We start from the raw sequence: 57,671 nt of genomic DNA, 5'->3' as shown, positions 1-57,671 counted from the left end.
CCAGGCCCACGGCCGTCGAACCCGTCAGGACGAGTGCGGCGGCCTTCGGCCATGCCCGGCGGGTGTACGGGGCGACGAGCAGCGCCGCCCCGAGGTAGGCGACGGCCGCGGTCGCGGTGTGGCCCGAGGGGTAGTAGCCGGCGGCCCAGGGCTCCAGCGGACCGGGCCGGGCGGTCCACTCCTTCAGCGGCACGACCAGGGCCGGGACCAGGGCCATGGCCAGGGCCGCGGCCGCGGCGCCGAGCCGGTTGCCGCGCCGGGCGGCGTACGCCACGGCGAGGAGGAGCACGGGCAGGGCGACCGGGACGTTCCCGAGGTCCGAGAGCCGTTCGGTGACGGCGTCGGGGACGCTGCGGACGAGGGCGCGGCTGAGGCGCGCGTCCGGGGACAGCAGCGGCCCCGAAACCAGGACCTGCCAGGTGATCAGGGCGAAGGCGGTCAGGCAGAGCGTTGCCTGGACGGCGGCCTTGGGAAGAGTGGCCGGCCGTCCCGGAACAGGGGGGATGGTTCCGGGACGGCCGCCCGGATCGGGTCGCCGCACGCCCCGGGGGGTTTGGGGCGGTCGGCCGTCCGATCGGTGAGGAGTGTGCGCGAACGCATGCCCAGTACGGCGCTGGGGAAGCCCGGCACTGGTGTCGCCCACGGTTTCCCGGGAGCGGGGTGTCTCACTCATCTGCAGAAACCGTACGGCAGCGAAAGGGGGACCGACAGCAGGAACGCGCTCCCGCCATCGGCCCCCCACACGTTCTTCACAGCGCCCGACGATTACCGCCGGTAGCGGCTCGGTGCTGCGTTCGGACGTTCTAGCCGTTCGATCAGATGCCCGCGAAAGCGGCCTCGATGATGTCCAGGCCCTCGTTCAGCAGGTCCTCGCCGATGACGATCGGCGGCAGGAAGCGGAGCACGTTGCCGTAGGTGCCACAGGTGAGGACCATCAGACCCTCGGCGTGGCAGGCCTTGGCGAGCGACGCGGCCGCCTCCGGGAACGGGGTCTTGGACGCGGGGTCCTTGACGAGCTCGATCGCGATCATGGCGCCGCGGCCGCGGATGTCGCCGATGATCTCGTACTTCTCCTGCATGGCCGTCAGGCGGGACTTCATGACGGACTCGATCTTCTTCGCCGCGGCGTTGAGGTCGAGCTCCTTCATGGTCTCGATGGAGCCGAGCGCACCGGCGCACGCCACCGGGTTGCCGCCGTAGGTGCCGCCCAGGCCGCCCGCGTGGGCGGAGTCCATGATCTCGGCGCGGCCGGTCACGGCGGCGAGCGGCAGACCGCCCGCGATGCCCTTGGCCGTGGTGATCAGGTCGGGGACGATGCCCTCGTCCTCGCACGCGAACCACTGGCCGGTGCGGCAGAAGCCGGACTGGATCTCGTCGGCGACGAAGACGATGCCGTTGTCGTTGGCGAACTTCACGAGCGCCGGCAGGAAGCCCTTGGCCGGCTCGATGAAGCCGCCCTCGCCGAGGACCGGCTCGATGATGATCGCGGCGACGTTGTCGGCGCCGATCTGCTTGGTGATCTGGTCGATCGCCTGGGCGGCGGCCTCGGGGCCGCAGTTCTCGGCGCCGGTGGGCCAGCGGTAGCCGTAGGCGACCGGGACGCGGTAGACCTCGGGGGCGAACGGGCCGAAGCCCTGCTTGTACGGCATGTTCTTCGAGGTCAGCGCCATCGTGAGGTTCGTACGGCCGTGGTAGCCGTGGTCGAAGACGACGACGGCCTGGCGCTTGGTGTACGCACGGGCGATCTTGACGGCGTTCTCGACGGCCTCGGCGCCGGAGTTGAACAGGGCCGACTTCTTGGCGTGGTCACCCGGGGTCAGCTCGGCGAGGGCCTCGCAGACCTCGACGTAGCCCTCGTACGGCGTGACCATGAAGCAGGTGTGTGTGAAGTTCGCGAGCTGCGCGGAGGCGCGGCGCACGACGGCCTCGGCGGAGGCGCCGACCGAGGTCACGGCGATGCCGGAGCCGAAGTCGATCAGGCGGTTGCCGTCGACGTCCTCGATGATGCCGCCGCCCGCGCGGGCCGTGAAGACGGGGAGCACGGAGCCCACGCCGCCGGCCACCGTCTCGAGGCGGCGGGCCTGCAGCTCCTGCGACTTGGGGCCGGGGATCGCGGTGACGATGCGGCGCTCCTGCGGGACAGCGGTCATAGAGGGCTCCTGGGGGTGTTTTCGGACGCACTTGTGTCTTTGTCCGCAGGCTAGGCCCGGGGATGGGGGTACTGCATGCTCCGTTCGGGAGTGATGCCCGCGTGTCCTTGTCCTTGACGGCCATAGGAAGGATGCGGGACGTGTCCCGCCGGTCATGGCGGGGTACGGCCCCAACGCCCGGGCCGGGCACTAGATTGAGCGCCGCAGCGCACGGCACGGTCAGGGGGCAGGGGTTCATGGACACCGAGGGCACGTACGACGGTCAGGAGACCCGTTCGGGTCGTGTACCGCGACCCGCCGGCCCCCCCGCGCACCCGCCGGCCCTGCCGGGCCTCCCGCCGAAGCCCACCCACGCGCCGGCGGCCGGGCCGGTTCTGGCGGACTGGCTGCGCCACCCGCGCGCCTCCGACGGGCCGGGCGTGTGGACGTACGGGCACGTGCCGCGGGCCGCCGAGGAACCCGAGGTCACCCCCACCCGCCAACTGGTCAGCGGTGCGCTGATCGCCCTGCTGGCCGGGCTGCTGCTGTGGTCCCTGCTGTGGAACGGCTACCTCGGCGGGTTCTGGCTCTGGCCCCTTTACATGTTCACGCCCGACTCCTGGGCGGGGACGCTCCCGTCGGTCGTGGCCTCGTACGTCTGGTACGCCGTGGTCGCCGCCACCCTGACCATCGGCTTCGGGCGCCTCGGCCGCTGGCCCGAGCTGGGCCGCCGGCTGCTCGCCAGCCGCGCCGTCCGCGCCGTCCGCGCCGTGCACGCCCTGCAGGGCCCCGCCCCGGTCCGTCCCGAGGCGGGGGGCGCCGACGACCCCGCGCGCTGGCCGCAGTTGCGGGGTGCCGGGCTGGAGGACGCGGCCGAACGGCTCGAAGGGGAGGCCGGGGCCGGGCGGATGAACGACGTGGACTACGCACGGATCCGACGGGCGTGGGAGTCCGTGTGCGCGGACCCGTCCCGGCTGAAGGCGTTCGCCGAGGCCGTGCGCGACAAGGGCGCCGGGGCCTGCGTACACCCGTCCGGGGAGCGGGACCTGCCCGTGCGCGCCGCCCGGCACGACCTGCTGGCCCGGCAGGTGCTGCTCGGCACCGTCGAGGACGGCCCGCGCAACCCGTACCCCCGCCGCGGTACCTCGCTCGCGCTCGACCCCGAGGTCCTCGGGACCTCGCTGCTCGCCGTCGGGCCCTCGGGATCCGGCAAGACCGGCCGGCTGGTGCGGCCCGTCGTCGAGTCCCTCGCGCTGCAGGCGCTCGCCGGCCAGGCCGCCGTCGTCGCCGTCGGCGCGGCCGGGGCCCGGCTCGGGCCGGACACCGCGTACGACGTCGTGGTCCGCGTCGGCGACCCCGACTCCGTCTACGACCTCGACCTCTACGGCGGCGCCACGGACCCCGACGAGGCCGCCACCCTGCTCGCCGAGGCCTTCGTCGCGGACGTACCGGGGATCGAGGTGCGGCGGGCCGCGACCGCCCTGGCCCAGTTGCTGGGGCCCTTCCGGGCGGCGTACGGGCGCTTCCCCGCCGTGCCCGAGCTGCGCGAGCTGCTCGACCAGGGGCCGGACGCCTTCGGCGAGCTGCGCCGGGACCTTGCCGACGCCGGCCAGCACACGATGCTGCGCGAGCTCGACGCCCGGGAACGGCAGCACGGGGCCGCCGCGGACCCCGGACCGGCCCTCGCCGACCGCGTGGCCCTGCTCGACCGGCCCGCCTTCGCCGGGTTCTTCGACACCACCGGCCAGGGCCGGCCGTTCTCGCTGCGCACCCTCGAACACCCGATCCGGGTCCGCGTCGACCTGCCCGAGCGAGGGCACGCCGACGCCTCGCGGATGCTGGCCCGGCTGTTGCTCGCGCAGTTCAACGCCGCCGCGGCCGCCCGCACCGACCGCTCCCTCTTCGCCTTCCTCGCCTTCGACGACGCCTCGCACACCCTGACCGCGCAGACCGTCCGGGGCGTGCAGCGGCTGCGCTCGGCGAACGCCGGAGTCCTGCTCACGCTGCGCTCGCTGGACGACGTACCCGAGGAGCTGCGGACCCCGTTGCTCGGTGCGGTCGGCTGCCGGATGGCCTTCTCCGGGGTCACCACCTGGGACGGCAAGCGGTTCGCCGAGACCTGGGGCACCGAATGGGTGGAGACGCGCGACGTCACCCACCGCACCGTCTTCGCGGACCAGCCGCTGACCCGGGCGATCCACGCCTTCCGCAAGCTCGTCACCGGCAAGGCCGTCACGACCGACGCTGTCACCGTGCGGCAGGTGGAGCGGGAGCGGTGGTCCGCCTCGGACCTGGCGCACGACGTGCCGCCGGGGTACGCGGTGCTGTCGCTGACGTCGGTCCGGGGGGAGCGGGCGGCTCCCCTGCTGGTGCGGCTGGCAGGAACGGCCTGAACGGCTGAACCGCCTGAACAGACCCGTACGAGGTGGCAGAATCGAGGGGAGCCGTTCGTACGACACGGCGAAAAGCGGACGCGGCCCCTCCTGCTGCCATTCTGCCGCTCCCCTTCCGCCACCCCCTCCCGCTAAGGCCCCTGGTAACCGATGCCGCTCACCCTCGCCTCGCTCGTCCAGCACTCGGCCCTCAAGCTCAGCGTCCGGGCGGGGGAGGGTCGCCTCGACACCCCCGTGCGCTGGGCGCACGTCAGCGAGCTCGCCGACCCGGTGCCCTACATGGAGGGCGGGGAACTGCTCCTGATCACCGCGATGAAGCTGGACGCGGAGGATCCCGAGGAGATGGTCCGCTACGTGCGCCGCCTCGCCGCGGCCGGTGTCGTCGGCATCGGCTTCGCCGTCGGCGTGAACTACGAGGCGATCCCCGAGGCGCTGGTCGAGGCGGCGCGCACCGAGGACATGCCGCTGCTGGAGGTCCCGCGGCGGACCCCGTTCCTCGCCATCAGCAAGGCCGTTTCCGCCGCCCTCGCGGCCGACCAGTACCGGGCCGTGACCGCCGGTTTCGAGGCGCAGCGGGAGCTGACGCGCGCCGCGCTCGCCGCCGACGGGCCCGCCGAGCTGCTGTCGAAGCTGGCCGCGCACGTGCACGGCTGGGCCGCGCTGTACGACACCTCGGGCGCGGTCGTCGCGGCCGCCCCTGACTGGGCCGCGCGGCGCGCCGCCCGGCTCACCCCGGACGTGGAGCGGCTGCGGGAGCGGCCCGCGCCGGCGAGCGCCGTGGTCGGCGGCTCGGAGGACCGGGTCGAGCTGCAGTCCCTGGGCACGGGCCGACGGGCCCGCGGCGCGCTCGCCGTCGGCACCGGCGCCCCGCTGGGCACGGCCGAGCGGTACGCGGTCCACTCCGCGGTCGCGCTGCTGACCCTCACCACCGAGCGCTCGCGCTCGCTGCACGACGCCGAGTCCAGGCTGGGGGCGGCGGTGCTGAGGATGCTGCTGGCGGGGGAGGCGGAGCACGCGCGGGCGGTGGCCGGGGACCTGTACGGGGCCCTGCTGGAGGCCCCGTTCCGGCTGATCGCGGCCGAGCCGGCGCTGCCGGGCACCGCGCAGCCCGAGGGTCTGGCCCTGCTGGCCGACACCGTGGAGTCGGCGGCCGCCCGCACCGGCGAGCCGCTGCTCGTGGTCCCGGAGCCGGGCCGGCTCGTCGTCCTGGCCGCCGACGGGGGCTCGGCCGTACAGGCTTGCCTGGACCACGCGGAGGCGCTGGAGGCGCGGCGCGGCCGGGACGCCGCCGGTCCGGAGCCGGACGAACTCGTCGTCGGCCTGTCCGCGCCGGCCGGGCCGGGCGCCGTGGCGGCGGCCCTGAAACAGGCCGACCAGGCCATGGCCGTGGCCCGGCGGCGGGGACGGCCGCTGGTGGAGCACGAGGAGATGGCGGCGGGCTCGGTCCTGCCCCTGCTGGCCGACGACGCCGTACGCGCCTTCGCGGACGGCACGCTGCGCGCGCTGCGGGAGCACGACGAGACGGGGCGCGGCGACCTGGTGGCCTCGCTGCAGGCCTGGCTCTCCCGGCACGGCCAGTGGGACGCGGCCGCCGCCGACCTCGGCGTGCACCGGCACACCCTGCGCTACCGGATGAAGCGGGTCGAGGAGATCCTCGGCCGCTCCCTGGACGACCCGGACGTCCGCATGGAGCTGTGGCTCGCCCTGAAGGCCTCCCCGGCACCGTCCTGAGTCACGCCCCAGCAGGCGGCCCGCAGGTGCGACAGTGACAAACCGGCGCGGCCCGGACCGCAGGTACTACACCCCGGCTAAACGCCGAATCCACGGCCGGGTCCTACGGTGGAGGGGACAACGACCCGCCCCCAGCCACCGCTGGGCGGTGCCCCAGCACACATTCGAAGGGCCGGGATTCGCATGACTTCCACCCACGCCTTCTGGCTCGCCGGCCGCCAGGCCACCGGCGATGACAGCTTCGACGTCCACTCCCCGTGGGACGGCCGGCTGGTCGGCACGGTCAGCGTGCCCACCGACGCCCAGGTCGAAGAGGCCGTGGCCGCTGCGCACGCCGTGACGGCGGAGTTCTCCGCGACCCCCGCCCACGTGCGCGCCGCCGCCCTGGACCACGTGTCCAAGCGGCTCGCCGAGCGCACGGAGGAGATCGCCCAGCTGATCTCCGCCGAGAACGGCAAGCCCGTCAAGTGGGCCCGCGGTGAGGTCGGCCGTGCGGTGTCCGTGTTCCGTTTCGCCGCCGAAGAGGCCCGCCGCTTCAACGGCGGAGAGGCCCAGCGCCTCGACACCGACGCCGGTGGCGTCGGCCGCCTGGCGCTGACCCGCCGCTTCGTCAAGGGCCCGGTCCTCGGCATCGCGCCGTTCAACTTCCCGCTGAACCTGTGCGCCCACAAGGTGGCCCCGGCCATCGCCGTCGGCGCGCCGATCATCCTCAAGCCCGCGCCGGCCACGCCGCTGTCCGGGCTGATCCTGGGTGAGCTGCTCGCCGAGACCGACCTCCCGGCCGGCTCCTGGTCGGTCCTGCCGGTCGCGAACGAGAAGATGCCCGCCCTGGTCAAGGACGAGCGCCTCCCCGTCATCTCCTTCACCGGCTCCGACACCGTCGGCTACGCCATCCAGCAGTCCGTGCCCCACAAGCACTGCACGCTGGAGCTCGGCGGCAACGCCGCGGCCGTCGTCCTCGCCGACTGGGCCTCCGAGGCCGACCTCGACTGGGCCGCGACCCGTATCGCGACCTTCTCGAACTACCAGGCCGGCCAGTCCTGCATCTCGGTGCAGCGCGTGATCGCCGACGCCTCCGTCTACGACGCCCTCGTCGACAAGGTCGTCGCGAAGGTCCAGGCGCAGGTCACCGGTGACCCGTCCGACTCCGCCACCGACGTCGGCCCCCTCGTCTCCGAGGACGCCGCCAAGCGCGTCGAGTCCTGGGTCGACGAGGCCGTGTCCGGCGGAGCCAAGCTGCTCACCGGTGGCAAGCGCGAGGGTGCCTCGTACGAGCCCACCGTCCTCGCGGACGTCCCGGCCGGCGTGAAGCTCGCCACCGAGGAGGTCTTCGGACCGGTGCTGACGCTGCAGAAGGTCGAGGGCACCGACGAGGCCTTCGCCGCGGTGAACGACTCCAAGTTCGGTCTGCAGACCGGCGTCTTCACCCGCGACATCCAGACCGCGTTCCGCGCCCACCGCGAGCTCGAGGTCGGCGGTGTGGTCGTCGGTGACGCGCCGTCCTACCGCGCCGACCAGATGCCCTACGGCGGCGTCAAGCAGTCCGGTGTGGGCCGTGAGGGTGTCCGCTACGCGATGGATGACTACACGTACGAGCGAGTCCTGGTCCTGACCGGCCTCGACATCTGATCTCGTACGGCCAAAAAGCCGACGGCCGGAGCCCACTGTGCGGGGGCTCCGGCCGTTCCCCTTTTCCCGAGGGCGTGAACGGGGTACGACTCACAGGTAGCACCGGCCGGTGGTCCGGTGCACCACCCGACTCCGGCGGCGAGGTGAGCCCCCTCATGTCCGCAACACAACCCGTACAGCCCAAGGTGACCGAGCGCGAGGCACGGCAGGTCGCGGAAGCGGCCCGGGAGCAGGACTGGCGCAAACCCAGCTTCGCCAAGGAGCTCTTCCTCGGCCGGCTGCGGCTGGACCTGATCCACCCCCATCCGCTGCCCGCCGACGAGGACGTCCGGCGCGGCGAGGCCTTCCTGGCCAGGCTGCGGGCCTTCTGCGAGACGCAGATCGACGGTGCGCGCATCGAGCGCGAGGCGAAGATCCCCGACGAGACCGTGCGCGGGCTGAAAGAGCTCGGCGCCCTCGGCATGAAGATCGAACCCAAGTACGGCGGCCTCGGCCTCACCCAGGTCTACTACAACAAGGCGCTCGCCCTCGTCGGCTCCGCCAGCCCGGCCATCGGCGCCCTGCTCTCCGCCCACCAGTCCATCGGCGTCCCCCAGCCGCTGAAGATCTTCGGTACGCAGGAGCAGAAGGACACCTACCTGCCGCGCTGCGCCACCACCGCCATCAGCGCCTTCCTGCTCACCGAGCCCGACGTGGGCTCCGACCCGGCGCGCCTGGCCACCACGGCGGTCCCGGACGGCGAGGACGCGTACCTCCTCGACGGCGTGAAGCTGTGGACCACCAACGGGGTCGTGGCCGACCTCCTCGTCGTCATGGCCCGCGTCCCCAAGAGCGAGAACCACCGCGGCGGGATCACCGCCTTCGTCGTGGAGGCCGATTCCCCGGGGATCACCGTCGAGCACCGCAACGCCTTCATGGGGCTGCGCGGCCTGGAGAACGGCGTCACCCGCTTCCACCAGGTCAGGGTGCCGGCGGCGCAGCGCATCGGCGCCGAGGGAGCCGGCCTCAAGATCGCGCTCACCACCCTCAACACCGGCCGGCTGTCGCTGCCCGCCATGTGCGTCGGTGCCGGGAAGTGGTGCCTGAAGATCGCCCGCGAGTGGTCCGGCGTACGCGAGCAGTGGGGCCGTCCCGTCGCGCGGCACGAGGCCGTGGGCGGCAAGATCTCCTTCATCGCCGCCACCACCTTCGCCCTCGAAGCGATGGTCGACCTGGCCTCCCAGATGGCCGACGAGGACCGCAACGACATCCGCATCGAGGCGGCCCTCGCCAAGCTCTACGGCTCCGAGATGGCCTGCCTGATGGCCGACGAGCTGGTCCAGATCCGCGGCGGCCGCGGCTTCGAGACGGCCGAGTCCCTGGCAGCCCGCGGCGAGCGCGCCGTCCCCGCCGAGCAGATGCTGCGCGACGTGCGCATCAACCGGATCTTCGAGGGCTCCACCGAGATCATGCACCTGCTGATCGCCCGGGAGGCCGTCGACGCCCACCTGTCGGTCGCGGGCGACCTCATCGACCCGGACAAGGCACTCGGCGACAAGGCGAAGGCGGGCGCCCGCGCCGCCGGGTTCTACGCCCGCTGGCTGCCCCAGCTGGCCGCCGGCGCCGGCCAGGTCCCCGGCACCTACCGGGCCTTCCACCCGAGCGGCCACCCCGACCTCGCCACCCACCTGCGCTATGTGGAGCGCTGCGCCCGCAAACTCGCCCGCTCGACCTTCTACGCGATGTCGCGATGGCAGGGCCGGATGGAGACCAAGCAGGGCTTCCTCGGCCGGATCGTCGACATCGGCGCCGAGCTCTTCGCGATGAGCGCGGCCTGCGTCCGCGCCGAGTACCTGCGCGCCGAAGGGGAACACGGCCGCGAGGCCTACCAGCTCGCCGACGTCTTCTGCCGGCAGTCCCGGATCCGCGTCGAGGAGCTCTTCGGCCGGCTCTGGTCCAACACCGACGAGATCGACCGCAAGGTCGTCGAGGGCGTCCTGACCGGCACCTACACCTGGCTGGAGGAAGGCGTCCTCGACCCCTCCGGTGACGGCCCCTGGATCGCGGACGCCGCCCCCGGCCCCTCCACTCGGGAAAACGTGCACCGTCCCATCCGCTGACCTGCGATCATCACCGAACGTCGGACAGACGTACGAGGATGAGTACGAGTACCAGTACGCGTACGAGCACGGCAAGGCGGATCCAGCGATGCCGACGGCGGAAGACCGCAACAGCCGACGGCTGGCCTGGTGCGTGGCGCACCTCCTGCGCCACGCACCGGACCACGTCGTCGTCGACCTGATCGGCCGGCTCGACGCGCCGACCCGCAAATACCTGTGCCGCGACGAGTGGCTGTCGGCCTCGACCGTCACCCTGCTGCTGCGCCACGGCGGCGAGGCGGACCGACAATTCGTCGCCCGCAACCCCCACGTCGTCGGACGGCCGCTGCCCGGCCTGCCCGGGCCGGCGCGGTACGCGGCCCGGCCGGGGCCCTCGCCGGAGCTGCTGGGGCAGGTCGGACCCGGGCCCTTCGCCCCCGGCGAGCTGATCGCGCTGCTGCGCCGCCACGGCCGCCGGCCCCGGATCCCGCTCACCTTGCTGCGGATGCCGCACGACCCCCTCGACCCGCAGACGCTGCTCGCCGAGCACGTCCGGGCCCCGCTGCCGCCCGGCGCCGTCGAGGCCCTGCTGCTGGCCGGCGGACTGCCCCGGGAGACCTGCCAGGCGCTGCTGGACACCGGCCCGCAGGACACGTCACGGCGCCAGTGGCACCGGCCCGCCGTACGCGCCGTCCGCATGGGGCTGCTCACCTTCGACGAGCTCGTCGCCCACGTGGCGCCCGCCCACCGGACCCTGCTGCTCGCGCACCTCCCCGAGACCGCCGGCCTGCGCTGGTCCCTGCCCGAATGGACGGGGATGCGCACGGCCGTCGCCCGGGCGCTGCGCCCGCTGCGCGACGATCCCCGGCTGTGGGCGGAGCTGCTGCGGCACGCCCACGGTTTCCGCGGCACCCTGCCGGTCCTCGTGGCCCGGATCGTCCGCGGCACCCTGGCCGAGCCGGCCGGCCCGCAGGCCGTCGACGGACTCCCCGCGGCCGTGGCCTCCCTGACCCCGAAGGCCGCCGAGCCCATCGGGGGCGTGGACCGCGAGCTGGCACTGGCGAGCCTCGCGGTGCCCGTGGACTCCGTCGAGGAGGACATCCGGTGGGTGCGGGACTGCCTGGCCCGCGGGCTGCTGACCGGCGAGGACGTGATCCGGCACAAGGCGCCCGCCTGCTGGGCCCTGGACGAGGACCACTGGCTGGGGGACGTGCACCACCCCGACCGCCACGACTGGGCCGAGCCGGTGCTCGCCGCGCGGGCCGAGGCCGACCGGCTGTTCGCCGTGTCCATCGGCGCCGATCCGGACGCCTGGTGGCGCGTCGCCGTCACCCTCCCGGACTTCGCCGGAACGCTCCCGCACCTTCTCCTGCGGGTCACGGAAGGGGGCTCCGTGTCGGGCCGCTCCTGACTTGCGGCAACAATGGGGGCATGAGCGACCGCCCAGCCCCCCTCGCCGATCCGCACCTCCTCTTCGACCCCGCGGCCGGCCCCCGGGACATCGTCATCCTCGGCTCCACCGGGTCCATCGGCACCCAGGCCATCGACCTCGCCCTGCGCAACCCGGACCGGTTCCGGGTGACCGCGCTGTCCGCCGCCGGCGGGCGCGTCGGGCTGCTGGCCGAGCAGGCCCGGCTGCTGCGGGTCCAGACGGTGGCCGTCGCCCGCGAGGACGTCGTACCGGCCCTGAAAGAGGCGCTGAGCGCCCAGTACGGCGCCACCGAGCCGCTGCCCGAGATCCTGGCCGGGCCCGACGCGGCGGCCGAGCTCGCCGCCTCCGAGTGCCACACCGTCCTCAACGGCATCACGGGTTCCATCGGCCTCGCGCCCACCCTCGCCGCCCTGCGGGCGGGCCGGACCCTGGCCCTGGCCAACAAGGAGTCGCTGATCGTCGGCGGCCCGCTGGTCAAGGCCCTGGCGAAGCCGGGCCAGATCATCCCGGTGGACTCCGAGCACGCGGCGCTGTTCCAGGCGCTCGCCGCGGGCACCCGGGCCGACGTGCGCAAGCTCGTGGTCACCGCCTCCGGCGGGCCCTTCCGCGGCCGCACCCGCGAGGAGCTGGCGGCGGTCACGGTCAAGGACGCGCTCGCGCACCCCACCTGGGCCATGGGCCCGGTGATCACGGTGAACAGCGCCACCCTCGTCAACAAGGGGCTGGAGGTCATCGAGGCGCACCTGCTCTACGACATCCCCTTCGAGCAGATCGAGGTCGTCGTCCATCCGCAGTCCTACGTGCACTCGATGGTGGAGTTCACGGACGGCTCCACGCTCGCCCAGGCCACCCCGCCCGACATGCGCGGCCCCATCGCGATCGGCCTCGGCTGGCCCCAGCGGGTCCCGGACGCGGCCCCGGCCTTCGACTGGACCAAGGCGTCCACCTGGGAGTTCTTCCCGCTGGACACCGAGGCCTTCCCCTCGGTGGGCCTGGCCCGGCACGTGGGCACGCTCGGTGGCACGGCCCCGGCCGTGTTCAACGCGGCCAACGAGGAGTGCGTCGAGGCGTTCCTGGCCGGTCGGCTGCCGTTCACAGCAATCATGGATACCGTCTCTGCCGTGGTCGATGAGCACGGGACGCCGGAGTCGGGAACTACCCTGACGGTCCAGGACGTCCTCGAAGCAGAGGCCTGGGCCAGGGCCCGGGCGCGGGAGATGGCGGCTCGGGCCGCCGTGGAGGCGGGCGCATGACAGTTCTGATGACGGTGCTCGGGGTCGTGCTCTTCGCGGTCGGCCTGCTGGTCTCCATCGCCTGGCACGAGCTCGGACACCTCTCCACGGCCAAGCTCTTCGGCATCCGGGTGCCGCAGTACATGGTCGGCTTCGGCCCGACCATCTGGTCGCGGAAGAGGGGCGAGACCGAGTACGGGATCAAGGCCATCCCGATGGGCGGCTACATCCGCATGATCGGGATGTTCCCGCCCGGCGAGGACGGCAAGGTCACCGCCCGCTCCACCTCCCCGTTCCGGTCGATGATCGAGGACGCGCGCTCAGCCGCTTACGAGGAGCTCCAGCCCGGCGACGAGAGCCGGCTCTTCTACACGCGCAGGCCGTGGAAGCGCGTCATCGTGATGTTCGCCGGACCGTTCATGAACCTGGTCCTGGCCGTGGCGATCTTCCTGACCACCTTGATGACCTTCGGGCTGAACACCCAGACCACCGTGGTCAGCTCGGTCTCCGACTGCGTCATCCAGCAGAGCGAGAAGCGCGACAAGTGCGCCCCCGGCGACCCGGCCGCCCCGGCCAAGGCCGCCGGCCTGGAGCAGAAGGACAAGATCGTCGCCTTCAACGGGCGCCCGGTGAAGGACTGGTCCGCCCTCCAGAAGGACATCCGCGCCACCGTCGGCCCCGCCACGATCACCGTCGAGCGGGCCGGCAAGCGCCTTGACCTGCACGCCAACCTGATCGAGAACAAGGTCGCCAAGACCGACGGCGACGGCCGGTACGTCAAGGACCAGTACGTCACCGCAGGCTTCCTCGGCTTCGCCCCCGCCACGGGCTACGTGCCACTGAGCTTCGGCCAGTCCGTCGACCGCATGGGCGAGATGATGGAGGCCGGCGTCCAGTCCCTCGTCGACCTGCCCGGCAAGGTCCCGGACCTGTGGAACGCCGCCTTCAACGGCGCCGAGCGCAAGCAGGACAGCCCCATGGGCGTCGTCGGCGCGGCGCGGGTCAGCAGCCAGATCTTCAACCTGGACATCCCCGCCCAGTACCAGCTGGTCTTCTTCCTCAACCTGCTGGCCGGCTTCAACCTCTCGCTGTTCCTGTTCAACATGCTCCCGCTGCTCCCGCTCGACGGCGGCCACATCGCGGGCGCCCTGTGGGAGTCCGTCCGCCGCACCGTGGCGAAGATCTTCCGCCGTGCCGACCCCGGCCCCTTCGACGTCGCGAAGCTGATGCCCGTCGCCTACGTGGTGGCCGGGATCTTCATCTGCTTCACGCTGCTCGTGATGGTGGCGGACGTGGTGAACCCCATCAAGATCACCTAGCGCCGCCGGGACCACCCCACGACGACGGGCGCCGGGCACGGATCGTGCCCGGCTCCCTACGTTCGGGTGGCTCGCCCCCCGGGATGCGTGGGCCGCGTGCTGCTTGGCGTAATCTCGAAACCTGGAGCCCGCCGATCTCGGCACCTTGATCCACACCTTGGGGTTGTACAGCAGATGACTGCCATCTCTCTCGGAATGCCGGCCGTGCCGACGAAGCTTGCCGACCGCAGGGTCAGCCGCAAGATCCACGTCGGGTCGGTCGCCGTCGGCGGCGACGCACCCATCTCGGTGCAGTCGATGACCACGACCCGCACTTCCGACGTCGGCGCCACGCTCCAGCAGATCGCCGAGCTGACCGCTTCCGGATGCAACATCGTCCGCGTGGCCTGCCCGACCCAGGACGACGCCGACGCCCTCGCCGTCATCGCGAAGAAGTCGCAGATCCCGGTCATCGCCGACATCCACTTCCAGCCCAAGTACGTGTTCGCCGCGATCGACGCCGGCTGCGCCGCCGTCCGCGTGAACCCGGGCAACATCAAGCAGTTCGACGACAAGGTCAAGGAGATCGCGCACGCCGCCAAGGCCGCGGGCACCCCGATCCGGATCGGCGTCAACGCGGGCTCCCTCGACGCCCGGCTGCTGAAGAAGTACGGCAAGGCCACCCCCGAGGCGCTGGTCGAGTCCGCGCTGTGGGAGGCCTCCCTCTTCGAGGAGCACGGCTTCGGCGACATCAAGATCTCGGTCAAGCACAACGACCCGGTCGTCATGGTCAACGCCTACCGCCAGCTGGCCGCCGCCTGCGACTACCCGCTGCACCTCGGAGTCACCGAGGCCGGCCCCGCCTTCCAGGGCACCATCAAGTCCGCCGTCGCCTTCGGCGCGCTGCTCTCCGAGGGCATCGGCGACACCATCCGCGTCTCCCTCTCCGCGCCGCCGGTCGAGGAGGTCAAGGTCGGCAACCAGATCCTGGAGTCGCTGAACCTCAAGCCGCGCCGCCTGGAGATCGTCTCCTGCCCGTCCTGCGGCCGGGCCCAGGTGGACGTCTACAAGCTGGCCGAGGAGGTCACGGCGGGCCTGGAGGGCATGGAGGTCCCGCTGCGCGTCGCGGTCATGGGCTGCGTCGTCAACGGCCCCGGCGAGGCCCGCGAGGCCGACCTCGGCGTCGCCTCCGGCAACGGCAAGGGCCAGATCTTCGTGAAGGGCGAGGTCATCAAGACGGTCCCCGAGTCGAAGATCGTGGAGACCCTCATCGAAGAGGCCATGAAGATCGCCGAGCAGATGGAGAAGGACGGCGTGATGTCGGGCGAGCCGACGGTCGCCATCGGCGTCTGACGCCTGCGAACATCCGCCCCCGGCCCCGTTCCCGCAGCTCGCGGGCCGGGGCCGGGGCTTTTTCGTGACCTGGGGGACCGGGCATCCTCCGGTCGCGCCGGGTACAGTGCGGAGATCAGCAGACTTGCACGGTGAGGCCCCAGTGTTGACGCAGACCACCACCCGGGTCCTTGAGCCCAGTGATCTCGACGCCGCCCTCGAAGTCCTCGGACGCGAGCCGGTCGAGAACGCCTTCGTCACCTCCCGGGTCCAGGTCGCCGGACTCGACCCCTGGCGCCTGGGCGGCGAGATGTGGGGCTGGTACACCGACGGCGAGCTGCGCTCCCTCTGCTACGCGGGCGCCAACCTGGTCCCCGTCTGCGCCGAACCCGACGCCGTACGCGCCTTCGCCGACCGCGCCCGCCGCACCGGCCGCCGCTGCTCCTCCATCGTCGGCCCCGCCGAGGCCACCCGGCTGCTGTGGCAGCTCCTGGAGCCCAGCTGGGGACCGGCCCGCGACGTGCGCTCCCACCAGCCCCTCATGGTCATGGAGGGCCCGTCCGTCACGGTCGAGGCCGATCCGCTGGTCCGCCGGATCCGCAAGGACGAGATGGACCTGATCATGCCCGCCTGCGTGGCCATGTTCACCGAGGAGGTCGGCATCTCGCCGATGGCCGGCGACGGCGGGCTGCTCTACCAGGCCAGGGTCGCCGAACTCGTCGGCAGCGGCCGCTCGTTCGCCCGCGTCCAGGACGGCCGGATCGTCTTCAAGGCGGAGATCGGCGCCGCCACCTCCCGAGCCTGCCAGATCCAGGGCGTGTGGGTGGACCCCGAGTTCCGCGGCCGCGGCCACTCCGAGACCGGGATGGCCGCCGTCGTCGCCTACGCGCTGCGGGACGTCGCGCCCGTGGTCAGCCTCTACGTGAACGACTTCAACACCGCCGCGCGGGCCTCGTACCGGCGGGTCGGCTTCCGCGAGGTCGGCGCCTTCATGAGCGTGCTGTTCTGAATCCGCAGGAGACCTTGCCGACGGCATACCGGCACCCCCCTACCGCGCAGTAAGGTCGCCGCATGCTGCCTTCCGGACTCCGCATCGGCCCCCTCGACCTCGCCGCCCGCGTGGACGAGGCCCTGCGCGTGCAGGCCGTCGCCTTCGGCCTCAGCGAGGACGAGGTCGGCATCCGGCGCTACATCGTCCAGCGCCACATGACCTGCAAGGGCGCCCGCGCCCTCGGGGCCTTCGCCGAGGACGGCGCGCTCCTCGGCTTCGTCTACGGGATGCCGAACGACCGGACGCACTGGTGGTCCACGATCGTCGAGCCCTACCTCCGGGCCGGCGGCCACGACGACTGGCTCGACGACTCCTTCGTGATCACCGAGCTGCACGTCCACCCCGGATTCCAGGGCCACGGCGTCGGCCGCGCGCTGATCACCGACATCACCGACAGCGCCGCCGAACCGCGCTCGATCCTCTCCGCCATCGACACCGACAGCCCCGCCCGCGGGCTCTACCGGGCCCTCGGCTACAAGGACCTCGCCCGCCAGGTCCATTTCCCGAGCGCGAGCCTCCCGTACGCCGTCATGGGAGCCCCGCTGCCCCTGCTGCGGCCCTGAGAAACGGTTTCCGCCGCCCGCGCGGCCGCCGGTAACCTCCGGGCATGTCTACGCAACACGTGCAGCGCATGTCCCGCCTCATGGCCAAGACCCTCCGCGAGGACCCGGCCGACGCCGAGACCCTCAGCCACCGGATGCTCGTCCGCGCCGGATACGTCCGGCGCAGCTCGGCCGGGGTGTGGACGTGGCTGCCGCTCGGCAAGCGGGTCCTGGACAACGTCTCGCGCATCGTCCGCGAGGAGATGGACGCGATCGGGGCCCAGGAGGTGCTGCTCCCGGCGCTGCTGCCGAAGGAGCCGTACGAGGTCAGCGGACGCTGGTCGGAGTACGGGGACCTGCTGTTCCGGCTCAAGGACCGCAAGGGCGCGGACTACCTGCTCGGCCCGACCCACGAGGAGATCTTCACACTGGTGGTGAAGGACCAGTGCACCTCGTACAAGGACCTGCCGGTCATGCTGTACCAGATCCAGACCAAGTACCGCGACGAGGCGCGGCCCCGGTCGGGCGTGCTGCGCGGGCGCGAGTTCCAGATGAAGGACTCGTACTCCTTCGACGTGTCCGACGAGGGGCTGGAAGAGTCGTACCGCCTCCACCGCGAGGCCTACGTCCGCATCTTCGAGCGTCTCGGCCTGGACCACCGCATCGTGTCGGCGGTGTCGGGGGCGATGGGCGGCTCGGCGTCCGAGGAGTTCCTGGCCCCGGCGGAGGCCGGCGAGGACACCTTCGTGGACTGCCCGTCCTGCGACTACGCCGCCAACACGGAGGCCGTGACGTTCGCCCTCGCCCCGGTGTCCGCGCAGCACCCGGCGCCGGAGGAGGTCGACACCCCGGACACCCCGACCATCGAGACCCTGGCCGCGCAGCTGGGAGTGCCCGCCTCGGCGACCCTGAAGAACCTCCTCGTGAAGGTCGACGGCGAGATCGTGGCGGTCGGCGTGCCCGGAGACCGCGAGGTGGACCTCGGCAAGCTCGGCGAACACCTGGCGCCGGCGGTCGTCGAGCTCGTCACGGCCGAGGACTTCGAGGGCCGGCCCGACCTCGTACGCGGCTACGTGGGGCCGCAGGGCCTGGAGAAGGTCCGCTACCTGGCCGACCCCCGCGTGGCGCCGGGCACGGCCTGGATCACCGGCGCCAACCGGGTGGACACCCACGCCCGCAACGTGGTCTGCGGCCGGGACTTCGAGGTGGACCAGTACCTGGACGTGGTCGTCGTGGAGCCGGGCGACCCCTGCCCGTCCTGCGGGGCGGGCCTGCGGCTCGACCGGGCGATCGAGATCGGGCACATCTTCCAGCTGGGCCGCAAGTACGCCGACGCGTTCGGGCTGGACGTGCTCGGCCGCGAGGGCAAGCCGGTGCGGGTCACGATGGGCTCGTACGGCATCGGGGTCTCGCGCGCGGTGGCCGCGCTCGCCGAGCAGACGGCGGACGCGCGCGGACTGAACTGGCCGGCGGCGGTGGCCCCGGCGGACGTCCACGTGGTGGCGGCGGGCAAGGCCGTGCCGCTGGCACTGGCGGAGCAGGCGGCGTCGGCGCTCGCGTCCTCGGGTCTGCGTGTCCTGCTGGACGACCGCCCCGGCCTGTCCCCGGGCGTGAAGCTCACGGACGCCGAGCTGATCGGCGTCCCGTGGATCCTGGTCGCGGGCCGCCGCTCGGCCGAGTCGGTGGTCGAACTCCAGCACCGCGCCTCGGGCACCCGCGAGGAGCTCCCCCTCACCGAGGCGCTGGCCCGCCTGACGACGTAACGGGTGGCGGCGCCGCCCGGGCTCCGGCTAGCCGCACGGCTCGTCGGTGCCCGACGGGGGCGGCGCCGGGCCGTCCGGGGACGGGCCCGGCGCGGGCGGCGGCGAGCCGTCCAGGGACAGTCCGCCGGGCGGGCCGGTCACCGCACGGGGAGCCTCGGCGTCATCCAAAGGGGGCGCCGAGGGAGCCGGAGCGGCCGGGGAACCGGGGGCGGCCGGGGCCCCCTCCCCCTCCGCGACCGGCCCCGCCGGCGGCGCGGCGCGCTCCAGGAAGCGCAGGAGCTCCACCGGGAAGGGGAGGACCAGCGTCGAGTTCTTCTCCGCCGCCACCGCGACCACCGTCTGCAGCAGGCGCAGCTGCAGCGCGGCCGGCTGCTCTGACATGACCTCCGCCGCCTCGGCCAGCTTGTGCGAGGCCTGGAGCTCCGCGTCCGCGTTGATCACACGGGCCCGCCGCTCCCGGTCCGCCTCCGCCTGCCGGGCCATCGACCGCTTCATCGTCTCCGGCAGGGACACGTCCTTGATCTCGACCCGGTCGATCTGCACGCCCCAGCCCACGGCCGGGCTGTCGATCATCAGCTCCAGGCCCTGGTTGAGCATCTCCCGATTGGACAGCAGGTCGTCCAGGTCCGACTTGCCGATGATCGACCTGAGCGAGGTCTGCGCCATCTGCGAGACGGCGAAGCGGTAGTCCTCCACCGCCACGATCGCGTTCGCCGGATCGACGACCTTGAAGTACACGACCGCGTCCACGCGCACCGTGACGTTGTCCCGCGTGATGCCCTCCTGCGCGGGCACCGGCAGCGTCACGATCTGCATGTTCACTTTTCTGAGCCGGTCGATCCCGGGCACGATCATCGCGAAACCGGGCGGCCGGATCTCCTGGCGCAGCCTGCCGAAGCGGAAGACCAGGCCGCGCTCGTACTGCTTCACCACCCGGGCCGCGGCGCCCACGTAGACCGCGACGCCCACACCCACGGCGACCGCCGCTGTCAGCAGTTCTTCGACCATGACGGCCCCCTGCCGGACTGACATACCTACTTAAACGGTATGCCCTACAGCCAGGCCGCGAACTCCAGCAGCAGCTCCGCGTCCCGTCGCCGCCCGGCGGCCAGCGCCCGGTTGCCCGACTCCACCGCCCGGAACACCGTCCAGCCCCGAAGCCGGTCCCGGTCCACCTCCAGGGCGTCGGCCAGCTTGTTCACCCGGCGCCGGGCGCCCGCCGCCCCCGCCGAGGTGGCCATCTGGTCCTCCAGCCGGTCCCGGACCAGCCGCGCCAGGTCGTACGCCCGCTCGCCGACCAGCGGGTCCGGGCCCACCGTCAGCCACGGGGCACGCTCGCCGGCGAGGACCTTGCCCTGCCGGAAGTTCCCGTGCAGCAGCAGCTCCTCCGGCGGGGCCGCGACCAGCTCGTCGCGCATCGCCAGCGCCGCGTCGGCCAGCGGCCTGACCTCCGCAGGGGCCGCCTTCAGCGCCACCGACTGCCGCTCGGCCCGCTCCGCCACCGTCTCCCAGACGTGCCGGGCCGGCGGCGCCACCCACAGCCTGCGCAGCGTGCCGCTGGCCTCCAGCAGCGCCTTCGCCTCCGGCAGCGACCGCAGCGAGACCTCCGGGTGCAGCCGTTCCAGCAGCAGCGCCCCGTCCTCCTCGTGGTGCCGCGAATCGAGGACCCGTACGGCCCCGAAACCGCCCCAGTGCGCCAGCGCGGCCAGCTCCCGGTCGGGCCGGGCGTGCGGAGGAGCCAGTTTCAGAGCGGCCGGGGTCCCGTCGGGGTACCGGACGAGGACGACCAGACTGCTGCGGCCGCCCGGGGCCTGCACCCGCTGGGCCTGCACCCCACGCCGGTCCAGCGCGGCCTCGGTGATCCGGGGCAACTGGCGCAGCCAGTCCGCGTCCTGCGCCGATTCCGGCATCTCGCCGAGCGCCCGTACAAGCCGCTGCGGCGGTTCGAAAGCCATGCGTGCGTGGTCCCTTTCAGCTGTGCTGGGCCCGTCGTGCCACTTCAGCGCTTTTCCGTGAGCCCAGGGAAGGCTACGCCGACACCACGCCAGCGTGCCGCGCGCACGGCCGCCGCGCTCAGCGCGTCGGCCGCCATGCGGCGCAGCGGGCCCTGTGCGGCCCGCACCAGGTCGGAGTACGCGCCCGCCACCCGGTCCTCGATCTCGGCGGCCAGCCGCTCGGCTTCGGCGGGGGTGCGGACCTCGAACGGCAGGGCGTACGCCGCCTCCGACGGCCGGGGCGCGCCCCCGAGCTCCCGCACGGTCCGGGCGAGGGCGTCGCGCCGGGCGAGGTGGCCGGCGTACGCCTCGCGGGCCTCCGTCGACCGGGCTCCGGTGGTCCGGGCGCCGATCACCCCGTAGCCGTACGCGGCCGCGTGCTCGGCGGCCAGTGCGGCCTGCGCCGCCTCCAGGGCCTGGCCGGCGGTGGTGGGTTCGGGCTTCACGGCTTGGCTCCGGGGGTCGAGGTCAGCAGGTACGCGTGTACGGCGCCGCAGGCGGCCACCGAGGCCAGCAGCCGGGCCAGCTCCCCCGGGGCGCCGGCCAGGTCGATGGTCCGGGCCTCCGACAGGCTGCGCTCGGCGTCCGCGAGGGCGGTCAGGGCCTCGGCGGGCCCCGGCGCCACGGGCTCCCCGCTCGCCGCGGGAGCGGCCGCGCCCGTACCGCCGGACGGGGACGCGGAAGCGGACGGGGACGGTGCGCCCGCGGGGGCGGGGGACAGCGCCGCGGCGTGCGCGGCGACCGCGGTGCGCAGCGGGGCGAGCCGCTGCGCCAGGTCCGGATGGGCGGCGGCGGTGGCGTCGTAACGTTCCAGCAGCCGCGCGCTGTCACGAACGGCCGCCTCCCGCATCCGCTGTTCGAGTGAAATCCCGGAAGCGGTGTCGGGCGAACCGGCGGCGGAGCACCCGCTGAGCAGCGCGGCACCGGCGGCGCCGGCGGCTCCTGCGAGCAGGCTCCGGCGCGAGGGCCTCGGTGGCAGAGTCCAGGGCACGGCGACGTCCTCGGGGGTGATGGCGGGGCAGGGTGTGATCACGGTACCCGGGGCTCCGTCCACAGGGCTGACGGCAACACCCTCCGCGACCGGATACCCTTTGACCTGACACACGACGGAAACCACAACAGCACACGCGGCCGAGGAGTCACCCGGATGAGCACCACCCAGAGCGACAGGCTGCGCGGATTGCTGGAGCCGCTCGTCGCCGCCAAGGGCCTGGACCTCGAAGAGATCGAGACGTCCCGGGCGGGCAAGCGCCGGATGCTGCGCATCATCGTGGACTCCGACGAGGGCGTGGAGCTGGACGCGTGTGCCGAGCTGAGTCGCGAGGTCTCCGACCTGCTCGACGAGACCGACGTCATGGGCGAGGACGAGTACGTCCTCGAGGTGAGCTCGCCGGGCGCCGACCGCCCGCTGACCGAGCACCGTCACTACGTACGGGCGATCGGCCGTCTCGTGAAGTTCCAGCTGACCGGGAGCGGGGAACTGATCGCCCGCGTTCTCGACGTCGACGACGAGGGACTGGACCTCGAAGTCCCGGGCGTGAAGGGCCGCAAGGCGACCGCCCGCCGTATTGCTTTCACCGACATCGCCAAGGCGCGTGTCGAGATCGAGTTCAGCCGCAAGGACAAGAAGGAAGAGGAGGCGTAGTCGTGGACATCGACATGAGTGCCCTGCGGGGTCTGGTCCGGGAGAAGGAGATCTCCTTCGACCTGCTCGTCGAGGCGATCGAGTCGGCCCTCCTCATCGCGTACCACCGGACCGAGGGGAGCTTCCGCCGCGCCCGCGTCGTGCTGGACCGCACCAACGGTCACGTGGTCGTGTGGGCGACGGAAGACCCGAGGGACCTCGAAGAGGGCCAGGAGCCCAAGGAGTTCGACGACACCCCGTCGGACTTCGGCCGGATCGCGGCGACGACCGCCAAGCAGGTGATCCTGCAGCGTCTGCGCGACGCCGAGGACGACCTGACCTTCGGCGAGTTCGCCGGCCGTGAGGGCGACGTCATCACCGGCGTCGTCCAGCAGGGCAAGGACCCCAAGAACGTCCTCGTCGACATCGGCAAGCTGGAGGCCATCCTGCCGGTGCAGGAGCAGGTCCCCGGCGAGGAGTACACGCACGGTCTGCGCCTGAAGGCGTACGTCGTGCGCGTGGCGAAGGGCGTCCGCGGTCCGTCCGTGACGCTGTCGCGCACCCACCCCAACCTGGTGAAGAAGCTCTTCCAGCTGGAGGTCCCCGAGATCGCCGACGGCAGCGTCGAGATCTCCGCGATCGCCCGTGAGGCCGGTCACCGCACCAAGATCGCCGTACGGTCCACCCGCTCGGGCCTGAACCCGAAGGGCGCCTGCATCGGCCCGATGGGCAGCCGTGTGCGCAACGTGATGGCCGAGCTGCACGGCGAGAAGATCGACATCGTCGACTGGTCGGACGACCCGGCGGAGATGGTCGCGAACGCGCTGTCACCCGCCCGGGTGAGCCAGGTCGAGGTCGTCGACTGGGACACCCGTTCCGCCCGGGTGACCGTGCCCGACTACCAGCTGTCGCTGGCCATCGGCAAGGAGGGCCAGAACGCCCGCCTCGCCGCGCGGCTCACCGGCTGGCGCATCGACATCCGTCCCGACACCGAGCAGCCCTCGGACCGCGACGGGGAATAAACCGGTACCGCCCGGGGCTACCCGGGCGGTAGACAGGGACCACGAGGGCCTTACACCGGCCCCGTGGATCACCACAACACAACAGCCGTTCGATTTTCGCCCGGAACTTGTCGGGGGAGGGTCGGTGCGGGGAGGTAGACTTAGGCGTGTCTGGCCGGACGCAAGCCCGCGCATGCCCCGAACGAACCTGTGTGGGGTGTCGGGAGCGAGCGGCCAAGAGCGATCTGCTGCGCATCGTGGCGATCGAGGACGAATGCGTCCCCGATCCTCGCGGTACGCTGCCCGGCCGGGGTGCGTACGTGCACCCTGCCGTGGTCTGCCTCGACCAGGCGGTCCGCCGCCGGGCGTTCCCCCGGGCCCTCCGGTCCGCCGGAGCGCTCGACACGACGGAACTGCGCAATGTCCTGGCCGGTCAGGCCGAGGCGACACCGTAAGACGTAGAACGGCACGGATACCCCGTGCGGTCAGGTACCTCGCGAGTTGGAAGTAGGTCGAGATTGCGATGAGCACTCGATGAGTACGCGATGAGTACGCCCATGAAGTAGCAACGGTCCGGCGTAACCCGGACCTAAAAGGAGCGAAGTGGCTAAGGTCCGGGTATACGAACTCGCCAAGGAGTTCGGAGTTGAGAGCAAGGTCGTCATGGCCAAGCTCCAGGAACTCGGTGAGTTCGTCCGTTCGGCGTCCTCGACGATCGAGGCGCCGGTTGTACGCAAGTTGACTGATGCACTGCAGGGGCCCGGCGGCAACGCCGGCAAGTCCGCTGCCAAGCCGGGTGCGCCCCGCAAGGCTGCCCCCGCCAAGCCCGGGGCCCCGACCCCGGGTCCCGCACGTCCCGCTGCGCCGAAGCCCGGCGCACCGGCCCCCAAGCCGGTCGTCGCGGAGGCTCCGGCCGCCGCAGCGCCCGCCCCGGTGACTCCGGCCGCCTCCGGCCCGCGTCCCGGCCCGAAGGCTCCCGCCCCGAAGCCCGCTCCGGCGGCGCCCGTGGCGACCGAGTTCTCCGCGCCTGCAGCGGCAGCGGCTCCGGCCGCCCCGGCGCGCACCGAGCGTCCCGCCGCGGCTCCCGGTCCCCGTCCGGCGCAGCAGCGTCCGGCGGCCCAGGGTGGCCAGGCCGGTGCCCGTCCCGGCGCCCCGCGCCCGGCCGGCGCCACTCCCGGTGCCCAGGCCCCTCGCCCCGGCGGCGCGGCCCCGCGTCCGCAGGGCGCCCGTCCGGCGGGTCCCCGTCCGGGCAACAACCCGTTCACCTCTGGTGGCTCCACCGGTATGGCGCGCCCGCAGGCGCCCCGTCCGGCCGGCGCGCCCCGTCCCGGTGCCCCCGGCGCCGGCGGCGGCCAGGGTGCTCCCCGCCCGCAGGGCGGTCCCGGCGGCGCTCCGCGCCCGCAGGGCCAGGGTGCCGGTCGCCCGACCCCCGGCGGCATGCCCCGTCCGCAGGGCGGCGCCCCGCGTCCGGGTGGTGCTCCCGGCGGTAACCGTCCGAACCCGGGCATGATGCCGCAGCGTCCCGCTGCCGGTGGTCCCGGTCCCCGTCCCGGCGGCGGCCCCGGTGGCCGTGGTCCCGGTGCGGGCGGTCCGCGTCCCGGTGGCGCCGGTCGTCCCGGTGGCGGCGGCTTCGCCGGCCGTCCGGCCGGTCCCGGCTCGCGTCCCGCGGGTGGCGGCGGCTTCGGCGGCCCGCGTCCCGGTGGCGGCGGCTTCGGCGGCGGTCCGGCCGGTGCCGGTGGCGGCGGTCGTCCCGGCTTCGGCGGGCGTCCCGGTGGTCCCGGTGCCCGTGGTGGCACGCAGGGTGCCTTCGGCCGTCCCGGCGGTCCGGCCCGTCGTGGTCGCAAGTCCAAGCGTCAGAGGCGCCAGGAGTACGAGGCCATGCAGGCCCCGTCCGTCGGCGGCGTGATGCTGCCTCGCGGCCAGGGCGAGACCGTTCGCCTGTCGCGCGGTGCCTCCCTCACCGACTTCGCGGAGAAGATCAACGCCAACCCGGCGTCGCTCGTCGCCGTGATGATGAACCTCGGCGAGATGGTCACTGCCACGCAGTCCGTCTCCGACGAGACGCTCGAGATGCTGGCCGGCGAGATGAACTACGTCGTCCAGATCGTCAGCCCGGAGGAAGAGGACCGCGAGCTCCTCGAGGGCTTCGACATCGAGTTCGGCGAGGACGAGGGCGGCGAGGAATACCTCCTGCCGCGTCCGCCGGTCGTGACCGTCATGGGTCACGTCGACCACGGTAAGACCCGACTGCTCGACGCCATCCGCAAGACGAACGTCGTTGCGGGCGAGGCCGGCGGCATCACGCAGCACATCGGTGCGTACCAGGTCAGCGCCCAGGTCAACGACGAAGACCGCAAGATCACCTTCATCGACACCCCGGGTCACGAGGCGTTCACCGCCATGCGTGCCCGTGGTGCCAAGTCGACCGACATCGCGATCCTCGTGGTCGCGGCCAACGACGGCGTCATGCCGCAGACGATCGAGGCGCTCAACCACGCCAAGGCCGCCGGCGTCCCGATCGTCGTCGCGGTCAACAAGATCGACGTCGAGGGTGCCGACCCGGTCAAGGTGCGCGGTCAGCTCACCGAGTTCGGTCTGGTCGCCGAGGAGTACGGCGGCGACACGATGTTCGTCGACATCTCCGCCAAGCAGGGTCTGCACATCGACTCCCTGCTTGAGGCCGTCGTCCTCACCGCCGACGCCTCGCTCGACCTGCGTGCCAACCCGGAGCAGGACGCTCAGGGTATTGCGATCGAGTCCCACCTCGACCGCGGCCGCGGTGCCGTCGCCACCGTCCTCGTCCAGCGCGGTACCCTCCGCGTCGGCGACACGATGGTCGTGGGCGACGCCTACGGCCGAGTGCGCGCCATGCTCGACGACAAGGGCAACAACGTCGAGGAAGCGGGTCCGTCGACCCCCGTCCTGGTCCTGGGTCTCACCAACGTCCCCGGCGCCGGCGACAACTTCCTCGTCGTCGACGAGGACCGCACGGCCCGTCAGATCGCCGAGAAGCGTGCTGCGCGTGAGCGCAACGCCAACTTCGCCAAGCGCGTCCGCCGGGTGTCCCTGGAAGACCTCGACTCGGTCCTCAAGGCCGGTCTGGTCCAGGAACTCAACCTCATCATCAAGGGCGACGCGTCCGGTGCGGTCGAGGCCCTCGAGTCCTCGCTGCTCCAGCTCGACGTCGGTGAAGAGGTCGACATCCGCGTCCTGCACCGCGGTGTGGGTGCGGTCACCGAGTCCGACATCTCGCTGGCGATGGGCTCCGACGCCATCGTCATCGGTTACAACGTCCGTGCGGCCGGCCGTGCCGCGCAGATGGCGGACCGCGAGGGCGTCGACGTCCGCTACTACTCGGTGATCTACCAGGCCATCGAGGAGATCGAGGCGGCCCTGAAGGGTCTCCTCAAGCCGGAGTACGAAGAGGTCGAGCTCGGTACGGCGGAGGTCCGCGAGATCTTCCGCTCGTCCAAGCTGGGCAACATCGCCGGTGTCCTCATCCGGTCCGGCGAGGTCAAGCGCAACACCAAGGCGCGGCTCCTGCGCGATGGCAAGGTCATCGCCGAGAACCTCACCATCTCCGGTCTGCGCCGCTTCAAGGACGACGTCACCGAGATTCGCGAAGGCTTCGAGGGCGGTATCAACCTCGGCAGCTACAACGACATCAAGATCGACGACGTCATCGCGACGTACGAGATGCGCGAGAAGCCCCGCGCGTAAGCGCGAGGCGGTTCGCACCGTGTCGTAACTCGTAACACCGGGGCCGGTCGACGGAATATCCGTCGATCGGCCCCGGCCGTTGCGTGTACGGTTCTGGTGACCCTGCCGAGCGACGGCCGGCAGGCCACCGAACCCGCACCGGCGGGATATCCGGAACTGCATGTACGTGGGGACTCTGTCCTTCGATCTGCTCCTCGGCGACGTCCACTCGCTGAAGGAGAAACGCTCCGTAGTACGGCCCATCGTGGCCGAGCTCCAACGCAAGTTCTCCGTGAGCGCGGCTGAAGTGGGCGACCAGGACCTGCACCGCAGGGCCCGCATAGGGGTCGCCCTGGTGAGTGGGGACGCGGGGTTCCTCTCGGACGTACTGGACCGCTGCGAGCGGCTGGTCGCAGCGCGTCCGGAAGTGGAGCTGCTGTCCGTACGACGGCGCCTCCACGGTGATGAAGACTGATAGCAAGACATAAGAAGGAGACGGACCAGTGGCCGACAATGCGCGGGCGAAGAAGCTGGCGGACCTCATCCGGGAGGTGGTGGCCGAGAAGCTGCAGCGTGGTGTCAAGGACCCCCGCCTCGGTACGCACGTGACCATCACGGACACCCGGGTCACCGGCGATCTGCGGGAGGCCACGGTCTTCTACACGGTCTACGGCGACGACGAGGACCGGGCCAGCGCGGCAGCGGGCCTGGAGAGCGCCAAGGGCGTACTGCGCTCCGCGGTCGGCCGGGCGGCGGGCACCAAGTTCACGCCCACCCTGACCTTCGTCGCGGACGCCCTCCCGGAGAACGCCAAGACCATCGAGGACCTCCTCGACAAGGCGCGCGCCTCCGACGCCCAGGTGCGTGAGGTCTCCTCCGGCGCCCAGTACGCCGGCGACGCCGACCCGTACAAGAAGCCCGGTGAGGACGCCGACGACTCCGAGGACGCAGCCGCGGAATGAGCACCAACGCAGGGAAGACTCCGGACGGCCTTGTCATCGTCGACAAGCCGTCCGGCTTCACTTCGCACGACGTGGTCGCCAAGATGCGCGGGATCGCCAGGACCCGCCGCGTCGGCCACGCAGGCACCCTCGACCCGATGGCGACCGGCGTGCTGGTCCTCGGCGTCGAGAAGGCCACCAAGCTCCTCGGCCACCTCGCGCTGACGGAGAAGGAGTACCTCGGCACGATCCGGCTGGGCCAGAACACCCTGACGGACGACGCCGAGGGCGAGATCACCTCCTCCACGGACGCCGCCGGGGTCACCCGGGAGGCCGTGGACGCGGGCATCGCGAAGCTGACCGGCGAGATCATGCAGGTTCCGTCGAAGGTCAGCGCCATCAAGATCAAGGGCGTGCGCTCCTACAAGCGCGCCCGCGACGGCGAGGACTTCGAGATCCCGGCCCGCCCGGTGACCATTTCGTCGTTCCAGGTGTACGACATGCGGGACGCGGAGGCCGAGGACGGCACCAAGGTCGTCGACCTCGTCGTCTCCGTGGTCTGCTCCAGCGGTACGTACATCCGCGCGCTCGCCCGTGACCTGGGCGCCGACCTGGGTGTCGGCGGCCACCTGACCGCGCTGCGGCGCACCCGGGTGGGCCCGTACAAGATCGACCGGGCGCGCACGCTGGACCAGCTCCAGGAGGAGCTGACCGTCATGCCGATCGGCGAGGCGGCGGCCGCGGCCTTCCCGCGCTGGGACCTGGACGCCCGGCGCGCCTCGCTGCTCGCCAACGGCGTGCGGATCGACATGCCCGACGAGTACCCGGCCGGCCGGACCGTCGCGGTCTTCGGGCCGCAGGGGAACCTGCTCGGGCTCGTGGAGAGCAAGGGCGGCAAGGCGAAGGCCCTCGCGGTCTTCGCCTGACCACGCGCCAGCCGGTCCGCCGACGTGGAGCGGTGAGCGCACATTGCCGCTCACCGCTCCACGACCCCCCTCGGGTAGGTCTCTATCCACCCGGACCCTCGTATTCACCCGTCCGAGCAGGCGCTCGGAGTGAATGGAGGGAGCGTTAGGGGGCGCGTTCGCCTCGCGTGCTTTTCGTGCTGATCTTCACCTGCCTACCGTCATGAGCACGGGGCGTTGCGGGGGAGTGGTGCGGCCATGGCGGAGCTCGTCACAATCTGCGATCCGGCCGGGCGGGCGCGCGGCAGTGGATTCGTCGCCGACGACCGCGGGACGGTCGTCACCAGTCACGAGGCCGTCGACGGCCTGAGCCGGGTGGTGCTCCGCGGGCCCGGCCAGGGCGGGCGCACCTGGCTGGCCGAGGCGGGGGACGTGATCGCGCTGCCGGGGCTCGCGCCGGCACTCGTACGCACCGACGGGCTCGGGGTGCGGCCGCTGCCGGTGGCGATGCGCGAGGCGATCGCTCCGGGAACGTACGTACGTCACGTACCCGGCGGCGGACCGGCTGCACGCCGTGCCCACGAGCTCGGCGGTCGAGCTGGCGATCGGTACGGACGGGCGGGACGCGCTGAGCCTGGGCGGGGAGGCCTGCGGGGGGCCGGTCCTCGACGCGCGGACCGGAGCGGTGCTCGCGGTACTGGGCACCGCTCTGCGCGCGGAACACCGTTCCGGCGGCTTCGCGGTGGCCCCGCGGGCGGCGGCCGGAGCCGACCCGGACGGCCCGCTGGCCGCGCTGCTGGAACGCAACGCCGCGACCGTGCCGGCGTACGGGCCGGACCTGAACCTCGCCGGGGTCCTCGAACTGACCCGGACCACCCTGGGCGCGGCCCTGCCCCCGGGCGAGGCCGAGCCCGCCTGCGAAACCGTCGAGCGACCGGGGACCGCGGCCGAACTGGAGGCCTTCACGGCCGGGGACCGCCTTGTCCTCGGCCTGGTGGGAGCCCCCGGCACGGGCCGCACCACGGCGCTGGCGGCCCTGGCCGTGCGCCGGGCCCGCGCGGCCCGTCCCGCACCGACGGTGTGGCTGCGCGGGGCGGACCTGCACGGCGGGGACGCCTCGGTGGCCGACGCGGTGACGCGGGCGCTGGTCTCGGCGGCCAAGATCGCGTCCGCCGCGGGACGGGCCGTCCTGGTGGACCGGTCCGCGCCCGACACGGACGCCGGGCAGGCGGCGCGGGTCGCGGACGCGGCCGGGCGGGCGCTGCTCGTGGTGCTCGACGCCCCCGAGGAGATGCCGCCGGAGCTCGCGCACCGCCTGGGAGCCTGGACCGCTGCGACCGTCGGGTGGCTGCGCGCGGCGGGGGCCCGGCTGGCCGTCGCCGCCCGGCCCGAGCACTGGGAGCGGGTCGGCGCCCTCTGCCCGCCCGAGGTGCTGTACGCCGGCGCCCGCCCGTCCCGGCGGATGCCGCCGGCCCTCCCGCTCGGCGACCTGACCCCCGCCGAGGCCGTCGCCGCACGGGCCCGGTTCGGCATCCCCGAGGGCTCCGTCCGGGAGTCCGACGCCCGGCACCCGCTCACCCTGCGCCTGCTCGCCGGGATCCGCGCGGCCGGGGTCACGGCCCGATGCCCCGGCCGCGACGAGGTCTTCGCCGCCCACCTGGACCTCCTGTGCCTGCGCGCCGCCGTCCGCATCGCCGCCGCCCGGCCCGGAGCGGCCCGGGTGCACGGCCCCGGGGCCAGGCGGCTCGCGGCGCGCGCGGCCGACCGGGTCCACGAGGCCGCCCGGCGCTGTCTGTGGCCCGGGCAGGGATCGCTCGATCCGGTGCCGGGCCACCGGCCCGCCCGGCCGGGCGGGCCGGACGAGGGAGTGCGGTCCGCCCCGGCGCCGGTACGGGCCGACTGGCCGCCGTACTGGCCGCGCCGGGCGGGGAGGCCTCGTACGCGCTGCGCGGCGAGCTGGCCGACGCACTGCTGCGCGAGGAGACCGACCCGCGGGTGCTCGACGCGTTCCTGGGAGCCGTCGCGGCCGGCGCCGCAGCCCGCCCGGAGGACCGTACGCGGGAGCTGCTGCGGCGCACCGGGCGGCCGTGGCTCGGGGCTCCGGGCGGGCCGGCGGTGTTCGAGCGGCGGACGGTGGAGCTGGCCCGGTCCGACCCGGCCTTCGGCGGGCTCGTGGCGCGCTGGCTGGCGCGGGCGGGAGGTGAGGCGGCGGCCCTGCTGGGCCCGAGCGCACGGCGGACGGTGGAGACCTTCGGCAGGGCCGCCGCAAATGTGACGTGACGATATGACGCGGTGGCCGTGCGAGGCAGATGCCGATGCGGGGCACCGGGCAGCGGCATGGCAGTCTTAGACCTGTAATCGGCAATCAGTACAAGGCCTAAACGGGTTCGGGCGAGGAGCGGTCACAGTGCAGCGCTGGCGTGGCTTGGAGGACATCCCCCAGGACTGGGGACGCAGCGTCGTCACCATCGGCTCCTACGACGGCGTGCACCGCGGTCATCAGCTGATCATCGGACGGGCCGTGGCCAAGGCGCACGCGCTCGGCCTCCCGTCCGTCGTCGTCACCTTCAGCCCCCACCCGAGCGAGGTCGTCCGCCCGGGCAGCCACCCGCCGATCCTGGCGCCCTACGACCGGCGCGCCGAGCTGATGGCCGGCCTGGGTGTGGACGCGCTGCTGATCCTGCCGTTCACGGCGGAGTTCTCGCAGCTGTCCCCGGCCGACTTCATCGTGAAGGTGCTGGTCGACAAGTTGCACGCGCGGTCCGTCATAGAGGGCCCGAACTTCCGCTTCGGCCACCGGGCCGCAGGGAACGTCGACTTCCTGCGCGAGCTGGGTTCCACCTACGACTACGAGGTCGACGTCGTGGACCTGGTCGAGCGGGGCGAGGCGGGCGGCGGTGTGCCGTTCTCCTCGACGCTTGCGCGCAGGCTGGTCGCCGAGGGCGACATGGAGGGCGCGGCCGAGGTCCTGGGACGGCCGCACCGGGTCGAGGGCGTGGTGGTGCGCGGTGCGCAGCGCGGGCGCGAGCTCGGCTATCCGACGGCGAACGTCGAGACGCAGCCGCACACCGCGATCCCGGCGGACGGGGTGTACGCGGGCTGGCTGACGGCCGACGGCGAGCGGATGCCCGCGGCGATCTCGGTGGGGACGAACGTGCAGTTCGACGCGACCGAGCGGACCGTGGAGGCGTACGCGATCGACCGGATCGGCCTGGACCTGTACGGGAAGCACGTGGCCGTCGACTTCCTCGCGTACGTGCGGGGGATGGCGAAGTTCGAGTCGCTGGACGGGCTGCTGGAGGCGATCGCGGACGACGTGAAGCGGGCGCGGGTGCTGACGGACGCGTACGACGCGCAGCGCTGACGGACGAACGGGCGAGGGCCCGTACCGTCCCGGATCTCGATCGATCCGGGGCGGTACGGGCCCTTCGTGCTGTCGGCTCAGCCCAGGCGGGGGTCGCGCGGGGGCTGTTGCGGCGGTTGCGGCTGCTGAGGCGCCGGGGGCTGCTGCCAGGGCTGGCCGGGCTGCGGGTAGGGCTGGCCGGGCTGCTGGTAGGGCGGCTGCGGCTGCTGGTACGGAGGCTGGCCCTGGGGCTGGCCGTACGGCTGCTGCGGGGGCTGAGGCTGTTGCGGGTACGGCTGCTGGTGCTGCTGCTGCTGCGGCGGCTGTTGCGGGGCTCCCCAGTGGCCCTGCGGGGCCTGCTGCTGGGCACGCAGGAAGTCCTCGGCCACCAGGGCGGAGAGGTTGAAGTACGCCTCGCGCGTCTTGGGCCGCATCATGTCGAGATCGACCTCGGCGCCTGCCGCGAGGTGCTCGTCGAACGGCACCACGACGACACCGCGGCAGCGGGTCTCGAAGTGCTGCACGATGTCCTCGATCTTGATCATCTTGGCCGTCTCGCGGACCCCGGAGATGACGGTGAGCGAGCGGGAGACGAGATCGGCGTACCCGTGGGCGGAGAGCCAGTCCAGGGTGGTGCTGGCGCTGCTGGCGCCGTCCACGGACGGGGTAGAGATGATGATCAGCTGATCGGCCAGGTCCAGGACGCCGCGCATGGCGGAGTAGAGGAGGCCGGTGCCCGAGTCGGTGAGGATGATCGGGTACTGGCGGCCCAGCGTCTCTATGACGCGGCGGTAGTCCTCGTCGTTGAAGGTCGTGGAGACGGCCGGGTCCACGTCGTTGGCGATGATCTCCAGACCGGAGGGCGCCTGGGAGGTGAACCGGCGGATGTCCATGTACGAGTTCAGGTACGGGATCGCCTGGACCAGGTCCCGGATGGTGGCGCCGGTCTCGCGGCGAACACGGCGGCCGAGGGTGCCGGCGTCGGGGTTCGCGTCGATGGCCAGGATCTTGTCCTGGCGCTCGGTGGCGAGGGTGGCGCCGAGGGCGGTGGTGGTCGTGGTCTTGCCGACGCCGCCCTTGAGGCTGATGACGGCGATGCGGTAGCAGGACATGACCGGGGTGCGGATCAGTTCCAGCTTGCGCTGGCGCTCGGCTTCGGCCGCCTTGCCGCCGAACCGGAAGCGCCCGCCGGCACTGTTGTTGCCGGTCTTGGGCTTCTGCTTGTTGCGCAGCAGGCGGTCCGAGGACAGCTCGACGGCGGCCGTGTAGCCGAGCGGAGCCCCGCCGCCGGTCTGGGCGGCCGAGTAGCGCGGGTCGTGCGGCTGGGGCGGCTGGGGCTGGTGCTGCGGCTGGCCGGCGGGCCACTGGGCGCCGGTGCGGGGGTCGTGGTGCGGGGGCTGCGGCGTAGGCATCGCCTGCGGCTGCGGCTGCGGGGCGGGGGCCGGCGGCGGGAACGAGTACCCGTCCTGGTCCGCCTGGTTCGTCTGGCCCGTCTGGCCCGTCTGGCCCGTCTGGTCCGCGAACGAGGGCGGCAGCGGCGGCAGTTCGCCACCGGGTCCCCCGAACGGGTGCTCAGCGGCGGGGACCGGTACGTCCGTAGGGCTGACCGGCGAGGCCGCCTGCTCCGCGGGGGGCAGCAGGGGCGTCCCCTCGGCAGGAGTGTCGTGCGGACCGGCTTCGCCCTCGGACGGCTTCGGCGCCGCCGCCTCGGCGGGCGCGGGGACCGCGTCGACCGGTGCCGGGGGAGCGAACGGTGCGGGCGCGGGAGCCTCGACCGGCGCGGGGAAGGTGAACGGCGCGGGCGCCGGGGCCTCGACCAGCTCGGTGGCCTCGACGGGCGCGGGTGCCGGCGCGTCGACGGGAGCAGGGGCCGAGAACGGCGCGGGGGCCTCGATCGGTGCCGGAGCCGGGAACGGCGCGGGCGCCGGGGCCTCTACCGGTGCGGAGAGGGTGAACGGTGCGGGCGCCGAAGCCTCGACCGGAGCCTGGTACTGCGGGGCCGCGTCGACCGGCGCGGGTGCCGGAGCCTCCACCGGTGCCGGGACGTTGAACGGCGCGGGCACCTCGACGGGCGCGGGCGCGGGTGCCGGCACGTCGACGGGAGCCGGAGCCGAGAACGGCGCGGGGACCTCGATCGGAGCCGGAGCCGGAGCCGGGAACGGCGCGGGCGCAGGGGCATCGGCCGCATCGGCCGACACCGTGAAGGGTGCGGGCAGGCCCGCGCCATCGGACGGGGTACGCGGGCTCGGCGGAGCGATCCGCATCGTCGGGGGCGAGGCCACGTCCGAGGGACGGTGGGGCTCGAAGCCGCTGCCCTCGGGCAGCCCCGGCACCTGCGCGGACGGAGCCGCGCCCTGGGTGTACCAGGCCGGCGGGGTGTAGTCGATGGTGAACTCGCCCGTCATTTCGGGCTCCGCGTCGGACTGATCGTCCGTCGGGACGTCCCACGTCCCGCCGCGCCTCTCGTTCCGATCGCCGCTCACTGGTCCTCCTGGTCTGTCGAACACTGGTCCGGCGCCCACCTCGACGCCGCGCCCGCGCTCAGCCTAATCGCGCTCCGCTGCCGGTGTCCGCCCCCGTCGGCCCCGCCGACAGTCAGTCGATCCGCCGCGCCGGGCCCAACAGGCCCGTCTCCGCGTCCGTCCCCTGGGTCATCACGAACTGCCGGTCCCGTGGCGTACACCACAACGTCACCCCGTCGCCCAGCGTCGGCAGGGATTCCACCGCCGCCCGCGGCAGGCTCATCAGCCGGCCGATCTGCCCGGCCTCGTCCGGCGACACCCGCTGCACACCCACCAGCGACGACTGCTGGAGCAGCCGCGGCGCCGTGGGGCTCAGGTACGGCAGCAACGTCAGCACGGACTGCCAGGGCCCGGCCACCACGCGCCCGCGCGGCGGCCGCATCCCGCAGTCGCGGATCACCAGCACCGGGCTGCCCGCCGACGCGCCCTGCGGCGGCACCCGGCCCACCTCGTGCAGGGTCACGCACTGCTGCCCGCCGCCCGCGGCCTGGGCCAGCCCGGACCACACGTGCCCGCGCCCCGTCTCCACCGCCACCCGCGCGCCCGTCGCCGCCGCGCGCAGCGCCAGTACCTGCGCCGTCCACAGACCGCCGATCAGCGTCACCTCGTACGGCGTCGGCCGGTTGACGCCGAGCACCGCCGACCGCCCTTCCGCGTCCACACCGATGACGACCCCGTCGTCGCCGATGGGCAGCGCCAGCGCGTCCAGGTCGGCGGCGGGCACCACGTGCCGCTCCCGCCGCGGGCCGACCAGCCCGAAACCGCCCCTCATCGCGCCCCTCCCAGCGGCAGCGAAGCCAGCAGCCCCGGTACCTGTTCACGGTCGAGCCGGACCAGCCCGGTCTTCACGCCGCGCGCCGTCCGTTCCAACTCCCGTCGGGCCGCGACCAGTTCCTCGTCGCTGCGGCCGGTGACCCGGACGTGCCCGGTCAGCGTCACGCCCTGGCGCTCCGCCGGGGCGATCGTCAGGCTGAAGTTCGTCGCCAGGGCCGGCAGCGAGGTCAGCAGCGCCACGAACTGCGGCAGCGCCGCGGCCTCCGCGCCGCCCAACCGCGGCCAGCGGCCTATCCAGTACGTGGTGTGCCGCCGGTCGTCGCAGCGCCAGGTCCGCGGGGTCTCCTCCGTACGCCGTCCCGTGCTGGCGGACCGTCCGGCCTGGGTGATCGCCATCGGGTTCGCGCACGAGGACGTGGCCAGGGCCGCCGTGAGCTCCTGCTCGGTCAGCACGGTGGCCGTGAACCCGGCGCCGGTCAGCCGGCTCGCCAACTGGTCCGCCACCCGCACCACGCACCGCTGGGCGCCCGGAAGTCCGCCGCCTCGCGCGGTGACCGCCTCGGGGCAGAGCTCCGGGTCGAGCTTGAGCGCGATCCAGGTGAGCCGCACCGCCGGGGTACCGGTCCGGGCCTGCAGCGGCGCGTAGTTGCGGGTGGCCATCGACTGGGCGGGCAGGTGCGGGGCTGGCGCGGGCTGGGTGTGCTGCACCAACTGCGCGGACTCCAGCCGGATGCCGTCGACTTCGAGGATGTCCCGTACGACGCCCAGCGGCAGTGGCCGCGCCCCCCGGTCGGGCCGCAGCGCGGTGGCGTCCGTGTCCACCTGGACGACAGCGGTGAGGAAGGTACCGTCGCCGATCATCCCGACCGGCCGCCGGTCGCGGTCGCTGAACGTGAGGGTGCGCAGCGCCGGATCGGCCTCGACGAGCGGGGCGAGCCCGGGCTCGGTGCCCGCGGGCACGGTGAGGGACGCGGCCCGGCGCCGCCGCGCGCGCAGCGCGAGCGCACCGCCGATCCACTCGGGCAGGGAGCGCTGGTGCCTGCGTACGACCGCGAGCACCACGAGTACGAGCGCGAGCGCACCGGCGGGAACCAGCAGCACCGGTTCGACCACCCAGGCCACCAACAGGAGGGCCGCGGCCACCTGAAGCAGCACGAGCTGTTGCAATCGGAACGGACCGAAGCGGCCAGGGCTCGACTTCGGATGCGGCGTCACGCCGCCGCGTGCGGGTGCGGCCGCGCCAGTCTGCGGCTGCGTCGCGGTGGCCATCACTCGCGCACCTCCCCTTTCCGGGACCAGACCCCGTGAGTCCCGGAGCTGCGCGACAGCTGCCCCATGGCTCCGGAATCTCCTCAATCCACCCCAACAAGCCCTGATTACCCCGGTGCGGAAGGCGCTGAGCGGCAGCCTCACCCTACCCGGCCCCTGGGCGGCCTCCGTCAAGAGGCATAGTAGGTGCCCGGTCCGACAATCGAGGCCCGGGGACCGTACTCACCGACCGGGCCGTGCGGGGAGAAGCAGACGGTCATGGCATCACGACGTGATGAGCTCAACGCGTACACCTTTGCGAAGCGGCGCACGGTGGCCGCGTTCCTCCAGCCGTCCGCGACGGGGACCGAGGAGGGCGCACCGCGCCCGCTGCGCGCCGTCGTGCCGGGGCTGATCGTCGCCGCGGTCGTGCTCGCCGGCTTCGGCGCCTGGGGCATGTTCAAGCCGACGGCCCCCAAGGGCTGGGCGGACCCCGGCACCCAGGTCATCGTCGGTAAGGACTCCACCACCCGCTACGTGGTCCTGACGACGAAGGTGAACGGCAAGGACCAGACCCGGCTGCACCCGGTGCTGAACCTCGCCTCCGCCCGACTCCTGCTGGACCCCTCGAAGTTCAAGGTCATCCAGGTCGACGACAAGGTTCTCGACAAGGGCCAGCCGCCCCGCGGGCCCATCATCGGCATCCCGTACGCACCCGACCGGCTCCCCGCCAAGTCGGACGCGGCCAAGGCCAAGCGCTGGGCCGTCTGCCAGCAGCCGGGCGGCAACGGGCGCGGCGTGCAGACCGCCACCTTCGTCCTCGCCGACCGCGAAACACACCTGACGGACGATCAGCGCAAGCTGGCCGAAACGCAGTCGCTGTACGTGCAGAGCACCGGCCCGGGCAAGGAGCGCTACCTGATCGACGCCGCGGGCACGAAGTACAAGTTCCCGGAGGGCACCCCGGCCGCGGGCACGATGACCAACGCCATGGTCGGCACCGGCGCCACCCCGCAGCAGGTCACCGAGCAGTGGCTGGGGACCCTCAACTCCGGCGACGACCTGTCCTTCCCGCAGCTGCCCGGCAAGGCCGGTGCGAACGCCGACGTCAAGGGCCTGATCACCGCCGACAACAAGGTCGGCATGGTGCTCATGGCCCAGACCGGTTCCGGCACGCAGCACTACGTGGTCCTGCCGGGGAAAGTCGCGCCGGTCTCCGACTTCGTCGCCTGGCTGCTGATCTCGGCGCCCGCGACCGACGGCCTCAACATGCACGGCAAGGCACGCGAGATCGACCTCCAGGCCATCAGCCCGGAGGCCACCCCGTTCGCGGGCGACCTCAAGTGGCCGCAGAAGAAGACCGAGCGGATCAACCAGGGCGCACCGGCCGCCGGAACGCAAGGCTCCGGCGCCTCCGGCCGCGACACCATCTGCAACGTGCTGCGCTCGGTCGACGGCCAGGGCAACCAGACCTTGAGCACCTGGGCGGGCACCGGCTTCCCCATCGACATCACCGCCAGCGGCACGAGCGCGTACGTCACCCCGGGCTCGGGACTGCTCTACACCCAGGTCCAGGGCAAGCAGACCACGGCAGGCGGCTCCCTCTTCCTGGTCACCGACACCGGCCTGCGGTACGCGGTCCAGGCCAACGGCGACAGCGACGCCGAACAGTCGAAGATCGGAGCCCCCGACCAGCAGGCCAAGGGCGGCGCCTCGGGAGGTGCGCCCGAGGCCAGCCAGGCGCAGATCCGGCTCGGCTACGCGGGCGTCACACCGGCCATGGTGCCCATCGCGTGGTCGGAGTTCCTCTCCAAGGGGCCGCGCCTGGACACCAACTCCGCCCGCCAGCCGCAGGGTTCGTGAGGAACCGCCGATGACCCAGCTCCCGATGCGGCGGCGCGCGGTCCGCGCCGCCCTGACCCTCGTGACGGTCGCCGCGGCCACGCCCGCAACCGCCGCCACCGCTGCCGCGCCGCAGCCCCCGTACGCCCTGAGCCTCGACGGCGCCGGCGAGTGCACCTTCCCCATGAAGAAGCAGATCGCGGACCGCCCCTGGGCCCTCCAGCGGCTCCTCCTCGACGAGCTCTGGACGCACACCAAGGGCAAGGACAAGAACGGCAACAGCATCCGCGTCGCGGTCATCGACACCGGGGTGGACCGGGTGAACCCGCAGCTCAGCGGAGCCCTCGACACCGGCGCCGGCAAGGACTTCATCGACCCCAAGGGCGGCGACGGCACGAACGACACCGTCGGCCACGGCACCAAGGTCGCCGGGCTCATCGCCGCCCGCCCCCAGGAGGGCACCGGCTTCGTCGGCCTGGCCCCGGACGCCACGATCATCCCCATCCGGCAGAACGACGGCCAGGGCAAGGGCAACGCCCTCTCCCTGAGCCAGGCGATCGACCACGCGGTGGCCAAGGGCGCCCAGGTGATCAACATCTCCCAGGACACCGACGTGCCGATGACCCCGGACTCCGACCTCGGCAAGTCGGTCCAGAAGGCCATCGACGCCAAGGTCGTGGTGGTGGCCTCGGCGGGCAACGACGGCATGACCGGCGAGAAGCGCAAGACGTACCCGGCGGCCTTCCCCGGCGTGCTCGCGGTGGCCTCCTCGGACCGCAACAACGAGCGGGCCGCGTTCTCCCAGCCCGGCGACTTCATCGGAGTTGCGGCGCCCGGCGTCGACATGGTCTCCACCGTGCCCGGATTCGGCCAGTGCATCGACAACGGCACCAGCTTCTCCGCCCCGTACGTCGCCGGGGTGGCGGCCCTGCTGCGAGCCAAGCACGGGGACTGGACCGTCGAGCAGATCGTCTGGCAGATCCAGAACACCGCGGAACGCTCGGTCAAGGGCCGTGACGACTACGTCGGTTGGGGCGTCGTCGACCCGGTGCGCGCGCTCAGCCAGGACCGCGAGGCACCCAAGGCCCCCGTCCCCGATCCAGGCCCGCCCCCCGCGGCCGCCCCGCAAGCCGCCGCGCTCCAGCTCACCGAGACGGCACAGGAGCGGCAGGAGCGGTACGGCACGTACGCTCTGGGCATCGGCGCCGTCCTGATCGCCGTCATCGCGGGAACCGCGACCGTCGTACGGGACGCACGCGGGCGCCGACGTCGTTTGCAGTGAACGGTCACAGTTCATCAACGGTCGCGACCCACCGGTGTTGGGCCCTGCGGATGAACTGGCTAGAGTGACAGCAGGCTTCACGAGTGTGATCGGGGGATCGCGTGAAGCGGAGGGGGACGCCCAGGGCGCGTGGCTCACGACCGCGCCGGGCACCGTCCGCTCCGCCACGCAATCCGCCGGTTCTGCCGGCGAATTGAGAAGTGAGGAGCTTCGGATGAGCACGAACACGTTCGGACTTGCAGACGATCCGGTCGTCCAGGCGAAGAGCAAGATCGAGGAGACGGCCAATGCCGTCACCAGGCAGGCCCGCGAGCTGGCCGACATCCTCGCCACCGTGAGCGCCGGCTGGACCGGTGTGGGTGCCTCGGGGTTCATGTCCGCGCAGAGCATGGTCAATGACGACCACGACGAGATCCGCAGGCTGCTCGGCGTCCTGCACAACGCCGTGGCGCAGACCAAGAACCTGAGCAACGCCCAGGACGACGACGTGCGCGCCGCGTTCAGGGCCGTCCAGCCGGCCGGTTCCGGCGGCGGCTCCAACAGTTCCGGCCTCAACGGCATCTGACAGCAGCCGTTTTTCAGTTTGCCGCAGCGAGAAGGAGAAGAACATGGCGGGTAACGACGGGCACACCCGGGTCCGGTATGAAACCGTTCAGGAGATGGCGGACCGTATCCGGGTCGTCTCCAAGAACATCATCACCGACCTGAACGAGATGGAGCAGGCCCTCAAGGTCGTCACCGACACCTGGGACGGTGAGGCGCACGGCCAGTACGTCCAGCTCCAGGCCAAGTACAAGGGCAAGGCCGACCACATGCAGAAGCAGCTGGAGCAGGTCGCCCAGCTCATCGAGCGCGGCAAGGGCGACTACCGCGCCACCGACGTGAAGGCCTCGCGCCTGTTCACCGAGGCCTACTGAGCCCGGTAAACACTCAGTCCGTACGCGCCGAAGGGGCGCGCCCGCACCGGGCGCGCCCCTTCGGCGTCTGGTCCGTCAGGCGTCCGGCCGATCAGGCCTCGGGCCCCTCCGGCGCCTCCGGCTCCTCAGGGCGGTGCCGGTCCAGGTCGAACTCGCCGTCGCGGGCCCCGAGTACGAAGGCCTCCCACTCGGCTGCGGTGTACCGCAGCACGGTGTCCCGGTCCAGCGAGGACCGCATGGCCACCGCTCCCTCGGGCAGCCGCGCGATCTCGACCCGCTCCTCGTCGGGGCTGGTCCCGGGCGGGCCCTCCCACTCCACGCCGCTGATGTCGAGCGCGTACAGCTCGTCCTTCTCCTGCTGGGTGCCCATGTGCGGCCTTTCCCCTCGGTGGCGCGGTCTTCACCGCCGATTATCGGTGCTGCGCCGCCGAGGGGAACCGGTTTCCTCACATCCCGGGCATGCGCCCCAGCTGCACCAGCGAGGTGCCCCGCCTGCGCGAGGCGAAGTAGGCCCGGCCCGGCGGCATCGGACGCGGCCGCACGTTGCCGACGAGGTCTCCCTCGGACGGGTCACCCGACAGGACGACGCCCTGCGCGCCCAGCTCCTTGATCCGCTGCATGAACGGCTCGTACAGCGAACGCGAGGCACCCGCCGAGTTCCGCGCGATGATGAACCGCACGCCCGTGTCCCGGGCGAAGGGCAGGAAGTCCACCAGCGGAGCCAGCGGATTGCCCTGGCTCGTGGCCACCAGGTCGAAGTCGTCGATGACGATGAACACGTCCGGGCCCGTCCACCAGCTGCGGTCGCGCAGCTGCTGCGGAGTGACGTCGGGCGGCGGCTGCCGGCGCGAGAACACCCCGCCCAGCGCCTCCATGTGCATCTGCAGCGAGCTCGCCATCGGCGCGTACTCCAGCAGGTGCTCCTCCGGCAGCGCCCCGAGCAGACTGCGCCGGTAGTCACCCACCACGAGGCGCGCCTGGTCCGGCGTGTAGCGCTGGGCGATCTGCTGGGCGATGAGTCGCAGCAGGTTGGTCTTGCCCGACTCGCTCTCGCCGAAGACGAGGAGGAACGGGTCGGACTCGAAGTCGACGAACACCGGCTCCAGGTCGGTCTCGTCGATGCCGATCGCGATCCCGCGGCCCGGGAACTCTCCGCCCTTGGGCAGCTGGTCGGCGTGGAGCAGCCGCGGCAGCAGCCGTACCCCGGGGGCCGCCTGTCCCTGCCAGTTCTGCTTCACGGCCTCCACGAACGCGGCCGTGGCCTCGGACAGGTTCGCGGCGTCGTGGGAGCCGTCGATCCGCGGGAGCGCGCTCAGGAAGTGCAGCTTCTCCGGCACCTGGCCGCGGCCCGGCATCCCGGTGGGGACGTTCGCCGCGACCTTCCGGTCGAACTCGGAGTCCATGACGTCGCCGAGCCGCAGCTCCAGCCGGCTGAGCATCTGGTCCTTGAGCGCCGCGCGGACCTCCATGTACCGCGCCGCGGTGATCACCACGTGGATGCCGTAGCCCAGACCGCGGGCCGCGATGTCCGTGACGATCTGCTCCAGGCCGTCGTACTCGCCGCGGAAGCCGCCCCAGCCGTCGATCAGCAGGAACACGTCGCCCCACGGCTCACCGGGCAGCTCGCCCGCCGCCCGCCGGCGCCGGTAGGTGCCGATCGAGTCGATGTTGTTCGCGCGGAAGAACTCCTCACGGCGGTTGAGGATGCCCCCCACCTCCGCGACGGTGCGACGCACCCGCTCCGGATCCAGGCGGGAGGCGATCCCGCCCACGTGCGGCAGCTCGGCGACCGCCGACAGGCTGCCACCACCGAAGTCCAGCCCGTAGAACTGGACCTCGCGCGGGGTGTGCGTGAGCGCGAAGGACGAGATCAGCGTCCGCATCAGCGTCGACTTGCCCGACTGCGGACCGCCGACCACCATCATGTGGCCCGCCGCACCCGAGAAGTCCCGGTACAGCACCTCGCGCCGCTGCTCGAACGGCTTGTCGATGAGGCCGAGCGGTACGACGAGCCCGCCGGGCCGCGTGTACCCCTCGGCGTGCAGCCCGCGCTCCGCGCTCGGCGCCAGCGCCGGAAGCAACTGGTCCAGCGGCGGCGCCTGGTCGAGCGGCGGCAGCCACACCTGGTGCGCCGGCACCCCCTGGCCCTCCAGCCGGCTCACGATCACGTCCAGCACCGTGTCGGCGAGCGCGTCGTCCTCCCGCACCGACTGCGCCGCCAGGTACGCCGGGTCCGGAGCCGCGTACACCACCGGCACCGGAGCCGCCGTGAACAGCGCGGGCCGCCGCTCCACCGGGAACAGGCCCACCGACACGTCCGGCCCGCCCGAGCGGTAGGTGCCCGAGACGTACGCGGCCTTGAACCGCGTCATCTCGTCCGTACCGAACTTCAGATAGCCCGAACCGGGTACCGACGGCAGGTGGTAGGCGTCCGGCACACCGATCGCCGTCCGTGACTCCGCCGCCGAGAAGGTCCGCAGACCGATCCGGTACGAGAGGTACGTGTCCAGCCCGCGCAGCTTGCCCTCCTCCAGCCGCTGCGAGGCCAGCAGCAGGTGCACACCCAGCGAGCGGCCGATGCGGCCGATCTGGATGAACATGTCGATGAAGTCGGGCTTCGCCGTCAGCAGCTCGCTGAACTCGTCGATGACCAGCACCAGCGAGGCCAGCGGCTCCAGCGGGGCGCCGGCCGCGCGCGCCTTCTCGTAGTCGTGGATGTTCGCGTAGTTGCCCGCCGAGCGCAGCAGCTCCTGGCGGCGCTGCAGTTCGCCGCGGATCGAGTCGCCCATGCGGTCCACGAGGGTGAGGTCGTCCGCCAGGTTGGTGATGACGGCAGCCACGTGCGGCATCTGCCCCATGCCGGTGAAGGTCGCACCGCCCTTGAAGTCGGCGAGCACGAAGTTCAGCGTCTCCGAGGTGTGCGTGACCGCCAGACCCAGCACGAGGGTGCGCAGCAGCTCGGACTTGCCGGAACCGGTCGCGCCCACGCACAGGCCGTGCGGCCCCATGCCCTCCTGCGCGGCCTCCTTGAGGTCCAGCATGACCGGGGCGCCGTCCTCGCCGACACCGATCGGCACGCGCAGCCGCTCACCGGCCGACCGCGGCCGCCAGGTACGCGCCACGTCCACCGCAGCCGCGTCGCCCAGGTTCAGCAGGTCCGTGAAGTCCAGGTTCGCCAGCAGCGGCTCGTCGTCGTCCCCGCCGCCCGTGCGCAGCGGGGCCAGCTGGCGGGCCAACGCCTCCGCCGCGGGCAGCGACAACGCGTCCGGGGTGCCCTCGTACGCGACCCCCGCGCCCGACTCCAGGCGCAGCCGGCCCGGCCGCACCACGACCGAGAGCCCACCGCGCGGCTCGTCCAGCTCGCCCGCGACGACCTCGACGATCGTGACGCCCTGCAGCCCCTCGGCCGCCGCGAACACCGAGTCCGGCGGCACCAGAGCACCGCGGGGTGAGTTGGCGTCGAGCACGACCACCAGGTGCGGCTGGTCCAGCACCGGGGACACCTCGCGGCTGAACCGCGGCCGCCCCTCCAGCCGGGGCGCCAGCAGCCCCTCCAGCTCACCGAGGTCGTCGCCGAACAGCCGCTTCGTACCGGCCCCGTCCACCTGGCCCGGCACCTGCGTGTGCGGCAGCCACTTCGTCCAGTCCCACGAGGGCACCGCACCCGGCGAGGCCACCACGGCCACCGTCAGGTCCTCGGGGGAGTGCAGCGTCGCCAGCTGCGCCACCAGCGCCCGCGCCGCAGCGCGCGCCGACTCCGGCTCACCGGACACCGTCACGTGGTAGAAGGCCCGGATCGACACCGCCATCGGCAGTCCGTCCAGCGAGGAGTGCACCTTGAGGAAGCGCTGCATCGCGCCCGCCGTCAGCGGCTCCAGCTCGTCCACCGGGGCCGTGTCCGGCGCCACCAGCGGAGTTTGCAGCCGCTGCGAGCCCAGCCCCAGCCGGGCCTGCCCGAAGTCCGGGTCGCCGACCCGCCGTTCCCACAGCCGCGAACCCTCGGCCACCACCGACCACAACTGCTCAGGGGCCGGGTGCAGGTACAGCTGCGCGTCGCGCTGCGCCCGCGCGGTCCGGCGTACCTGACGACGCGTCTGCGCAAGGTATTTGAGGTAGTCCCGGCGCACATCGGCCATTTGCCCCTGCGTACCCCGCCGGTGGCGCACCAACTGCGCGACGACCATCGACACCGTCGACACCAGCATCAGCACGCCCATGATGCGCATGAACGGCGCCGCACCCGGCATGAAGAAGAAGACGGCGGACGAACCCATGCCGAGCATCGGCAGGAGCTGCATCAGCATGCCCTCCTGCTGTCCCCGGGGAAGCTCAGGAGGCGCCTCCAGCCGCACCTCGTCCGAAGGCACTTCGGGCGGCAGGGACCGCGGCGGGCGTTTGACGACGATCTGGCTCACCGGAGCATCAATCCCTCGAAAACGGACGGGACGTCGTAACCGGCGCCCCCAAGTCCCGGGCGTGGAGGGGGTCTCCTCCACGCGTCGGTGATCCTACTTGCCGACTGTCCGGCACAAGCCCGGTAGGGTGACGCGCGCAGTATGCGCATCCGCGAATCGTCCGCCGCCGCGGACGTCAACAAGGGGGGTCACACAGGTGAGTACGGCCGCAACGACGGGCTTCTGCAGGGTCACCGTCGTGGCCCCGGACAGCCGGATCGACGTCGCCCTCCCCGAGGACATCGCCGTCGCCGACGTCTATCCCGAGCTGCTGCGCCTCACCGGCCAGACCCAGCCCGTCGGCGCCCCCACGGGCTTCCACCTCGTACGCCGCTCCGGCGCCGTCCTCGACGGCGCCCGCACCCTCGCCGCCCAGCAGGTCCTCGACGGCGAGGTGCTCAGCCTGCGCCCCTTCGCCGAGTCCCTGCCGCCCGCCGTCTTCGACGACGTCTCCGACGCCGTCGCCTCCGCCGTCGTCCGCGACCGGCACCGCTGGAGCGACGACATGCTGCGCGGCGCGGGCCTGGCCGGCGCCGCGGTGCTCCTCGTCATGCTGGGCTTCGTCCTCTGGTACGCCGACCCGCTGCGCCACGACATGCACGGCCTGCCCGGCATCCTCGCGGGCGCCGTCGGAGTCCTGCTCACCGCGGTGGCCGGCGTGCGCGCCCGGGTCTACCGCGACCGCGGCTCCGCCGTGGCGCTCGGCCTCGCCGCCCTCCCGCAGCTGCTGATCGCCGGCTCCGGGATCATCGCCCCCGCCGCCGGCCAGGGCCCCGGCCGCCTCCAGTTCCTGCTCGGCTGCGTCTGCGTCCTCGTCGCCTCCGTCGCCCTGGTCGCGCTCACCCCCAGTGGCGACGCCCCCTTCGTCGCGGCCACCTTCGTCGCCGCCACCGGCACCCTGGCGACCTTCACGGCCATCGCCACCGAGGCCTCCGCCACCGCCACCGCCGCCGTCTGCGCACCCGTGGCCATCGGCCTCGTCGCCTTCCTGCCCGGACTCTCCGCGCGCTTCGCCCGCCTGCCCATCGGCTACGCCGCCCCGCAGAGCGCCACCGAGGATTACGAGACCCCGGACCGCTACGAGACCGAGCCGTACGGTGACCAGTCCGCCGCCGACCAGCACGACCAGGCCGCCACGCTCGACGCGGAGCAGATCGCGGCCCAGGCCCGGCGCGGTCACGAGATGCTGCTCGGCCTGGTCGGCGGCTGCGCGGCGGTCGCCGTCGGCGCCGCCGCCGTCCTCGGCTTCTCCGACAACACCTGGGGCCGCCTGCTGGCCCTGACCACCGGTCTCGCCATGCTGCTGCGCGCCCGCCTCTTCCGCTACACCTCCCAGGTGGTGTGCGCCCTGGCCGCGGGCCTCGCCGCCGTCGCGCTGCTGATCCTGGGCCTGGCCCTGCACCCGCCGGCCGACCTGCTCGAAGCCCTCCTGGTGAAGCACGACCACAGCGGCCTGGACCTCCGTACGATCTGGCTGACCGCCGCCGTCGCGGCCGGCGCGGCCCTCCTCGCCGGAATTGCGCTTGTCATTCCCCGCAAGGGCCTGTCACCCTTCTGGGGAAGGCTGCTCGACCTCACCGAGGCGGCGGTCCTGCTCAGCCTGGTCCCGCTGGCCCTGGCCGTGCTGGACGTCTACTCCCGGGCCCGCGCTCTCACCAGCTGAGACGCCGCGTCCCGGCAGCCTGGTACGCTGTGTGACGGCCGTTTGTGTACGCGTCCCCCGGATCCTCGACAAAGGGTCTGTGGACTGCGCTCAGCGGACCCCGCCTCCCGAGTTACGGAAGCTCCCCAGAGACTCAGACCTGGGGCACTCGGTGGCTACGAAGACCCATACGAGGAGTACGCGTGCCGCTCGACGCCGCTACGAAGAAGCAGATCATCAGCGAGTTCGGTGCCAAGGAGGGCGACACCGGCTCTCCCGAGGTCCAGGTCGCGATGCTCTCCCGCCGCATCTCGGACCTGACCGAGCACCTCAAGACGCACAAGCACGACCACCACTCCCGTCGTGGTCTGCTGATCCTGGTCGGCCAGCGTCGCCGCCTGCTGCAGTACCTGGCCAAGAAGGACATCCAGCGCTTCCGTACGCTGGTCGAGCGCCTCGGCATCCGCCGCGGTGCGGCCGGCGCCAAGTAACGCGCCGTGAAGGGAGCGGTTCCCACATCCGGGGGCCGCTCCCTTTGCTGTACGTGCGGGACGGACCGGACCCTTTGTAGTCTGGAAACGACGCACGTGCGCGTCTGAGGACGCGCGAAGACGTGCACAACAGAAGAGGAGGAGCGCCCTCCCTACGCCGCCGGTCCTCGGTAGTGGCACCCGGAATGCCCCCACGGGCAACGGACCGGGTGCTTCGATCGAAGACCGGCCCCAGGCAAGGAGCGCTTCTCCGCAACCGTCCACCGCCACACGGGCGGCGGACGGAGACGACGAAAATGGAGAAAACGCTAGTGGAGAACGAGACCCACTACGCCGAGGCCGTCATTGACAACGGTTCCTTCGGCACCCGCACCATCCGCTTCGAGACGGGCCGTCTGGCCCGCCAGGCCGCCGGCTCCGCCGTTGCCTACCTGGACGACGACACGATGGTGCTTTCCGCCACCACCGCGTCGAAGAAGCCCAAGGACCAGCTCGACTTCTTCCCCCTGACGGTGGACGTCGAGGAGCGGCAGTACGCGGCCGGCAAGATCCCCGGCTCCTTCTTCCGCCGCGAAGGCCGCCCCTCCGAGGACGCGATCCTCACCTGCCGCCTGATCGACCGCCCGCTGCGCCCGTCCTTCAAGAAGGGCCTGCGCAACGAGATCCAGGTCGTCGCCACGATCATGGCGCTCAACCCGGACCACCTGTACGACGTCATCGCGATCAACGCCGCGTCCGCGTCCACCCAGCTCGCCGGCCTGCCCTTCTCCGGCCCGATCGGCGGCGTCCGCGTCGCGCTGATCCGCGGCCAGTGGGTGGCCTTCCCGACGCACACCGAGCTCGAGGACGCCGTCTTCGACATGGTCGTCGCTGGCCGCGTCCTGGAGGACGGCGACGTCGCGATCATGATGGTCGAGGCCGAGGCCACCGAGAAGACCATCGCCCTCGTCAAGGGCGGCGCTGAGGCGCCGACCGAGGAGATCGTCGCCGCGGGTCTGGACGCCGCGAAGCCGTTCATCAAGGTCCTCTGCAAGGCCCAGGCCGACCTGGCCGCCAAGGCCGCCAAGCCCGAGGGCGAGTTCCCGGTCTTCCTGGACTACCAGGACGACGTGTACGAGGCCCTCGCGGCCGCCGTCAAGGGTGACCTCTCCCAGGCGCTGACCATCGCGGGCAAGCAGGACCGCGAGGCCGAGCTGGACCGCGTCAAGGAGATCGCCGCGGAGAAGCTCCTCCCGGCCTTCGAGGGCCGCGAGAAGGAGATCTCCGCCGCCTACCGCAGCCTGACCAAGGCCCTGGTGCGCGAGCGCGTCATCAAGGACAAGGTCCGCATCGACGGCCGCGGGATCACGGACATCCGTACCCTCGCCGCCGAGGTCGAGGCCATCCCGCGCGTGCACGGCTCGGCGCTGTTCGAGCGTGGCGAGACCCAGATCCTGGGCGTCACCACCCTCAACATGCTCCGCATGGAGCAGCAGCTGGACACCCTCTCCCCGGTGACCCGCAAGCGCTACATGCACAACTACAACTTCCCGCCTTACTCCGTCGGCGAGACCGGCCGCGTCGGTTCGCCGAAGCGCCGCGAGATCGGCCACGGCGCGCTCGCCGAGCGCGCGATCGTGCCGGTCCTCCCGACCCGCGAGGAGTTCCCCTACGCGATCCGTCAGGTGTCCGAGGCCCTCGGCTCCAACGGTTCGACGTCCATGGGCTCGGTCTGCGCCTCCACCATGTCGCTGCTGAACGCCGGTGTGCCCCTCAAGGCCCCCGTCGCCGGTATCGCCATGGGTCTGATCTCCCAGGAGATCGACGGCAAGACGCACTACGTCGCCCTCACCGACATCCTCGGTGCGGAGGACGCCTTCGGCGACATGGACTTCAAGGTCGCCGGTACCAAGGAGTTCGTCACCGCCCTCCAGCTGGACACCAAGCTGGACGGCATCCCGGCCTCCGTCCTGGCCGCGGCCCTCAAGCAGGCCCGCGACGCCCGCCTCCACATCCTCGACGTGATGATGGAAGCGATCGACACGCCGGACGAGATGTCCCCCAACGCCCCGCGGATCATCACCGTCAAGATCCCGGTGGACAAGATCGGTGAGGTCATCGGGCCCAAGGGCAAGATGATCAACCAGATCCAGGAGGACACCGGCGCCGAGATCACGATCGAGGACGACGGCACCATCTACATCGGTGCCGCCGACGGCCCGGCCGCCGAGGCCGCCCGCGCCACGATCAACGGCATCGCCAACCCGACCATGCCGGAGGTCGGCGAGCGCTACCTGGGTACGGTCGTCAAGACCACCACCTTCGGTGCCTTCGTCTCCCTGCTCCCGGGCAAGGACGGCCTGCTGCACATCTCGCAGATCCGCAAGCTCGCCGGTGGCAAGCGCGTGGAGAACGTCGAGGACGTGCTCGCGGTCGGCACCAAGGTCCAGGTGGAGATCGCCGAGATCGACCAGCGCGGCAAGCTCTCCCTGATCCCCGTGATCGACGGCGAGTCCGCCGACGCTGCCTCCGATGACGCTGACAAGGACGACTCCGACAAGTGATGTCGCGTAGTTCCCGTGTGACGGCCCGCCCCTCTTCGGAGGGGCGGGCCGTCGCCCGTACCCAAACCCTCCTCAAGGGGCAGAACGGCATCGGCACCGTCCGGCGCACCGTCCTGCCCGGCGGCCTGCGCATCGTCACCGAGACGCTGCCCTCCGTCCGCTCCGCCACCTTCGGCATCTGGGCGCACGTCGGCTCCCGTGACGAGACGCCCACGCTGAACGGGGCCACGCACTACCTGGAGCACCTCCTCTTCAAGGGCACGCACCAGCGCAGCGCCCTCGACATCTCCTCCGCGATCGATGCGGTCGGCGGCGAGATGAACGCCTTCACGGCGAAGGAGTACACCTGCTACTACGCCCGGGTGCTCGACACCGACCTGCCGCTGGCCATCGACGTGGTCTGCGACATGCTCACCGGCTCGCTGATCCGCGAGGAGGACGTCGACGCCGAGCGCGGCGTCATCCTCGAAGAGATCGCGATGACCGAGGACGACCCGGGCGACATGGTCCACGACCTGTTCGCGCAGACCATGTACGGCGACACCCCGCTGGGCCGTCCCGTCCTGGGCACCGTCGACACGATCAACGCACTCGGCGCCGACCGGATCCGCCGCTTCTACAAGAAGCACTACGATCCGACCCACCTCGTCGTCGCGGCCGCCGGCAACGTCGACCACAACAAGGTCGTGCGCCAGGTCCGCGCCGCCTTCGAGCAGGCCGGCGCGCTGACCCGCACCGACGCCGAGCCGATCGGCCCGCGCGCCGGCACCAAGAGCATCCGCACCTCCGGCCGCGTCGAGCTGGTCAACCGCAAGACCGAGCAGGCCCACGTGGTCCTCGGCATGCCCGGCCTCGCCCGCACCGACGAGCGCCGCTGGGCGCTGGGCGTACTGAACACCGCCCTCGGCGGCGGCATGTCCTCCCGGCTCTTCCAGGAGGTCCGGGAGAAGCGCGGCCTCGCCTACAGCGTGTACTCGTACACCTCGGCCTTCGCCGACACCGGCCTCTTCGGCGTGTACGCGGGCTGCCGCCCCAACCAGGTCCACGACGTGCTCCGGATCTGCCGCGACGAGCTTGACAAGGTCGCGTCCGAGGGGCTCACCGACGAAGAGATCAAGCGGGCCATCGGCCAGCTGTCCGGCTCCACGGTCCTCGGCCTGGAGGACACCGGCGCGATCATGAACCGGATCGGCAAGAGCGAGCTGTGCTGGGGCGACCAGATGTCGGTCGACGACATGCTGGCGCGGATCGCCTCCGTGACCCCGGACGACGTCCGCTCGGTCGCGCAGGATGTACTGGCCCAGCGGCCCTCGCTCGCGGTGATCGGCTCGCTGAAGGACAAGCAGGCCGCCCGCCTCGACGAGGCCGTCGCCCAGTCCCGTACGTAGGTAAGTCTGTTCTGATTTAAGGACACGAACATGAGCAAGCTGCGCGTGGCAGTCCTCGGCGCACAGGGCCGCATCGGCTCCGAGGCCGTGAAGGCGGTCGAGGCCGCCGACGACATGGAGCTGGTGGCGGCCCTCGGCCGCGGCGACAAGCTGGAGACGCTGGCCGAGGCCGGCGCCCAGGTCGCCGTAGAGCTGACCACCCCCGCCTCGGTCATGGGGAACCTGGAGTTCCTCATCCGTCACGGCATCCACGGAGTGGTCGGCACCACCGGCTGGAACGAGGACCGCCTCGCTCAGCTGAACACCTGGCTCGCCGGATCGCCGGAGACCGGTGTGCTCATCGCACCGAACTTCTCCATCGGCGCCGTCCTGACCATGAAGTTCGCCGCCCAGGCCGCCCGCTACTTCGAGTCCGTCGAGGTCGTCGAGCTGCACCACCCCAACAAGGTCGACGCCCCCTCGGGCACCGCGACCCGTACGGCACAGCTCATCGCGGCCGCCCGCGCCGAGGCCGGCTGCGCCCCGCAGCCCGACGCCACCGCGACCGCCCTCGACGGCGCGCGCGGCGCGGACGTCGACGGCGTCCCGGTGCACGCCGTCCGCCTGCGTGGCCTGCTGGCCCACCAGGAGGTGCTCCTCGGTGCCGAGGGCGAGACCCTGACCATCCGTCACGACTCCCTGCACCACAGCAGCTTCATGCCGGGCATCCTGCTCGGCGTGCGCCGCGTGACGCAGACCCCGGGCCTCACCTTCGGTCTGGAACACTTCCTCGACCTGGGCTGATCCGATCATCATGCGCGCGAAGATCACGTACTTCCTCACGGCCGCCGTCCTGGTCGTCTACTTCGTCCTGGCCGGCAGCCGGGGTCTGATGCTGATCCGGCACGGCACCTGGCTCACCGTCACCTTCGGTGTGGCCGTGCTGATCCTGCCGGTCATCGGCATCTGGTTCCTCTGGAAGAACACCCGGTTCGTCACCAGGGCCAACCAGCTCGCGACCGAGCTGGAGGGCGAGGGCGGCCTGCCCGTCGACGAGCTGGAACGGGACGAGTACGGCCGGATCCTGCGGGACTCGGCCGACGAGGTCTTCGCGCGCCGCAAGGCCGAGACCGAGGACGCGCCGGGGGACTGGCGCAGCTGGTTCCGGCTCGCCGTCGCGTACCACGACGCCCGCGACACCCCGCGGGCGCGCAAGGCCATGCAGCGGGCGATCGCCCTGCACGACAAGAAGCCCGTACAGGTCCGGGTCTGACACCTGTACGGGCTCCCCGTGCGCGCGGCGCGGATCAGGCGGGCACGGGCCGGTACTCGTCAGCCCAGGCCCCGACCGTGTCGGCGGCCCGGTCGAAGGCCTCGGCCCGCGACAGGAAATCGGCGTCGTGGTCGGTCAGCAGCACCGGCAGCTCCGCGCCGTCGCGCGCGGCCACCGTCAGCGCCTGGCCCTGTACGGTCCTCGGCAGACCGAGCCAGCGCACCGGCTGCTGCACCGTGCGCAGCTCGGTGATCTCGCTCCACGCGATCGAGCGGGTCCCGAAGAAGCCGACCCGGCGCAGTCCCGTACGGCTCACCCAGACGCCGGCGCGCAGCAGTTGCAGCGCGGACCCCACGACACCGAGCGCGGCGACCAGGCACACCGACGCCCCGCCCCAGCTACCCGCGAAGGCGATGATCATCGTGGCCAGCAGCATGAAGGCGGACAGCAGGAGCAGCACGGCGGCGATGGCCACCCGCCAGGGACCCGGCCGGTAGGGGCGCCGCCAGCGCTCGTGGTCGTCATGGGCGAGCGCCTCGTCGCCGTCGTCATCCACCTCGGACACACCGTCGGCCGTCAGGAAGGGCAGGGGCACGACTGGACCTCACTCACATGCACGTTCGGTTGGGCTGTGACGGTGAGGCTACCGCCCCTCGGAGGCCTCCGACTGCTGCGACTTCGCCGGCGCCTTGCTCGGCTGCAGCGCGGGCATACCGAAGAGCAGCGCGCCGGCCAGCCCCGCCACCACGGTCAGACCGACCAGACTACGGGCGGCGAGCTGAGTCCTGCTCAGACGCTCGCGCGGCGGCGGAGTGACGTTGCTGCGGAATCGGTCGGCCTCGGCGACGAAGGCGAACGGGACGGGTTCCCGTCGGCGGAACATGGGAGCCACTCTCCTCACGATCGGTGTGCGTTCTCTTACGTAGGACGTCCGAGAGGTCCAATCGGTGCCGGGTTTGGGCACATTAACGAAAATTCATGGCGCTGCGGCACACGGGCGGCGACGTAGAGTGGGCGCGCCCCAGGACGCACGTTTGGAAGGACCCCCGGTGAGCGAGACCGCCGCTTCAGATCTGAAACCCAGCTTCCGCAGTGACGTGACGGTGGAGCTGGTGAAGCACTCCGCCGCCGACTCGGACGTGCTGTGGGCCGCCCGGGTCTCCACGGCGGGCGAGCAGTCCCTGGAGGAGCTGCAGAAGGACCCGGAGCGTTCCAAGGGCCTGATCAACTACCTCATGCGGGACCGCCACGGCAGCCCCTTCGAGCACAACTCGATGACCTTCTTCATCAGCGCGCCGATCTTCGTGTTCCGCGAGTTCATGCGCCACCGCGTCGGCTGGTCCTACAACGAGGAATCCGGCCGTTACAGGGAGCTGGAGCCGGTCTTCTACGTCCCGGACGCCGAGCGCAAGCTCGTCCAGGAGGGCCGCCCGGGCAAGTACGTCTTCGTCGAGGGCACTGAGGCGCAGCAGGAGCTGACCGGCCGCGTCATGGAGGACTCGTACATGCAGGCCTACGAGGCCTACCGGGAGATGCTCGCCGCGGGCGTGGCCCGGGAGGTTGCCCGTTCGGTCCTGCCGGTCGGACTTTTCTCCTCCATGTACGCCACCTGCAACGCGCGCTCGCTGATGCACTTCCTGGGTCTGCGCACGCAGCACGAGCTCGCGGCGGTGCCGTCCTTCCCGCAGCGGGAGATCGAGATGGTCGGCGAGAAGATGGAGCAGCACTGGGCGGAGCTCATGCCGCTCACGTACGCCGCCTTCAACGGCAACGGCCGCATCGCCCCCTGAGGCCCCTTGCCCGTGGGGCGCACAGGTGTGCTCAGTCAAGTCCGAAGTGTCCGTATTGCGACGTTTCGGAAAGTTCATCTAGGCTGATCAAACGGACCCGGCACTGCTTGAACCCCCGAGCAGGCAGTGCCGGCGTCCAACACTCCGTACACCCTGTTGACGTCCCCCGAGGGGACAACGTGAGCATGGCAGCGAGTAGCGTGTTACCCATGGCTCCGATCTCGACTCCGCAGACCCCCTTCGGGCGGGTCCTCACCGCCATGATCACGCCGTTTACGGCGGATGGCGCACTCGACCTCGACGGCGCGCAGCGGCTCGCCGTCCACCTGGTGGACGCAGGCAACGACGGCCTGATCATCAACGGCACCACCGGCGAGTCGCCGACCACCACCGACGCGGAGAAAAACGACCTCGTACGAGCCGTCCTCGAAGCCGTCGGAGACCGCGCCCACGTGGTCGCCGGCATCGGCACCAACGACACCCGCCACACCCTGGAGCTCGCCCGCCAGGCCGAGCGCACCGGCGCCCACGGCCTGCTCGCGGTGACCCCGTACTACAGCAAGCCGCCGCAGGAAGGGCTCTACCGGCACTTCACGGCGATCGCCGACGCGACCGGGCTCCCGGTCATGCTCTACGACATCCCCGGCCGCAGTGGTGTCCCGATCGACACCGAAACTCTGGTCCGGCTGGCGGAGCATCCCCGTATCGTTGCCAACAAGGACGCCAAGGGTGACCTCGGCCGCGCCAGCTGGGCCATCGCGCAGAGCGGCCTGGCCTGGTACTCCGGCGACGACATGCTGAACCTGCCGCTCCTGTCCGTCGGTGCGGCCGGCTTCGTCTCCGTGGTCGCCCACGTGGTCACCCCCGACCTGCGCGCGATGCTCGAGGCCCACCTGGGCGGAGACGTCCAGAAGGCGACCGAGATCCACCAGAAGCTGCTCCCGGTCTTCACCGGCATGTTCCGCACCCAGGGCGTGATGACGACCAAGGGCGCGTTGAACCTGCTGGGGCTGCCCGCGGGCCCGCTGCGGCTCCCGCTGATCGAACTGACCGCCGAAGAGACGGCGCAGCTCAAGCTCGATCTCGCCGCCGGCGGGGTACAGCTCTGACAACAGACTTCACAACTGAACAAGCACGACCGAAACAGACAACAGCAAGAGCACGAATGTCATACACGCCACGTGCCTTCCGAGGTACGTGGCGTGTGTGGTGAGGAGACACTTTTGAGCCATCCGCACCCTGAACTCGGTCCGCCGCCGAAGCTGCCCAAGGGCGGTCTTCGGGTCACCCCTCTGGGTGGCCTGGGCGAGATCGGCCGCAACATGACCGTCTTCGAGTTCGACGGCCGTCTGCTGATCGTCGACTGCGGCGTCCTCTTCCCCGAGGAGGAGCAGCCGGGCATCGACCTGATCCTGCCGGACTTCACGTCCATCAGGGACCGCCTCGACGACATCGACGGCATCGTGCTCACGCACGGTCACGAGGACCACATCGGCGCCGTCCCCTACCTCCTCCGGGAGAAGCCGGACATCCCGCTGATCGGCTCCAAGCTGACGCTGGCCCTCATCGAGGCGAAGCTCCAGGAGCACCGCATCCGCCCCTACACCCTTGAGGTGAAGGAAGGCGAGCGGGAGAACCTCGGTCCCTTCGACTGCGAGTTCATCGCCGTCAACCACTCCATCCCCGACGCCCTGGCCGTCGCGATCCGGACCCCCGCGGGCCTGGTCGTCGCCACCGGCGACTTCAAGATGGACCAGCTCCCGCTGGACAAGCGCCTCACCGACCTGCACGCTTTCGCGCGTCTGAGCGAAGAGGGCATCGACCTCCTCCTCTCCGACTCGACGAACGCCGAGGTCCCGGGCTTCGTCCCGCCCGAGCGCGAGATCTCCAACGTCCTGCGCACGGTCTTCGCGAACGCCCACAACCGGATCATCGTGGCCAGCTTCGCCAGCCACGTGCACCGGATCCAGCAGATCCTCGACGCCGCCCACGAGTACGGCCGCAGGGTCGCCTTCGTCGGCCGCTCGATGGTCCGCAACATGGGCATCGCCCGAGACCTGGGCTACCTGCGGGTCCCGGCCGGTCTCGTCGTGGACGTCAAGACCCTCGACGACCTGCCGCCCGAAGAGGTCGTGCTGGTCTGCACCGGTTCCCAGGGCGAGCCGATGGCGGCGCTGTCCCGCATGGCCAACCGCGACCACCAGATCCGGATCGTCCCCGGCGACACCGTGATCCTGGCGTCGTCCCTGATCCCGGGCAACGAGAACGCGGTCTACCGCGTGATCAACGGCCTGACCCGCTGGGGTGCCAACGTCGTGCACAAGGGCAATGCCAAGGTGCACGTTTCCGGCCACGCCTCCGCCGGCGAACTGCTGTACTTCTACAACATCTGCAAGCCGCGGAACCTGATGCCGGTCCACGGCGAGTGGCGCCACCTGCGCGCCAACGCCGAGCTCGGCGCCCTGACGGGCGTCCCGAAGGACCGCATCGTCATCGCCGAGGACGGCGTGGTCGTCGACCTGATCGACGGCAAGGCCCGGATCTCCGGCAAGGTCCAGGCCGGCTACGTGTACGTGGACGGCCTCTCGGTCGGCGACGTCACCGAGGTTCACCTGAAGGACCGCCGGATCCTCGGCGACGAGGGCATCATCTCGGTCTACGTCGTGGTGGACAGCACGACGGGCAAGGTCGTCAGCGGCCCGAACATCCAGGCCCGCGGCTCCGGCATCGACGACTCGGCCTTCGGCCCGGTCGTCGCGAAGATCGAGGAGGCCATCGCCCGCGCCGCCTCCGACGGCGTGGCCGAGCCGCACCAGATCCAGCAGCTCATCCGCCGCACGATGGGCAAGTGGGTGTCGGACAGCTACCGCCGGCGCCCGATGATCCTCCCCGTCGTCGTCGAGGTCTGACCCTCGCCGTAGCGACGTCACTGGAGCGGGGCAACCGGATTTGCATCCGGGGGCCCCGCTCCAGTACGTTTACGGCTCCACCTCGCACGGCACCCGGGCACACATGTGTGTCCGGATCAGTCATGCTGGGGTCCCCTTGGACGAAGTCCGGGGAGGGTGGGAATCGAGGCTCAGGGAGACCTGATAAAGTCCGATCCACCCGAAAGGGAAAGGCCCTCCGAAGGCCATCGGAATTCCAATCCAAACCGGAAACGGTGCGGAAACGAATCTGATAGAGTCGGAATCGCCGGAAAGGGAAAGCGCGAAAGCGCAGAACCTGGAAAGCACCGAGGAAGTCGGACACGAAAGAGTCTGATAGAGTCGGAAACGCAAGAACACAGAACGAAAGCCCGGAGGAAAGCCCGCGAGGGTGAGTACAAAGGAAGCGTCCGTTCCTTGAGAACTCAACAGCGTGCCAAAAATCAACGCCAGAAGTTGATACCCCGTCCACTTCGGTGGAT

At 72.0% G+C, this 57,671-nt stretch carries 46 protein-coding genes (1 of these 46 running past the window's edge); 33 read left to right on the top strand and 13 right to left on the bottom strand.

Annotated elements, in window-relative coordinates; all coding sequences use genetic code 11:
- Together ACFYOB_RS26060 and gabT are read right to left on the bottom strand one after the other, a co-directional pair.
- Positions 1 to 673 carry the 5' portion of a phosphatase PAP2 family protein gene (locus ACFYOB_RS26060; protein WP_388563335.1) on the bottom strand. It extends 125 nt beyond the left edge of the window, so 673 of the gene's 798 nt are visible here — the first part of the coding sequence; its start codon is at positions 671 to 673; its stop codon lies beyond the left edge, outside the window.
- Positions 674 to 815: 142 nt separating this feature from the next.
- Complete coding sequence (gene gabT / locus ACFYOB_RS26055; RefSeq protein WP_388563333.1) at positions 816 to 2,150, bottom strand: 4-aminobutyrate--2-oxoglutarate transaminase; 1,335 nt, start codon at positions 2,148 to 2,150, stop codon at positions 816 to 818.
- A gap of 236 nt (positions 2,151 to 2,386) precedes the next feature.
- On the opposite strand from gabT, the gene ACFYOB_RS26050 reads away from it, so the two are divergent.
- The 11 genes from ACFYOB_RS26050 to ACFYOB_RS26000 all read left to right on the top strand — a co-directional run bounded on the left by ACFYOB_RS26050 (position 2,387) and on the right by ACFYOB_RS26000 (position 18,610).
- Entirely contained in the window at positions 2,387 to 4,522 is a 2,136-nt protein-coding gene (locus ACFYOB_RS26050) for an ATP-binding protein (protein ID WP_388563331.1), read from the top strand.
- Between the two features lie 150 nt (positions 4,523 to 4,672).
- Positions 4,673 to 6,253, top strand: coding sequence for a PucR family transcriptional regulator (locus ACFYOB_RS26045; protein ID WP_388563329.1), 1,581 nt, complete (start codon positions 4,673 to 4,675; stop codon positions 6,251 to 6,253).
- 183 nt (positions 6,254 to 6,436) lie between these two features.
- Positions 6,437 to 7,882 carry an aldehyde dehydrogenase family protein gene (locus tag ACFYOB_RS26040; RefSeq protein WP_388563327.1) on the top strand — a complete coding sequence of 482 codons (1,446 nt, stop codon included), beginning with the start codon at positions 6,437 to 6,439 and terminating at the stop codon, positions 7,880 to 7,882.
- 155 nt (positions 7,883 to 8,037) lie between these two features.
- Entirely contained in the window at positions 8,038 to 9,981 is a 1,944-nt protein-coding gene (locus tag ACFYOB_RS26035; protein WP_388563325.1) for an acyl-CoA dehydrogenase family protein, read from the top strand.
- Positions 9,982 to 10,069: 88 nt separating this feature from the next.
- Positions 10,070 to 11,371, top strand: a complete 1,302-nt coding sequence (locus ACFYOB_RS26030) for a hypothetical protein (protein WP_388563323.1) — start codon at positions 10,070 to 10,072, stop codon at positions 11,369 to 11,371.
- 20 nt (positions 11,372 to 11,391) lie between these two features.
- Positions 11,392 to 12,645 carry a 1-deoxy-D-xylulose-5-phosphate reductoisomerase gene (gene dxr, locus ACFYOB_RS26025; RefSeq protein ID WP_388563321.1) on the top strand — a complete coding sequence of 418 codons (1,254 nt, stop codon included), beginning with the start codon at positions 11,392 to 11,394 and terminating at the stop codon, positions 12,643 to 12,645.
- Positions 12,642 to 13,943 (top strand): M50 family metallopeptidase, encoded by a 1,302-nt coding sequence (locus ACFYOB_RS26020; RefSeq protein WP_388563319.1) that lies wholly within the window; start codon positions 12,642 to 12,644, stop codon positions 13,941 to 13,943. The genes dxr and ACFYOB_RS26020 overlap by 4 nt, the downstream gene beginning before the upstream one ends.
- Positions 13,944 to 14,117: 174 nt before the next feature.
- Positions 14,118 to 15,275, top strand: coding sequence for a flavodoxin-dependent (E)-4-hydroxy-3-methylbut-2-enyl-diphosphate synthase (gene ispG / locus ACFYOB_RS26015; RefSeq protein ID WP_388563317.1), 1,158 nt, complete (start codon positions 14,118 to 14,120; stop codon positions 15,273 to 15,275).
- 142 nt (positions 15,276 to 15,417) lie between these two features.
- A complete protein-coding gene (locus ACFYOB_RS26010) occupies positions 15,418 to 16,263 on the top strand; it encodes a GNAT family N-acetyltransferase (protein ID WP_388563315.1) in 846 nt (281 codons plus the stop codon).
- 62 nt (positions 16,264 to 16,325) lie between these two features.
- A complete protein-coding gene (locus tag ACFYOB_RS26005; protein WP_388563313.1) occupies positions 16,326 to 16,868 on the top strand; it encodes a GNAT family N-acetyltransferase in 543 nt (180 codons plus the stop codon).
- A 44-nt stretch (positions 16,869 to 16,912) separates the two neighbouring features.
- On the top strand, positions 16,913 to 18,610 hold the full coding sequence (locus tag ACFYOB_RS26000) for a proline--tRNA ligase (RefSeq protein WP_388563311.1): 1,698 nt from the start codon (positions 16,913 to 16,915) through the stop codon (positions 18,608 to 18,610).
- A 27-nt stretch (positions 18,611 to 18,637) separates the two neighbouring features.
- Here ACFYOB_RS26000 and ACFYOB_RS25995 read toward each other — a convergent pair whose 3' ends face one another.
- The 4 genes from ACFYOB_RS25995 to ACFYOB_RS25980 are packed head-to-tail and all read right to left on the bottom strand — an operon-like array spanning position 18,638 to position 21,637.
- Positions 18,638 to 19,618 carry a slipin family protein gene (locus ACFYOB_RS25995; RefSeq protein WP_388563527.1) on the bottom strand — a complete coding sequence of 327 codons (981 nt, stop codon included), beginning with the start codon at positions 19,616 to 19,618 and terminating at the stop codon, positions 18,638 to 18,640.
- Positions 19,619 to 19,662: 44 nt separating this feature from the next.
- Positions 19,663 to 20,565: an aminoglycoside phosphotransferase family protein gene (locus ACFYOB_RS25990; protein ID WP_388563309.1), complete on the bottom strand. Its 903-nt coding sequence runs from the start codon at positions 20,563 to 20,565 to the stop codon at positions 19,663 to 19,665.
- Between the two features lie 44 nt (positions 20,566 to 20,609).
- Entirely contained in the window at positions 20,610 to 21,050 is a 441-nt protein-coding gene (locus ACFYOB_RS25985) for a ferritin-like domain-containing protein (RefSeq protein ID WP_388563307.1), read from the bottom strand.
- The gene (locus ACFYOB_RS25980) at positions 21,047 to 21,637 is read right to left on the bottom strand and encodes a hypothetical protein (protein WP_388563305.1); all 591 of its coding nucleotides are present in this window, start codon (positions 21,635 to 21,637) and stop codon (positions 21,047 to 21,049) included. Before ACFYOB_RS25980 ends, ACFYOB_RS25985 begins: the two co-directional genes overlap by 4 nt.
- Before the next feature lie 114 nt (positions 21,638 to 21,751).
- On the opposite strand from ACFYOB_RS25980, the gene rimP reads away from it, so the two are divergent.
- The 9 genes from rimP (at position 21,752) to ACFYOB_RS25935 (ending at position 32,138) form a co-directional block, all read left to right on the top strand.
- Positions 21,752 to 22,249: a ribosome maturation factor RimP gene (rimP, locus tag ACFYOB_RS25975; RefSeq protein ID WP_388563303.1), complete on the top strand. Its 498-nt coding sequence runs from the start codon at positions 21,752 to 21,754 to the stop codon at positions 22,247 to 22,249.
- A gap of 2 nt (positions 22,250 to 22,251) precedes the next feature.
- Complete coding sequence (gene nusA, locus ACFYOB_RS25970) at positions 22,252 to 23,250, top strand: transcription termination factor NusA (RefSeq protein ID WP_388563301.1); 999 nt, start codon at positions 22,252 to 22,254, stop codon at positions 23,248 to 23,250.
- 146 nt (positions 23,251 to 23,396) lie between these two features.
- Entirely contained in the window at positions 23,397 to 23,684 is a 288-nt protein-coding gene (locus tag ACFYOB_RS25965) for a YlxR family protein (protein ID WP_388563299.1), read from the top strand.
- Between the two features lie 148 nt (positions 23,685 to 23,832).
- On the top strand, positions 23,833 to 26,949 hold the full coding sequence (gene infB / locus ACFYOB_RS25960) for a translation initiation factor IF-2 (protein ID WP_388563297.1): 3,117 nt from the start codon (positions 23,833 to 23,835) through the stop codon (positions 26,947 to 26,949).
- A 160-nt stretch (positions 26,950 to 27,109) separates the two neighbouring features.
- Positions 27,110 to 27,403 (top strand): DUF503 domain-containing protein, encoded by a 294-nt coding sequence (locus tag ACFYOB_RS25955; protein WP_030651158.1) that lies wholly within the window; start codon positions 27,110 to 27,112, stop codon positions 27,401 to 27,403.
- A 28-nt stretch (positions 27,404 to 27,431) separates the two neighbouring features.
- The gene (gene rbfA, locus ACFYOB_RS25950) at positions 27,432 to 27,890 is read left to right on the top strand and encodes a 30S ribosome-binding factor RbfA (protein ID WP_388563295.1); all 459 of its coding nucleotides are present in this window, start codon (positions 27,432 to 27,434) and stop codon (positions 27,888 to 27,890) included.
- Entirely contained in the window at positions 27,887 to 28,795 is a 909-nt protein-coding gene (truB, locus tag ACFYOB_RS25945; protein ID WP_388563293.1) for a tRNA pseudouridine(55) synthase TruB, read from the top strand. Before rbfA ends, truB begins: the two co-directional genes overlap by 4 nt.
- Positions 28,796 to 29,348: 553 nt before the next feature.
- Positions 29,349 to 31,049, top strand: a complete 1,701-nt coding sequence (locus ACFYOB_RS25940; protein WP_388563291.1) for a hypothetical protein — start codon at positions 29,349 to 29,351, stop codon at positions 31,047 to 31,049.
- Between the two features lie 132 nt (positions 31,050 to 31,181).
- Entirely contained in the window at positions 31,182 to 32,138 is a 957-nt protein-coding gene (locus ACFYOB_RS25935) for a bifunctional riboflavin kinase/FAD synthetase (protein WP_388563289.1), read from the top strand.
- 77 nt (positions 32,139 to 32,215) lie between these two features.
- Here ACFYOB_RS25935 and ACFYOB_RS25930 read toward each other — a convergent pair whose 3' ends face one another.
- From ACFYOB_RS25930 to eccE, 3 genes are all read right to left on the bottom strand, one after another.
- On the bottom strand, positions 32,216 to 34,600 hold the full coding sequence (locus ACFYOB_RS25930) for an SCO5717 family growth-regulating ATPase (RefSeq protein ID WP_388563287.1): 2,385 nt from the start codon (positions 34,598 to 34,600) through the stop codon (positions 32,216 to 32,218).
- A gap of 112 nt (positions 34,601 to 34,712) precedes the next feature.
- Positions 34,713 to 35,411 (bottom strand): hypothetical protein, encoded by a 699-nt coding sequence (locus ACFYOB_RS25925; protein WP_388563285.1) that lies wholly within the window; start codon positions 35,409 to 35,411, stop codon positions 34,713 to 34,715.
- Positions 35,408 to 36,682, bottom strand: coding sequence for a type VII secretion protein EccE (gene eccE, locus ACFYOB_RS25920; protein WP_388563283.1), 1,275 nt, complete (start codon positions 36,680 to 36,682; stop codon positions 35,408 to 35,410). Before eccE ends, ACFYOB_RS25925 begins: the two co-directional genes overlap by 4 nt.
- Positions 36,683 to 36,940: 258 nt before the next feature.
- Between eccE and eccB the strand changes: the two genes are divergently transcribed.
- The 4 genes from eccB (at position 36,941) to ACFYOB_RS25900 (ending at position 40,702) form a co-directional block, all read left to right on the top strand.
- On the top strand, positions 36,941 to 38,524 hold the full coding sequence (gene eccB, locus ACFYOB_RS25915) for a type VII secretion protein EccB (RefSeq protein ID WP_388563281.1): 1,584 nt from the start codon (positions 36,941 to 36,943) through the stop codon (positions 38,522 to 38,524).
- A gap of 10 nt (positions 38,525 to 38,534) precedes the next feature.
- The gene (gene mycP / locus ACFYOB_RS25910; RefSeq protein ID WP_388563279.1) at positions 38,535 to 39,785 is read left to right on the top strand and encodes a type VII secretion-associated serine protease mycosin; all 1,251 of its coding nucleotides are present in this window, start codon (positions 38,535 to 38,537) and stop codon (positions 39,783 to 39,785) included.
- Positions 39,786 to 39,999: 214 nt separating this feature from the next.
- The gene (locus tag ACFYOB_RS25905; protein ID WP_328927953.1) at positions 40,000 to 40,350 is read left to right on the top strand and encodes a hypothetical protein; all 351 of its coding nucleotides are present in this window, start codon (positions 40,000 to 40,002) and stop codon (positions 40,348 to 40,350) included.
- Between the two features lie 43 nt (positions 40,351 to 40,393).
- A complete protein-coding gene (locus ACFYOB_RS25900; RefSeq protein ID WP_388563277.1) occupies positions 40,394 to 40,702 on the top strand; it encodes a WXG100 family type VII secretion target in 309 nt (102 codons plus the stop codon).
- 91 nt (positions 40,703 to 40,793) lie between these two features.
- On the opposite strand, the gene ACFYOB_RS25895 is transcribed toward ACFYOB_RS25900, so the two are convergent.
- Together ACFYOB_RS25895 and eccCa are read right to left on the bottom strand one after the other, a co-directional pair.
- Entirely contained in the window at positions 40,794 to 41,072 is a 279-nt protein-coding gene (locus ACFYOB_RS25895) for a DUF397 domain-containing protein (RefSeq protein ID WP_388563275.1), read from the bottom strand.
- A 76-nt stretch (positions 41,073 to 41,148) separates the two neighbouring features.
- Entirely contained in the window at positions 41,149 to 45,117 is a 3,969-nt protein-coding gene (eccCa, locus tag ACFYOB_RS25890) for a type VII secretion protein EccCa (RefSeq protein ID WP_388563273.1), read from the bottom strand.
- 196 nt (positions 45,118 to 45,313) lie between these two features.
- Between eccCa and eccD the strand changes: the two genes are divergently transcribed.
- The 6 genes from eccD (at position 45,314) to ACFYOB_RS25860 (ending at position 52,472) form a co-directional block, all read left to right on the top strand.
- Positions 45,314 to 46,819, top strand: a complete 1,506-nt coding sequence (gene eccD, locus ACFYOB_RS25885) for a type VII secretion integral membrane protein EccD (protein ID WP_388563271.1) — start codon at positions 45,314 to 45,316, stop codon at positions 46,817 to 46,819.
- Between the two features lie 182 nt (positions 46,820 to 47,001).
- A complete protein-coding gene (rpsO, locus tag ACFYOB_RS25880) occupies positions 47,002 to 47,289 on the top strand; it encodes a 30S ribosomal protein S15 (RefSeq protein WP_031143997.1) in 288 nt (95 codons plus the stop codon).
- Between the two features lie 311 nt (positions 47,290 to 47,600).
- Positions 47,601 to 49,832: a polyribonucleotide nucleotidyltransferase gene (locus tag ACFYOB_RS25875; RefSeq protein ID WP_388563525.1), complete on the top strand. Its 2,232-nt coding sequence runs from the start codon at positions 47,601 to 47,603 to the stop codon at positions 49,830 to 49,832.
- Positions 49,829 to 51,220 carry a M16 family metallopeptidase gene (locus ACFYOB_RS25870; protein ID WP_388563268.1) on the top strand — a complete coding sequence of 464 codons (1,392 nt, stop codon included), beginning with the start codon at positions 49,829 to 49,831 and terminating at the stop codon, positions 51,218 to 51,220. The genes ACFYOB_RS25875 and ACFYOB_RS25870 overlap by 4 nt, the downstream gene beginning before the upstream one ends.
- A gap of 30 nt (positions 51,221 to 51,250) precedes the next feature.
- On the top strand, positions 51,251 to 52,003 hold the full coding sequence (gene dapB / locus ACFYOB_RS25865; RefSeq protein WP_388563266.1) for a 4-hydroxy-tetrahydrodipicolinate reductase: 753 nt from the start codon (positions 51,251 to 51,253) through the stop codon (positions 52,001 to 52,003).
- Between the two features lie 10 nt (positions 52,004 to 52,013).
- Entirely contained in the window at positions 52,014 to 52,472 is a 459-nt protein-coding gene (locus tag ACFYOB_RS25860; RefSeq protein WP_388563264.1) for a hypothetical protein, read from the top strand.
- Positions 52,473 to 52,506: 34 nt separating this feature from the next.
- Here ACFYOB_RS25860 and ACFYOB_RS25855 read toward each other — a convergent pair whose 3' ends face one another.
- Positions 52,507 to 53,067 (bottom strand): PH domain-containing protein, encoded by a 561-nt coding sequence (locus tag ACFYOB_RS25855; protein WP_388563262.1) that lies wholly within the window; start codon positions 53,065 to 53,067, stop codon positions 52,507 to 52,509.
- Between the two features lie 48 nt (positions 53,068 to 53,115).
- The gene (locus tag ACFYOB_RS25850; protein WP_388563260.1) at positions 53,116 to 53,355 is read right to left on the bottom strand and encodes a hypothetical protein; all 240 of its coding nucleotides are present in this window, start codon (positions 53,353 to 53,355) and stop codon (positions 53,116 to 53,118) included.
- A 166-nt stretch (positions 53,356 to 53,521) separates the two neighbouring features.
- On the opposite strand from ACFYOB_RS25850, the gene thyX reads away from it, so the two are divergent.
- The 3 genes from thyX to ACFYOB_RS25835 all read left to right on the top strand — a co-directional run bounded on the left by thyX (position 53,522) and on the right by ACFYOB_RS25835 (position 57,171).
- Positions 53,522 to 54,262 carry an FAD-dependent thymidylate synthase gene (gene thyX / locus ACFYOB_RS25845; RefSeq protein WP_388563258.1) on the top strand — a complete coding sequence of 247 codons (741 nt, stop codon included), beginning with the start codon at positions 53,522 to 53,524 and terminating at the stop codon, positions 54,260 to 54,262.
- A gap of 209 nt (positions 54,263 to 54,471) precedes the next feature.
- Positions 54,472 to 55,371 (top strand): 4-hydroxy-tetrahydrodipicolinate synthase, encoded by a 900-nt coding sequence (dapA, locus tag ACFYOB_RS25840; protein ID WP_388563256.1) that lies wholly within the window; start codon positions 54,472 to 54,474, stop codon positions 55,369 to 55,371.
- Positions 55,372 to 55,485: 114 nt separating this feature from the next.
- Positions 55,486 to 57,171 (top strand): ribonuclease J, encoded by a 1,686-nt coding sequence (locus ACFYOB_RS25835; RefSeq protein WP_388563254.1) that lies wholly within the window; start codon positions 55,486 to 55,488, stop codon positions 57,169 to 57,171.
- Positions 57,172 to 57,671: the final 500 nt, after the last annotated feature.

Origin of the sequence: Streptomyces sp. NPDC006463, from assembly GCF_042870715.1 — a bacterium.
Taxonomy (GTDB): Bacteria; Actinomycetota; Actinomycetes; order Streptomycetales; family Streptomycetaceae; genus Streptomyces.
This window is presented reverse-complemented; position numbering and strand designations above follow the sequence as displayed.

What these genes read in the sequence shown, in the direction of transcription:
- gabT (WP_388563333.1), bottom strand. Translation starts at nt 2,150, where the DNA reads ATGACCGCTGTCCCGCAGGAGCGCCGCATCGTCACCGCGATCCCCGGC.
- ACFYOB_RS26050 (WP_388563331.1), top strand. Translation starts at nt 2,387, where the DNA reads ATGGACACCGAGGGCACGTACGACGGTCAGGAGACCCGTTCGGGTCGT.
- ACFYOB_RS26045 (WP_388563329.1), top strand. Translation starts at nt 4,673, where the DNA reads ATGCCGCTCACCCTCGCCTCGCTCGTCCAGCACTCGGCCCTCAAGCTC.
- ACFYOB_RS26040 (WP_388563327.1), top strand. Translation starts at nt 6,437, where the DNA reads ATGACTTCCACCCACGCCTTCTGGCTCGCCGGCCGCCAGGCCACCGGC.
- ACFYOB_RS26035 (WP_388563325.1), top strand. Translation starts at nt 8,038, where the DNA reads ATGTCCGCAACACAACCCGTACAGCCCAAGGTGACCGAGCGCGAGGCA.
- ACFYOB_RS26030 (WP_388563323.1), top strand. Translation starts at nt 10,070, where the DNA reads ATGCCGACGGCGGAAGACCGCAACAGCCGACGGCTGGCCTGGTGCGTG.
- dxr (WP_388563321.1), top strand. Translation starts at nt 11,392, where the DNA reads ATGAGCGACCGCCCAGCCCCCCTCGCCGATCCGCACCTCCTCTTCGAC.
- ACFYOB_RS26020 (WP_388563319.1), top strand. Translation starts at nt 12,642, where the DNA reads ATGACAGTTCTGATGACGGTGCTCGGGGTCGTGCTCTTCGCGGTCGGC.
- ispG (WP_388563317.1), top strand. Translation starts at nt 14,118, where the DNA reads ATGACTGCCATCTCTCTCGGAATGCCGGCCGTGCCGACGAAGCTTGCC.
- ACFYOB_RS26005 (WP_388563313.1), top strand. Translation starts at nt 16,326, where the DNA reads ATGCTGCCTTCCGGACTCCGCATCGGCCCCCTCGACCTCGCCGCCCGC.
- ACFYOB_RS26000 (WP_388563311.1), top strand. Translation starts at nt 16,913, where the DNA reads ATGTCTACGCAACACGTGCAGCGCATGTCCCGCCTCATGGCCAAGACC.
- ACFYOB_RS25995 (WP_388563527.1), bottom strand. Translation starts at nt 19,618, where the DNA reads ATGGTCGAAGAACTGCTGACAGCGGCGGTCGCCGTGGGTGTGGGCGTC.
- ACFYOB_RS25990 (WP_388563309.1), bottom strand. Translation starts at nt 20,565, where the DNA reads ATGGCTTTCGAACCGCCGCAGCGGCTTGTACGGGCGCTCGGCGAGATG.
- rimP (WP_388563303.1), top strand. Translation starts at nt 21,752, where the DNA reads ATGAGCACCACCCAGAGCGACAGGCTGCGCGGATTGCTGGAGCCGCTC.
- ACFYOB_RS25955 (WP_030651158.1), top strand. Translation starts at nt 27,110, where the DNA reads ATGTACGTGGGGACTCTGTCCTTCGATCTGCTCCTCGGCGACGTCCAC.
- truB (WP_388563293.1), top strand. Translation starts at nt 27,887, where the DNA reads ATGAGCACCAACGCAGGGAAGACTCCGGACGGCCTTGTCATCGTCGAC.
- ACFYOB_RS25925 (WP_388563285.1), bottom strand. Translation starts at nt 35,411, where the DNA reads ATGAGGGGCGGTTTCGGGCTGGTCGGCCCGCGGCGGGAGCGGCACGTG.
- eccE (WP_388563283.1), bottom strand. Translation starts at nt 36,682, where the DNA reads ATGGCCACCGCGACGCAGCCGCAGACTGGCGCGGCCGCACCCGCACGC.
- eccB (WP_388563281.1), top strand. Translation starts at nt 36,941, where the DNA reads ATGGCATCACGACGTGATGAGCTCAACGCGTACACCTTTGCGAAGCGG.
- mycP (WP_388563279.1), top strand. Translation starts at nt 38,535, where the DNA reads ATGACCCAGCTCCCGATGCGGCGGCGCGCGGTCCGCGCCGCCCTGACC.
- ACFYOB_RS25905 (WP_328927953.1), top strand. Translation starts at nt 40,000, where the DNA reads ATGAGCACGAACACGTTCGGACTTGCAGACGATCCGGTCGTCCAGGCG.
- ACFYOB_RS25900 (WP_388563277.1), top strand. Translation starts at nt 40,394, where the DNA reads ATGGCGGGTAACGACGGGCACACCCGGGTCCGGTATGAAACCGTTCAG.
- ACFYOB_RS25895 (WP_388563275.1), bottom strand. Translation starts at nt 41,072, where the DNA reads ATGGGCACCCAGCAGGAGAAGGACGAGCTGTACGCGCTCGACATCAGC.
- dapB (WP_388563266.1), top strand. Translation starts at nt 51,251, where the DNA reads ATGAGCAAGCTGCGCGTGGCAGTCCTCGGCGCACAGGGCCGCATCGGC.
- ACFYOB_RS25860 (WP_388563264.1), top strand. Translation starts at nt 52,014, where the DNA reads ATGCGCGCGAAGATCACGTACTTCCTCACGGCCGCCGTCCTGGTCGTC.
- ACFYOB_RS25850 (WP_388563260.1), bottom strand. Translation starts at nt 53,355, where the DNA reads ATGTTCCGCCGACGGGAACCCGTCCCGTTCGCCTTCGTCGCCGAGGCC.
- dapA (WP_388563256.1), top strand. Translation starts at nt 54,472, where the DNA reads ATGGCTCCGATCTCGACTCCGCAGACCCCCTTCGGGCGGGTCCTCACC.